Annotated in this window: 49 protein-coding genes (1 of these 49 running past the window's edge); 31 read left to right on the top strand and 18 right to left on the bottom strand. The window is 40.5% G+C overall.

The window, feature by feature from the left end:
- Positions 1-288: 288 nt before the first annotated feature.
- From ugpC to ugpB, 4 genes are all read right to left on the bottom strand, one after another.
- Entirely contained in the window at positions 289-1383 is a 1095-nt protein-coding gene (gene ugpC / locus AACU95_RS10785) for a sn-glycerol-3-phosphate ABC transporter ATP-binding protein UgpC (protein ID WP_004248885.1), read from the bottom strand.
- Between the two features lies 1 nt (position 1384).
- Positions 1385-2233, bottom strand: a complete 849-nt coding sequence (ugpE, locus tag AACU95_RS10790) for a sn-glycerol-3-phosphate ABC transporter permease UgpE (RefSeq protein ID WP_012368825.1) — start codon at positions 2231-2233, stop codon at positions 1385-1387.
- Complete coding sequence (ugpA, locus tag AACU95_RS10795) at positions 2233-3117, bottom strand: sn-glycerol-3-phosphate ABC transporter permease UgpA (protein WP_017628212.1); 885 nt, start codon at positions 3115-3117, stop codon at positions 2233-2235. The genes ugpE and ugpA overlap by 1 nt, the downstream gene beginning before the upstream one ends.
- Before the next feature lie 67 nt (positions 3118-3184).
- A complete protein-coding gene (ugpB, locus tag AACU95_RS10800) occupies positions 3185-4489 on the bottom strand; it encodes a sn-glycerol-3-phosphate ABC transporter substrate-binding protein UgpB (RefSeq protein WP_012368826.1) in 1305 nt (434 codons plus the stop codon).
- 175 nt (positions 4490-4664) lie between these two features.
- On the opposite strand from ugpB, the gene AACU95_RS10805 reads away from it, so the two are divergent.
- Positions 4665-5381 carry a glycerophosphoryl diester phosphodiesterase gene (locus AACU95_RS10805; RefSeq protein WP_004248889.1) on the top strand — a complete coding sequence of 239 codons (717 nt, stop codon included), beginning with the start codon at positions 4665-4667 and terminating at the stop codon, positions 5379-5381.
- A 62-nt stretch (positions 5382-5443) separates the two neighbouring features.
- Here AACU95_RS10805 and AACU95_RS10810 read toward each other — a convergent pair whose 3' ends face one another.
- Positions 5444-6640 (bottom strand): cyanate transporter, encoded by a 1197-nt coding sequence (locus AACU95_RS10810; protein WP_004248890.1) that lies wholly within the window; start codon positions 6638-6640, stop codon positions 5444-5446.
- Between the two features lie 296 nt (positions 6641-6936).
- Here AACU95_RS10810 and AACU95_RS10815 point away from each other — a divergent pair, with 296 nt between their 5' ends.
- The 19 genes from AACU95_RS10815 (at position 6937) to AACU95_RS10905 (ending at position 33221) form a co-directional block, all read left to right on the top strand.
- On the top strand, positions 6937-7893 hold the full coding sequence (locus AACU95_RS10815) for an acetyltransferase (RefSeq protein WP_237612001.1): 957 nt from the start codon (positions 6937-6939) through the stop codon (positions 7891-7893).
- An 860-nt stretch (positions 7894-8753) separates the two neighbouring features.
- Positions 8754-10103, top strand: a complete 1350-nt coding sequence (gene tssK / locus AACU95_RS10820; RefSeq protein WP_074561679.1) for a type VI secretion system baseplate subunit TssK — start codon at positions 8754-8756, stop codon at positions 10101-10103.
- The gene (gene tssL, locus AACU95_RS10825; RefSeq protein WP_141191988.1) at positions 10100-10753 is read left to right on the top strand and encodes a type VI secretion system protein TssL, short form; all 654 of its coding nucleotides are present in this window, start codon (positions 10100-10102) and stop codon (positions 10751-10753) included. The genes tssK and tssL overlap by 4 nt, the downstream gene beginning before the upstream one ends.
- 49 nt (positions 10754-10802) lie before the next feature.
- Positions 10803-13160 (top strand): type VI secretion system Vgr family protein, encoded by a 2358-nt coding sequence (locus AACU95_RS10830; RefSeq protein ID WP_074561681.1) that lies wholly within the window; start codon positions 10803-10805, stop codon positions 13158-13160.
- A gap of 12 nt (positions 13161-13172) precedes the next feature.
- Positions 13173-13631 (top strand): DUF3828 domain-containing protein, encoded by a 459-nt coding sequence (locus AACU95_RS10835; RefSeq protein WP_074561682.1) that lies wholly within the window; start codon positions 13173-13175, stop codon positions 13629-13631.
- Positions 13628-16600 (top strand): N-acetylglucosaminidase, encoded by a 2973-nt coding sequence (locus tag AACU95_RS10840; protein WP_074561683.1) that lies wholly within the window; start codon positions 13628-13630, stop codon positions 16598-16600. Before AACU95_RS10835 ends, AACU95_RS10840 begins: the two co-directional genes overlap by 4 nt.
- A gap of 13 nt (positions 16601-16613) precedes the next feature.
- Positions 16614-17399, top strand: a complete 786-nt coding sequence (locus AACU95_RS10845) for a hypothetical protein (RefSeq protein WP_074561684.1) — start codon at positions 16614-16616, stop codon at positions 17397-17399.
- A 388-nt stretch (positions 17400-17787) separates the two neighbouring features.
- Positions 17788-18291, top strand: coding sequence for a hypothetical protein (locus AACU95_RS10850; RefSeq protein WP_161737058.1), 504 nt, complete (start codon positions 17788-17790; stop codon positions 18289-18291).
- A gap of 180 nt (positions 18292-18471) precedes the next feature.
- Positions 18472-18735, top strand: a complete 264-nt coding sequence (locus tag AACU95_RS10855) for a PAAR domain-containing protein (protein WP_124724935.1) — start codon at positions 18472-18474, stop codon at positions 18733-18735.
- A 1-nt stretch (position 18736) separates the two neighbouring features.
- The gene (locus AACU95_RS10860; protein WP_074561687.1) at positions 18737-19957 is read left to right on the top strand and encodes a hypothetical protein; all 1221 of its coding nucleotides are present in this window, start codon (positions 18737-18739) and stop codon (positions 19955-19957) included.
- Positions 19950-23333 (top strand): ImcF-related family protein, encoded by a 3384-nt coding sequence (locus tag AACU95_RS10865; protein WP_074561688.1) that lies wholly within the window; start codon positions 19950-19952, stop codon positions 23331-23333. The genes AACU95_RS10860 and AACU95_RS10865 overlap by 8 nt, the downstream gene beginning before the upstream one ends.
- A gap of 71 nt (positions 23334-23404) precedes the next feature.
- Positions 23405-25174 (top strand): type VI secretion system baseplate subunit TssF, encoded by a 1770-nt coding sequence (gene tssF, locus AACU95_RS10870; RefSeq protein WP_074561689.1) that lies wholly within the window; start codon positions 23405-23407, stop codon positions 25172-25174.
- Positions 25138-26220: a type VI secretion system baseplate subunit TssG gene (gene tssG, locus AACU95_RS10875; RefSeq protein ID WP_074561690.1), complete on the top strand. Its 1083-nt coding sequence runs from the start codon at positions 25138-25140 to the stop codon at positions 26218-26220. The genes tssF and tssG overlap by 37 nt, the downstream gene beginning before the upstream one ends.
- A 72-nt stretch (positions 26221-26292) precedes the next feature.
- Positions 26293-26787 carry a type VI secretion system lipoprotein TssJ gene (tssJ, locus tag AACU95_RS10880; RefSeq protein WP_074561706.1) on the top strand — a complete coding sequence of 165 codons (495 nt, stop codon included), beginning with the start codon at positions 26293-26295 and terminating at the stop codon, positions 26785-26787.
- 4 nt (positions 26788-26791) lie between these two features.
- A complete protein-coding gene (locus AACU95_RS10885; protein WP_161737059.1) occupies positions 26792-29125 on the top strand; it encodes a type VI secretion system Vgr family protein in 2334 nt (777 codons plus the stop codon).
- Between the two features lie 2 nt (positions 29126-29127).
- Positions 29128-29937 carry a DUF4123 domain-containing protein gene (locus AACU95_RS10890; RefSeq protein ID WP_141191983.1) on the top strand — a complete coding sequence of 270 codons (810 nt, stop codon included), beginning with the start codon at positions 29128-29130 and terminating at the stop codon, positions 29935-29937.
- Between the two features lie 16 nt (positions 29938-29953).
- Positions 29954-30484 (top strand): DUF3304 domain-containing protein, encoded by a 531-nt coding sequence (locus tag AACU95_RS10895; protein WP_161737060.1) that lies wholly within the window; start codon positions 29954-29956, stop codon positions 30482-30484.
- Between the two features lie 23 nt (positions 30485-30507).
- A complete protein-coding gene (locus AACU95_RS10900) occupies positions 30508-32466 on the top strand; it encodes a phospholipase effector Tle1 domain-containing protein (protein ID WP_074561694.1) in 1959 nt (652 codons plus the stop codon).
- Positions 32467-32516: 50 nt separating this feature from the next.
- Positions 32517-33221: a CPBP family intramembrane glutamic endopeptidase gene (locus AACU95_RS10905; protein ID WP_074561695.1), complete on the top strand. Its 705-nt coding sequence runs from the start codon at positions 32517-32519 to the stop codon at positions 33219-33221.
- A gap of 351 nt (positions 33222-33572) precedes the next feature.
- On the opposite strand, the gene fis is transcribed toward AACU95_RS10905, so the two are convergent.
- The 9 genes from fis to acuI form a co-directional block, all read right to left on the bottom strand.
- Entirely contained in the window at positions 33573-33869 is a 297-nt protein-coding gene (gene fis / locus AACU95_RS10910) for a DNA-binding transcriptional regulator Fis (RefSeq protein WP_004245342.1), read from the bottom strand.
- Between the two features lie 20 nt (positions 33870-33889).
- Positions 33890-34861, bottom strand: coding sequence for a tRNA dihydrouridine synthase DusB (gene dusB, locus AACU95_RS10915; RefSeq protein WP_004245341.1), 972 nt, complete (start codon positions 34859-34861; stop codon positions 33890-33892).
- Positions 34862-35182: 321 nt separating this feature from the next.
- On the bottom strand, positions 35183-36064 hold the full coding sequence (gene prmA, locus AACU95_RS10920; protein ID WP_036894164.1) for a 50S ribosomal protein L11 methyltransferase: 882 nt from the start codon (positions 36062-36064) through the stop codon (positions 35183-35185).
- A 24-nt stretch (positions 36065-36088) separates the two neighbouring features.
- The gene (panF, locus tag AACU95_RS10925; protein ID WP_004245338.1) at positions 36089-37534 is read right to left on the bottom strand and encodes a sodium/pantothenate symporter; all 1446 of its coding nucleotides are present in this window, start codon (positions 37532-37534) and stop codon (positions 36089-36091) included.
- Entirely contained in the window at positions 37524-37772 is a 249-nt protein-coding gene (locus AACU95_RS10930) for a YhdT family protein (protein ID WP_004252713.1), read from the bottom strand. The genes panF and AACU95_RS10930 overlap by 11 nt, the downstream gene beginning before the upstream one ends.
- Before the next feature lie 229 nt (positions 37773-38001).
- Positions 38002-39351, bottom strand: a complete 1350-nt coding sequence (gene accC, locus AACU95_RS10935) for an acetyl-CoA carboxylase biotin carboxylase subunit (protein ID WP_004245336.1) — start codon at positions 39349-39351, stop codon at positions 38002-38004.
- Positions 39352-39363: 12 nt separating this feature from the next.
- On the bottom strand, positions 39364-39834 hold the full coding sequence (accB, locus tag AACU95_RS10940) for an acetyl-CoA carboxylase biotin carboxyl carrier protein (protein WP_004245333.1): 471 nt from the start codon (positions 39832-39834) through the stop codon (positions 39364-39366).
- A gap of 32 nt (positions 39835-39866) precedes the next feature.
- Positions 39867-40310 carry a type II 3-dehydroquinate dehydratase gene (aroQ, locus tag AACU95_RS10945; RefSeq protein WP_004245332.1) on the bottom strand — a complete coding sequence of 148 codons (444 nt, stop codon included), beginning with the start codon at positions 40308-40310 and terminating at the stop codon, positions 39867-39869.
- Between the two features lie 433 nt (positions 40311-40743).
- On the bottom strand, positions 40744-41718 hold the full coding sequence (gene acuI / locus AACU95_RS10950) for an acrylyl-CoA reductase (NADPH) (RefSeq protein ID WP_012368829.1): 975 nt from the start codon (positions 41716-41718) through the stop codon (positions 40744-40746).
- A gap of 686 nt (positions 41719-42404) precedes the next feature.
- On the opposite strand from acuI, the gene mreB reads away from it, so the two are divergent.
- The 10 genes from mreB (at position 42405) to AACU95_RS11000 (ending at position 54223) form a co-directional block, all read left to right on the top strand.
- Positions 42405-43448: a rod shape-determining protein MreB gene (gene mreB, locus AACU95_RS10955; protein ID WP_004245330.1), complete on the top strand. Its 1044-nt coding sequence runs from the start codon at positions 42405-42407 to the stop codon at positions 43446-43448.
- A 101-nt stretch (positions 43449-43549) separates the two neighbouring features.
- Positions 43550-44596 (top strand): rod shape-determining protein MreC, encoded by a 1047-nt coding sequence (gene mreC, locus AACU95_RS10960; RefSeq protein WP_004245329.1) that lies wholly within the window; start codon positions 43550-43552, stop codon positions 44594-44596.
- Positions 44597-44601: 5 nt separating this feature from the next.
- Positions 44602-45090 (top strand): rod shape-determining protein MreD, encoded by a 489-nt coding sequence (gene mreD, locus AACU95_RS10965; protein WP_026164602.1) that lies wholly within the window; start codon positions 44602-44604, stop codon positions 45088-45090.
- Between the two features lie 51 nt (positions 45091-45141).
- Entirely contained in the window at positions 45142-45729 is a 588-nt protein-coding gene (locus tag AACU95_RS10970) for a Maf family protein (RefSeq protein WP_004248907.1), read from the top strand.
- Positions 45726-47195, top strand: coding sequence for a ribonuclease G (gene rng / locus AACU95_RS10975; protein WP_004245326.1), 1470 nt, complete (start codon positions 45726-45728; stop codon positions 47193-47195). The genes AACU95_RS10970 and rng overlap by 4 nt, the downstream gene beginning before the upstream one ends.
- A gap of 44 nt (positions 47196-47239) precedes the next feature.
- Positions 47240-51043, top strand: a complete 3804-nt coding sequence (yhdP, locus tag AACU95_RS10980; protein WP_141191980.1) for an AsmA2 domain-containing protein YhdP — start codon at positions 47240-47242, stop codon at positions 51041-51043.
- Positions 51040-51900, top strand: a complete 861-nt coding sequence (nit1, locus tag AACU95_RS10985) for a deaminated glutathione amidase (protein WP_004245324.1) — start codon at positions 51040-51042, stop codon at positions 51898-51900. Before yhdP ends, nit1 begins: the two co-directional genes overlap by 4 nt.
- Positions 51897-53342: a metalloprotease TldD gene (gene tldD, locus AACU95_RS10990; RefSeq protein ID WP_161737061.1), complete on the top strand. Its 1446-nt coding sequence runs from the start codon at positions 51897-51899 to the stop codon at positions 53340-53342. Before nit1 ends, tldD begins: the two co-directional genes overlap by 4 nt.
- A gap of 93 nt (positions 53343-53435) precedes the next feature.
- Entirely contained in the window at positions 53436-53942 is a 507-nt protein-coding gene (locus AACU95_RS10995) for a ribonuclease (protein WP_012368831.1), read from the top strand.
- Positions 53942-54223 carry a barstar family protein gene (locus AACU95_RS11000; protein ID WP_012368832.1) on the top strand — a complete coding sequence of 94 codons (282 nt, stop codon included), beginning with the start codon at positions 53942-53944 and terminating at the stop codon, positions 54221-54223. Before AACU95_RS10995 ends, AACU95_RS11000 begins: the two co-directional genes overlap by 1 nt.
- 90 nt (positions 54224-54313) lie before the next feature.
- Here the strand turns inward: AACU95_RS11000 and yjgA are convergent, their stop codons facing one another.
- Positions 54314-54874, bottom strand: a complete 561-nt coding sequence (gene yjgA, locus AACU95_RS11005) for a ribosome biogenesis factor YjgA (RefSeq protein WP_004248913.1) — start codon at positions 54872-54874, stop codon at positions 54314-54316.
- Positions 54875-55060: 186 nt separating this feature from the next.
- Between yjgA and pmbA the strand changes: the two genes are divergently transcribed.
- Positions 55061-56389 (top strand): metalloprotease PmbA, encoded by a 1329-nt coding sequence (gene pmbA / locus AACU95_RS11010; protein ID WP_004248914.1) that lies wholly within the window; start codon positions 55061-55063, stop codon positions 56387-56389.
- Positions 56390-56494: 105 nt separating this feature from the next.
- On the opposite strand, the gene rnk is transcribed toward pmbA, so the two are convergent.
- From rnk to rapZ, 3 genes are all read right to left on the bottom strand, one after another.
- A complete protein-coding gene (gene rnk / locus AACU95_RS11015) occupies positions 56495-56905 on the bottom strand; it encodes a nucleoside diphosphate kinase regulator (RefSeq protein WP_004245312.1) in 411 nt (136 codons plus the stop codon).
- Positions 56906-57079: 174 nt separating this feature from the next.
- Positions 57080-57352, bottom strand: a complete 273-nt coding sequence (npr, locus tag AACU95_RS11020; RefSeq protein ID WP_004245309.1) for a PTS phosphocarrier protein NPr — start codon at positions 57350-57352, stop codon at positions 57080-57082.
- Positions 57349-57671: the 3' end of an RNase adapter RapZ gene (rapZ, locus tag AACU95_RS11025; RefSeq protein WP_004245308.1), read on the bottom strand. It continues 532 nt past the right edge of the window; only the last 323 of its 855 coding nucleotides appear in the window; its start codon lies off the right edge, out of view — the gene reads right to left on this strand; it ends in the stop codon at positions 57349-57351. The genes npr and rapZ overlap by 4 nt, the downstream gene beginning before the upstream one ends.

A 57671-nucleotide genomic window follows, 5' to 3' on the forward strand; every position in this document is an offset into this window, starting at 1 on the left:
CCTTAATAAGTGTACTTTTATTAATGTAAGTAATCATGGTTTTTAAAATGGATTTAAAGGTATTTATTGTAAAATTTTTATTAAATTTTAATATGTTGTAAATTTTTTATCATCTCTCTTTTAGCAAAGATTAATCGCAATGGATAGCATCAAAATAATCTACTTTATACATTTTAAGTGTTAAGTATATTGATGTTATGTGTGTTTTCTCATCGATGAAAAAATAATAGCAATGCTAAAAACATTGCTATTAAGATTAAACTGAAAATGAATCACAGTGAGAATAAATTAAGAGACTAATCGTTCACTTAACAACATGGTAGGACGTTCAATCCGTTTTTGGGTTTGTCGATCAAAAAAATGTAGATTTTCTGGATAAATAGCAACACCTATTCTATTACCCACATTAACACCATGATCGTTTGCGGCTCGAATAACAATAGATTGTTGGTCACAAGTGGTGGCGTAAATTAAAACATCAGCCCCTAAAGCTTCAATAAAATCGACATTAGCATGAAACAGTGGATTTTGTTGATTTATGAGCAAATGTTCAGGACGTAATCCTAGTTGGATCTCACCATTAGGTAATGAGTGGGCAGAAATAGCAAGATGACCATCCGCAATTTCAATAATACCGCGATTGATATGAGTGGTTAAAATATTCATCGCCGGTGATCCCATAAATGTTGCCACAAATACAGAAGCTGGGCTTTCATAAATCTCTAAGGGGGAGCCAACTTGTTCTATATGACCTTGGTTTAGTACTACTAATTTATCCGCCAAGGTCATGGCTTCCACTTGATCATGAGTGACATAAACAGAAGTAGTGGCTAATTTTTGCTGAAGCTTTTTGATTTCAAGACGCATTTGTACGCGTAGTTTGGCATCAAGGTTAGAGAGCGGTTCATCAAATAAGAAGACTTTGGGATCACGGACAATCGCTCTGCCCATGGCAACGCGTTGGCGTTGTCCACCAGAAAGCTCTTTAGGTTTTCTATCCAGTAAATGGCTTATTTCTAGCATATGAGCAGCGCGATCGACTCGGGCTATGATTTCAGCTTTGGGGACTTTTCGATTACGCAAACCATACGCCATATTGTCATAGACAGACATATGTGGGTAGAGGGCATAATTTTGAAAAACCATCGCAATATCTCGCTCACTAGGCTCATGTTCATTTACGCGTCGATTATCAATCAGTAAATCGCCATCTGTGATGGTTTCTAATCCCGCTATCATGCGCAGTAGTGTTGATTTTCCACAACCACTAGGCCCTACTAAAACCACCATTTCGCCTTGCTCAATAGAGAGATTGAGCGTGGAAATTGCTTGATAACCATTAGGATAACGTTTTTCTAAATTAGTCAGTGTTACGGTAGTCATATTATTTCTCCGTATCAACAAAGCCTTTAACAAAGGCTCTTTGCATCAAAATGACGATAAAGACAGGTGGCAACATTGCAATTAAAGTGGTTGCCATAATTTTGTTCCACTCAATCACGCCATCAGATACGGCCACCATCTGTTTGATGCCCATGACAATGGTGTAGTACTGAGTATCTGTGGTGATAAGCATTGGCCAAAGATATTGATTCCAGCCATAGATAAAGGTGATAACAAAAAGTGCGGCAATATTGGTACGGGATAAAGGCAATAAAATAGTAAAGAAAAATTTTATTGGCCCTGCACCATCAATTTTGGCCGCTTCAATCAGCTCTGGGGTGATAGTAAGAAAAAATTGGCGAAACAAAAATGTAGCCGTTGCACTCGCAATCAGTGGAATGGTCAGTCCTGCATAGGAGTTCAACATATTAAGATTTGTCACTACCTCAAAGGTCGGCATGATCCGCACTTCGACGGGGAGCATCAAGGTAAAGAAGATTGTCCAAAAAGCCAGCATTCTGCCAGGAAAACGAAAGAACACCACGGCGTAAGCGGAGGCAATAGAGATAACCAATTTACCAATAGTGATCACTAACGCCATAACTAAAGAGTTCAATAGCATACCATTAATGGTAATTGCACTATTTTGAGTCGTTCCCGCTGATGAAAAGAGCGTTTTAAAAACCTCGATACCCTCCTGACCAAACCAAAGAGGCGAGCCTGTGGCAAATTCGGTATTTTGGTGGGTAGTCGCAACAACAGCGATCCATACCGGAAATGCTACAGAAAGAATGCCAACAATCAGAATAAGATGGCAAAAAGCGTGGAAGAGAGGTCTACGTTCAACCATTAGTAAGCCACCTTTTTCTCAACATAACGAAATTGAATAATGGTCAATATGGCAACAATCAACATTAAAATAACCGATTGTGCCGCTGATGAGCCTAAATCTAATCCAACAAATCCATCGTTATACACTTTATAAACTAATGTTGAGGTGCTATTACCGGGGCCACCTTGGGTCATGGCATGAATGATGGGAAAGGTGTCAAAAAAGGCGTAGGCAAAATTCACCACCAATAAGAAAAAAGTTGTCGGCGAAATTAATGGCAAACTAATGGTAATAAAACGTTTAATTGGACCACTGCCATCAATGGCTGCTGCTTCTAGCAACGATTTAGGCACAGATTGTAATGCGGCAAGAAAAAACAGGAAGTTATAGCTTATCTGTTTCCATGTGGCGGTTAAAATCACCATCCACATTGCATGAGATGTATTTAAGACCGGCTCCCAATTGATACCGATTTTGTTTAATACTCGGCTTAATACACCAATGGTAGGATCGAGCATAAACAACCAGAGAAAACCAGCGATAACAGGAGCAATAGCATAAGGAGCGATAAGTATTGTGCGGTAAAACAATTTACCCCGTAATATTTGCTCAGCAATACCCGCTAAAATAACCGCAGATAACATTGAAAGTAATACAACACTGGTACTAAAAATAAGCGTGGTGATTAAGCTGTCAAAATAATAATTATCATTAAATAAGCGCTGAAAATTTTCTAAACCAACAAATTCACGACTAAGGCCAAAAGCATCTTCTAACTGAAAAGATTGCAACAATGCTTGTCCAGCCGGCCAAATAAAGAAAATTAAAGTAATGGCTAATTGAGGGAAGATCAGCGCGATAGGTAACCATTTTTGTTTAAAGTAAACGGATTGGGAAGCCATACTGTATCCAGAGATCTGACAAAATAACAGGCGAACACTTATTGATGTTCGCCGAATACCAAATACCTTACTGAGTGCGTTCAAATCGGCGTAGTTGTTCATTTCCCCGTTTAACCGCATTATCCAAGGCGGCTTGTGCGCTCTGTTTGCCTGACCACACTTTTTCTAATTCTTCATCGACGATTTCTCGCGTTTGTAAAAAGTTACCAAAGCGCAAGCCTTTTGAGTTTGCTGTAGAGTCAGAGGTGGTCATTTGTAAAATAGCCGTATCAGCACCAGGATTTTGCTGATAGAACCCCTGTTGTTGTGTTAATGCATAAGCGGCTTTCGTCACAGGTAAATAACCGGTTGCTTGATGCCAATCTGCTTGTACTTCAGGACTAGAAAGATAGGTAAAGAATTTAGCGACACCGTTATATTCAGCATCAGGGCGACCTGCCATTACCCATAATGAGGCACCTCCGATAATGCTATTAGCAGGTTTATCAACTAAAGTATCGTCATAAGGCAATTGGCTAACACCAATATCAATGCCTTTCATATTCTCTTTAATACCCGCAAAGCCTGCAGATGACTCCATCACCATGGCGCATTCTTGAGTATAAAATAGCGGCATAGCATCAGATTGGCGGCCACCATATTTAAAAATACCGGATTTAGACCAATCCGCCATGCGTTGGATATGAGTAACAAACGGTGCCTGATTAAATAAAAATGAGGTATCAGTCCCATCAAAGCCGTTATTTTTGGTGGCGATAGGTAAGTTATTACGAGCGCCAAAATTCTCTATTTGGGTCCATGATTGCCAAGTGGTGGTAAAACCACATTTCACGCCAGCATCAAGTAGTTTCTGAGAGACAGCCCCCATCTCTTTCCATGTTTTAGGAGGTTGCTCTATGCCTGCTTGTTTAAATAGTGCTTTGTTGTAATAAAGCACAGGCGTTGAGCTATTAAAAGGTAGAGATATCATCTTACCATCGCTGGTGGTGTAATAAGCGGTAACTGTCGAGAGGTAGCTATTAGGATCAAATGGCTCGTTGGTTTTTTCCATTAATTGGTAAACAGGAAAAACGGCTTTTTTAGCTCCCATCATACTTGCTGTTCCCACCTCAAACACTTGAACAATCGCAGGTTGGTTTTTGGCTCGAAATGCAGCAACAGCGCTGGTCATCGTTTCTGGATAAGTCCCTTTATAGACAGGTTTTATCACATATTCTGATTGGCTGGCATTAAAGTCTGAGGCAATTTGATTGACTTTTTGACCTAAGGCGCCTCCCATAGCATGCCACCACTCTATTTCGGTTTTTGCGTAGGTTGGTGAAGTAAATAATGCTATTGCTATGGCAAGCGTACTGAAGGATTTAATCGACATGCAAAATTTCCTTTTTATTTAAATACGAAAGGCGCAATCTAATTTAAGAAATACCCTAAGCGTTCTTTATGACAAATGGGTGACAATTAAATGAAGATATGTTGATGGTGTGACTGTCAAATTGCTGTCATAAATGGTTGTCATGATGGCGATATCAACGAATAAGGAGAGAAAGATGAAAATAGCCGCTCATAGAGGATTTTCTGGAAAGGCACCTGAAAACACATTAGCCGCATTTAAAATGGCGATTGATTTTGGGTGTGAATGGATTGAAACCGATGTGCAGTTAACGGCAGATCATGTACCTGTACTGATCCATGACAAGACGGTTAATCGTTGCACGAATGGACAAGGTGCGGTGCGCTTTCATAGTTTGGATGATTTACACCGCCTTGATGCAGGCAGTTGGTTTAGTTCACTTTATCAAGGGGAAAAAATTCCCACACTAAGACAAGGTTTGCAGTTGATAAAGCGCTCAGGCACTAAGCTCAATATCGAACTTAAAACATGGCCTGATGATGATGTAGAGCGCTTATGTTTAGCGGTATCTGAAATGATAAAAAGCGCAGATATCCCTAACGAACAAATCCTGTTTTCCTCTTTCGATACTCACGCATTAATGGTGATGAAACGTTATCTGCCCGCCATTCGTCGAGGACAGCTATGGGATGATATTCCTGATAATGCACTAGAAACTTTACAAGCTATAGAGGGGTTTAGCGTGCATTGTAATTATCAATATTTAACGCAGCAACAAGCGGCTATGTTGAAACAAGCAGGCTATGAAATTTATTGCTATACCCCCAATGATCCTAAAGAAGTGAAAGATTTTGAAGCATGGGGAGTCGATATGTTGATCACTGATGTCCCAGATATTTATCAACAGAATTAATGTGCTTTTTATAAGGTATCTGAGTGAATGACACAGATGCCTTATAATGCTTATTTTTATCACTAATCTGTCAATATATGGCTAGTAGGATAGGCCTTATTATAATTATGAGGATTTAACCGTGCAAATAATCCCATAGTTAATATCACTAAGACAGCATGAAAAGCCCAAGCATAGGTAAAACTACCATCATCTTGTTGTAGCCATACTGCGATCAGCGGCCCAAAAGAGGCAATAATAAATCCGCCACCTTGCATCAAGGCTGATAGTGCTCCTGCGTGTAATGGATGAGGAACATGATCTAATGCGGCAATCATCATCATTGAGAAACAACCACCCAACCCACAGCCTAAAAAGATACTCCATAGATAAGGGGCGCTCATTGGCATTGTCATCAGCGCTAAAAATCCAATAAGTTGGCTTGTCAGTGTTAAAAGTAGCCAAAAACGGCGATCATGATTTTTGGCAGCAAGAAATGGAATAATTAATGCTGCTGATGCTTGAAAAAGTGACAAAATAGCAACTAATGAGCCACTTTGTGCACTTGGCATACCTAATGATTGATAGAAGGGAGCTAACCATGCCACCATCGAAGCGTAGCCGGCATTAACAAAGCCAAATCCAACAATTAATAAGGCTGTTCTTGGTCGCCAAATCAATGTATTAAGTGGCAGTTTATTGGTTTCGGAAATATTCTTTTTAATTGATAGCGTAATAGCAACTAATGCGACGCTTGCGGGTAACGCAAACCAAGCAAGAGCCTGTTGCCAATTGCCATCAGATGCTGTAAGAACAGGGGATAACTGAGCACCTAATGCACCTCCTCCCATTAGCATGGCTGAGTAGAGACCCATCATAATGGGAGTTTTCTGTCCAAACCACGCTTTGATGATGCCAGGGAAAACCGCTTGGATATAAGCGACACTTAAACCACAAAATAGAGCAGTAATAAGTAACTGATCACCATCAGAAACATAGGCACGAGAAAACGATGCTAATAATAAGATAAGCATCGCAACTTGTAGCCCTCTACGAGCTTGAATATAAGGTTGTAAAAAGGGCACAACCAAAGCACCGACTCCCATTAAAATCATGGGTAATAACGTGAGTAATGAGACTTGGCTATAGCTCATGCCTGTTGAAGCAATAATATTGTCAATAACAGGGCCAGGCCCGGTTAAAAAAGGGCGTAAATTTATTCCTACTAAAATGATAGTAAGGACAATCTGCCACATATTTTTTCGTGGTAAGGCTGTCATAGTAATTCCCTGATAAACATCAAATTTGTCTATTGTATAGACAAAGTTTGTCTAAAAAAATGCTAATAGTAAAGATAAAGTGTCATTGTTTTCAGTTAAGGTTAGCATTATTGACAGAATATAGAACTCTAATCTGAAGATGATATTTTCCCGAATTTAATCTATCAGTTATTTCCTAAGTAAATTTATCTAAATGATATTTGGTTTCTTTTATATTAATATTAGCAGGAAGGTGTAAACTGGTTTATTATTTTATATCGAAAAATATAAATAACTAAGGTAAGTTAATGTTGAGTATGGAAAAGATTAAGCAACCCTATTGGCCAGCATTAAAATTGATATTAAGTTCACTTATTGTTTTTAGTTTCTATTTGAAACAAAGCCATATCCCTGACTTTTCATTACTGATTAATATATTTGATTTAACATTAATTCCTATGTTTGTTTTTATTATCGGGTTTATTACTAAGAATGGAACATGGAAAAGTTGGCGTGATAATTTATTGGCTGCCTTAGTGATTTATGCGACTTTCCAAACTATTGATATGATCCCTCTTTATTATTCAGGGCAATTTGACCTTAATACTTACCTTCTTTTTCCTCAAAACGGTGTTTGGTTTTTTCTTGCTACACCTATTTGGCAAGCTTTTTTCCTATTGTTACCTTCATACATCAGACATCATAAACCAATATTATTCTCTCTTCTGCTTGTCAGTATTTTGCTATCGTTGTTAACTAAGGGCTATGAAACTAAACTATCTACTTTCTTGGCTATAATACAATATTTTCCATTTTTTATTATCGCTTATTTAGTAGACCAACAAACAATTGCTAAATTAAGAAGTCAATTTTTGGTGGTTATTGCTGTAACAAGTTTATTATCAATATTTATACTTTATTATCAATCTAATATCAATTATATTATTATAACAAAATTAGAAGGGAGTCTATTTTTTGCAAAATTAATTATATATATTATCTCTTTATTGATAAGTTTTATTTTAAGCGCAGGGATTATTTACCTTGCACCAACCACTCAAAAATACGCTTCTCTTGCCAATAATGCGTTAGGTGTTTATTTAATTCATCCAATCATTTGCTTTATCCTTTTACAAGGCATAATCTTTTTTCAGTTATCTCTTACATTACCGATGGTTTTTGCACTCACCGTTATCACCATTAGCCTAGCACTATTATTGGCATCAATTAAGCTTATTCATTGGTTTATTAGCCCAACTTTTAATATCCAATAGCTTAGTCAACATGAGTGGAGAAAAATGTCATTAATTTTTCTCCACTAAGAATAAAATCCAATGTTTACTATTATTTTATCAATCATCAATTGGTGATATCAGAAGCAGAGAGCTATCTTGTATTTTATAATGACAGGTAACGATACAGTAGATTAAATATTGAACAATATGTTCATATAGGAGAGTAGTTTAAGAAATTCCTAACAGGAGTAGATTATTACAATTGCAATCATTCTATATTCATCACGTTGTGTTAAGTCTAATTATGATAGTCAATATTGCATTAACAAACGAGAAAGACACACTTCCTACTCATAAAATAGATAAAAATCATTAAATCCTTTTATATTATATCTATCACTTATATATTCAATACAACATTGAATGCGCTAAATTGCCTTTTTAAGTTTGTCTTCATTCAAGTTATTTCATTTTGTTACTTTATAATAGCTTTTATTTCTAGTTAGTTCAGTTAATAACACTCATTATACGTACTTGTGATTACATAAGAATAATTTATAAAAGTGGTTGATGGCTAAGTCTTTAATTTCTATAATTTGAATGGCATATTTAACATGCGGATGTGTTATTTCAAATTGCCCATTAAATAAGTTAATTATTTAGTAGGCTGCAAATTATTTTGGAGGCCATTTTTTATTAACCCGGATTAATTTGCCAAAATAGTATTAGTGTATTTTAACCTTATGGGCCTTGGGTGACGGCTAAGGGCGGTAGCGTATCAAATCGTTAGAAATACTTTACTTTCTAAGTTTCATTAAATGCTGAATATCACCGCCGTATTGTTTAGGAAAAAAGTCACAGCGCCAATTGCCTTTGTTTAAAAATAAAAGGATCATCGAATGAAAATTTACCGCCCATTATGGAATGAGGGCGCATTGCTCTCCCCACAACAGTTTCAACAACAAGCACAGTGGGAAGCATTTACAAACCAAGGTGTTTCAGGTTTATCTTCTCCTTTTACTTGGGGCGTGGAAAAAATTGAACTGGATGAGTCACTTTTATCTTCAGGCCGTTTGCAAGTTCATCAATTACGGGCATGGTTGCCAGATGGAACACTTGTAGATACACAAGTTAGTGATATCAGTCCTGAGCCACGAGAATTAAATTCAGCAGCGTTATCGCAAACAGACAACCTTGTGTTGGTGCTGGCGTTGCCACTTATTCAACAAGGAATTGTCAATGTGCAAAAAAAAGGGGCTTTTTCAGAACGCGCATTACGGTATCAGGAAGAGTGGGTGAATGTGCCGGATGTGTTTGGTCAGGATGATGAATCTATGGCGGTTGCCCGTTTTAATATTACAATCCGTTTTCAACATGAAAATAATGACGCGTGGCAAACGTGCCCCATTGCACGTCTAACGCGTGATGGGCAAGGTGGGTGGACAATAGATAGAAAGTTTATACCCCCGATGACACAATTTTCAGCTAGCAGAGATTTACAAGAACGATTGGCTTTATTGAATCGACAAATACGCTCTCGATGCCTACGATTGATGGCCATGCGTCGCGAAAGCAATGAACGTTTAGCTGATTTTGCCGTCGCTGATGTTTCCTTATTTTGGTTGTTAAACGCTTTAAACTCCCATGCGAATGTTCTCATGGGTTATGAACGTTATCCACAACGCCACCCTGAAATCATTTGGGCCGAATTGACTCGTCTAGCGGGAAGCTTGTTAACCTTTTCGCTAGAGCATGACCTTGCTACTATTCCTACCTATGTCCATGATGACTTGGAAAATACTTTTCCACCTTTATTTGACTTGCTCAGCACCTTACTAGAAACCAGTTTACCGTCTCGTGTCATTGCGCTTGAAATGACGCACCCTGATCCGCAAACCTGGCGAGTTTCATTGCATGATCTCAGACTCAGAGAAGAAGCCGATTTTTACCTGTCTGTTCGTTCAGATAAAACCGCGTGGGAAATTGCTGAAAAATTCCCGACACTGTGCAAAATTGGTGCGCCCGACACCGTTAACACACTTTACAGTAAGGCATTAAATGGTATTCCACTTACTCCTGTTGAGCGGGTACCAGCGGCGCTTCCTGTACGGATGGAAAACCAGTATTTTGCGCTGAATATGGATGCACCTGAAATGCGTGAAATGTTAGAAGAGGGCGTTTGTATGCTGTATGTCCCCTCTCTATTTGGTTATTTAGAGTTAGAACTATTTGCGGTATTACGCTCATGAGCAAATATATTGATATCGACAAACTGATGGCAAAAACTTGGTTAATAGTGACCCAGCTAAAATACGGTCAGTACGATCATGATTCAGAGTCCCTTTACGATGCTTGTTGCCAACAAATTGACGCAGTGAAAAAGGCATTAGCGCAAACAAAACTCGCTCCCGAGAATATTGAACACATTATCTATGCGCAATGTGCATTGTTGGATAAAACCGTAATGGCACTCTTGGCGCAGGGGAATGAAGAGGACGATGCATTCTATGCTTGGCGAGTTGCGCCCTTGCAAGCGCGCTATTTTTCCTCATTAGATGCAGGGGAGGCATTATGGGATCGTATCCAGTCAGTGTTAGCGCAGGCTGATCCGAATGATGCGGTATTAACCTGCTTTCACTGCGTCTTGATGCTCGGTTTTAACGCTAATGAGGTAACCACTGAAGCGTTGAGTCCCGAGCGACAATTATTGATGGATAAACTCTCCACATTGATTTCGCCACCGATGTCTGTTTTACCCTTAGTGATCCAGCATCCGCACAAATCCAGCTTGCAATTAATACGCTCCTTTGGTTTTTGGAGTGCATTATTGCTTGTTGGTATTGTCGTCATCACTTGGGGTGGTCAAATATGGCTTAACCGACTGTTGTCAGCGGTGTAACAGCTTTATTCATCCTTTCACTTCTTGCTTATTTCTGAGGGAATAGAATATGCCTCATTCAGTTATCAATGCATTAACACAAACTGCTAAGAACGCGGTTTCTCATGCTCGTTTTCATTTAACGGTTCAAGATTGTCCTGATTTTTTGGATGTACTCAGTTTTGAGTCTGAAGAGGCGCTCAGTCAACCTTGGCGATATGAAGTGACAGTAACATGCACCAATGGGCATATCAATCCTGAACAGATATTATTGAGGTCGGGGGCATTTACTTATCAAGTCCCATTATTGTCTGGTTTCCCTAATAAATCGATACGAACGGTGTATGGGGTTGTTTGTGAGTTCAAACACCTAAAAACGTCTGCCGATGAAACACGGTATAGCTTGATATTAGTGCCTCGTATTACCTTACTTCAATACACCAAACGCAGTGAAGTATATTTAAACCAATCAGTTACTGAGGTGGTTGAAAAGGTATTGCGTCGTCATGGATTGGAAGGCGCGGACTTTGAGTTTCAGCTTTCCCGTGAATACCCAGTTAGAGAACTGATTACTCAGTGGCGAGAAACGGATTTAGCCTTTATTCAACGGCTTCTTGCCGAAGTTGGCATTTATTGGCGCATGGAAATGGACACAAAATTAGAAATGGATAAAGTCATTTTCCATGATGCACAGGAAAACTATCAATTTGGGATCTCACTGCCTTATCGCCATGAGTCAGGAATGAGCGATAGTGGGCAAGACAGTGTCTGGGGATTGCAAATTTCGCATCAGGTGGTCAGTGAAGGTGTTGTAACCCGTGATTATAATTACCGTCAGGCATTAACGCCACAGGACAGTGCTGAGGTGATTTCAGGTTTTGAAGAAGTCACTACGGGGGAAGTATACCACTACGCGGAACCTTTCTTGAATGTCGGTGATATTGATACCCCAGAAAGCGGGGCATTTTATGCCCATTTACGGCATGAACGCATTCTTAATGCCCAATCATGGGTATCGGGGTATTCAACCAGTCCAATACTAGCACCTGGACAAGTTTTAGAAATGACAGGTGTCTTTCCACATTTGGTTAAAGACGGCGTTTTAATTACTCATGTGCACCATCGTGGTGCCAGAGATACCAGTCTACAAGTCCAGTTTTCAGGACAACGCTATCGTGAAGCTTTTTGTTTTAGACCGCCTTTACTTCCTCGACCTATTATTGCTGGGACGTTACCCGCACGAGTAGAAAGCAGTGAAAAAGGCGATACCTATGCATGGCTTGATGAGTTTGGTCGTTATCGTGTGAAATTAGACTTTGATAGAGAGCAGTCTGAAGCAGGTTTTGCTTATTTATGGCTACGTTTAGCTAAGCCTTATGCAGGTGATACTTATGGATGGCATATGCCTTTATTAGAGGGTACCGAAGTGTCGGTGCAATTTGATGGAGGTGATCCAGACCGACCCTATATCGCTTATGCTCAACATGATTCCGAACACCCCGACCTTGTGACGCGAGATAACCATACGCGCAATGTGTTGCGAACACCGGCCAATAATAAACTACGCATGGAAGATAAGCGTCAAGAAGAACATATTAAACTGGCGACCGAGTATGGTAAAACCCAACTAAATCTAGGCCACTTAGTCAATGCTCAGCGAGAACAGCGAGGGGCAGGATTTGAATTGCGTACGGATGAACATGGAGCTATCCGTGCAGGAAAAGGGATGTTTATCAGCGCTGATGAGCAGCCAAAAGCGCAAGGTAATATGTTGGATATGGAAAAAGCAGTAAAACAGATCCAACACGCTAACCAGCAGATGCAAACGCTGTCTCAAACAGCGGAAAAAGCCAATGCATTAACTGCTGATATTCAATCACAAATTGAATTCTTAGATTCTCGTTTACAACAATTACAGTCGGCGGTACTGCTTGCTAGTGCGCCACAAGGAATTGCATTGACTTCGGGTGAACATCTTCAATTAAGTAGCCAAGGTAATACCATGGTAAATGCAGGGCAACATCTTGATATCGGCGCTATGCAAAACTTATCAGTTGCCGTTGAAAAAGAATTAGGGCTATTTGCACATAAAGAAGAAGTGAAAATCATTGCGAACCAAGGTGCGGTCGAAATCAGTGCCCAACACAATACGATGGATTTATTTGCCCAGCAGCAAATCACGATTACTAGCAGTGAAGATGAAATTGTGATATCGACACCGAAAACACTGACCCTAAATGGTGGCGGTTCTTACCTGAAATTAAGTGAGCAAGGTATTGAGCATGGCTCGTCGGGAGATTACATCATGAAAACAGCAAATTACGTTGTACCAGGCTCAGGCGCTGATATGGCATGTGAAACAAAAGAGTTTGATGTAACCGAGATTGAACTTCAAAAACAGGTTATTAGTCGTGCATTGCATGATTAAGGGAGAACATTAATGAAAGTTTTGACATTATTAATCTGTTTATTTTTTTCTTCTCTTTTGTTGGCTTTAGGTAAAGGAAACGCAACACCTGAAACTACGGTATTAAATTTTTATGCTGAGTATCTTTTGGAAAATAATGATGATATCCAAGCAGAGTTGAAAAAAAATGAAAAAGCGATGTTAATGTATGTATCTCCCAATTTAATCAATGAGCTCAAAAAGGAGTATTTGAACGCGGATTATTTTGTTGATGCTCAATCTTTTTGTCCGGATTGGGTAAGCAATATCAAAGTTAATAACGTTAAGGTTAATAATAAAAAAGCGACTTTAAGACTTGAGTTAGGGGCTCTTCCAAACATTTCCAAATACTCCATAGCGTTAAAATACTACAATGAGGAATGGAAGATAATTTCAGTAAAACCCGATAACAATAATAGCCCTTATTGCAATGAATTGAGGAGCATCAAATGATCAATATGGATATTACAATAAAAAAAATAAATCAAAATGCTATTGAAATTCAAAAAAGCTTTGCTTTCGGTAAAGGCGAATGTGCTAAGTATGTCAAGCTTGCACTTATCCATGGAGGGGCTTCAATAGAAAACTCAGCAATACGCTCAGCTAAAGACTACGGCCCTTGGTTAATTGAAAATGGATTTACGCCTGTTTCTGGTGCTCAAGCACAAAAAGAGGGGATAAATTACTCTATTTTAGGTCAACAAAAAGGCGATGTTGTTATTATTGAACGGCTTAAAACTCCAAAAAATGCTAGAAGCATTCATGGACACATGGCCATGTTTGATGGAAATTATTGGGTTTCTGATTATATACAACAAAGAGGTTTTTACCCGAACCAGGAGTATCGAGATGAAGGTACTCCCTTTGTCTTATACCGCTATGCAGGTAATCAATCTGCAAAAAAAGAAGAACAACGAAACAGTGCTCAACTGATAAAAATAGTCTATCCCATCCCTAAAAATGCCCGAGGTCAAGAATTCTCAAACTTAGATGACATTATGGCGCATCTCAATGGTGAATCTACGGGAAGTTATTTATTGGGGCGCAATGGAATGTGGCATAGCGGTATCCATATTACCAATGCGACGACCCCTTGGTGTGCCTTAAGTTCTAAAAAGTTTGAAGAGCGCAGTGTGTTTGCGGGAGCCTATGCAGGAGAACAATCAATACGTTGTATGGCTGATGGCGAAATTATTGCTTATCGAATCAATAAAACGTATCAAACGATCCCATGGAAAAGCTTCATTCTTCAATTATCCGCTTCATTTGTACTGGTTCGTCATACACTTCAGTTAGGGGATACGGAACGTAGTCGATTGCAATTCTATACATTGTATATGCATTTAGCGCCTTATAGTGCGTATCAAAAAGAAGAAACAACGCCCGTTTGGAAACTACAAAATACCCTGAATGCCTATCCGACTATCTGGCGAGAGCAACCAAAAACCCCGCGTTCAACGACATTAGCAAAAGGTACATTGGTCGAATGGTCGCCTGAAAAAAGTGAAACTAAACTAACTATCACGAAAAACAATCAATTACGAGAGTATGGACTCGTTACCGTTAAATCGAATAAAGGCAATAACCAGCAAGTTTGGATTTTAGTGGATAACAACAACCTTATTCGTCATGATGAAAATGACATTACACCATCGTGGTGGAAGGGATTCCGTCCAGCCCCCGCGCAGGATGTGATGGAGTTTGATAAAGTCGTCAGTTTGAACACACCGATAGCGATTAAAGCGGGGGACAGTCTCGGCCATATGGGATTTTATCAAGCCCCCAAAGAGCAAGGCGTTGAGTCACGCTATCAAGTGCATATTGAATGTTTCAGTCATGATGACAATCTTCCGCAGTTTTTAAAAAATCCTGACGCTGTGGGTATTAATGACCCGTACTATTTAAAATGCTTACCGGGATTAATGTTATGGGAAAAAAATGAGGTCGGTGAATTTGTTAAAACAGAACGGAAGACAACATGGGAAAGTCTGCATAAATTAAGCGAATTAAAATTAGAAACAGACAAGCAACAGCAAAAATACTATTTTTTACCTGAACATTTAGGGTATTTTCCCAAACAGATTGATATTAGTGATACGGATAAAGATAAAATCGGTTCACTAACAAAGCGTGTTGAAGAAATTCAAGCCGATGAAACAAAACAAGCGGAATACCAAAATATTACCCAGCATGCACTTTTTCTGTCGCGTTATGATTTAGAAAAAATAGGCTTTAGGGCCTTAACCAGTGAAACGACCACGTTTGATTATTTAAATGGGTACATTCAACCCAAAGCCACTTATATCAGTGCCATATTTGATATTATTTTGGCGGAAGCTAACGTGTCACCGCGTCCTGAAAAAGGAATTATTGCTCATAATTATCAACGTTTAATCAATAAGATTAAAGGCAGTGCAACGGAACACTACAATCCTGAAGAATACCGTCGCGCTTTTCATAACCCGATGTTCTCCCACCTCGTGAATAAAGCCATCGTTAAGCACCCCAGTGATTGGTATTACCAGAGTCACGATAATGTTTGGCAATCTTTTTTAAAGATACTGAGTGAAGAAGCGCCCTTATGGCGTTCTTACAGCGAAGAATTTCTGGATAATATGGTTTGGATGCAAGATGTGACTAATGAAAAATTAGGTCCTGAAGTGTGGCATATGCATCCGCTGGTGTTTCTGGATTCATTTAAGGATAAAAGTAGAATTAAAATAATTTATAAACATTATAATTACAAATTAGATGATGCGCTTGATAAACAAATGGCTTTAACCGGTGGAAATAAACCTAAATATGGTAATACAACTTTAGCATCTCGGGAGTTAGTGCGTAAGTACATGGATCCTGAAATTCATATGGATGGTGCTGATATTTATCAATTTGTTGACCTTTCAAAACCAACGGGTATTTCTGAGAGCGAAGCAAATGCTATGTTACAAGGAAAAGGTGTCCTTGAGGGGAAAGGAAGTATATTTATCGAAGCGGGTAAAAAATACAATGTTAGTGAAGTTTATTTAATTGCTCATTCATTAGTTGAAACGGATAATGGAAAATCTTCATTTGCAAATGGTAGTAAAAGTTACAACGGTGTAACTGTTTATAATATGTATGGAATTAGTGTTTTCGATGATGCAACTCAGAAAGGAACTAAATATGCTTATGATAAAGGATGGACTTCTGTAGATAAAGCTATTGACGGTGGTGCAAAATGGATTTCAGTGAACTTTATTAATAAAGGTGGTCGAGCACAAAATACGCTTTATAAGATGAGGTGGAATCCTGATGCTCCTGCAACAATGCAATATGCTACAGCAGTAAATTGGTCATTGATCCAAGTATCTAAGATGAAAAAAGTGTTTGATTTATTTCCTGATGCTAATTGGACATTTGAGATCCCTGTATATTTAAAATAAGAAGGCTTTCACGATGAAAAGAATTTATTTTTTTGTTTTTTTGTTTTTTTGTTTTAAATCAATGGCTGACTGTGGTCATATAATTAGTAATTCGAATTATTCACAGTACATTAAAGAATTCAAATCTTTAAAAAAAACAAATTTTCATGTCAGCCCTATTGTTAACGCTAAACTAAATAGTTTATTTATTATTAAAGGAGATCTTTTTACATCATACTTAACAAATGATGAGTTTGTTTATGGAAACTATAAGGGGAGTGATGGTATCATTTTTTCTGGTTGGATTAAAAAAGAAGACTTAATCATCGAAGATGATAATATAAAAAATAAATCTATAGATTTCAATGATTTTGTTTTTTATACATCATTTAAAAAAATAAAATTAGGTACTGGTTATCAAGATTTTTATAAAAACTGGGGTAAGTGTGAAATAAATATACAACAGGATCAGTATGTTGGTATCTCTGGAAACTTCCAAGAGGTCGAAAATGGTTATTATAAATATTTTGAACATTATTGGGATGGTCTTTATATTAAAACATCAAATATTAATCGTGAAGAACTAAAAAATGATTTTGACTGGTATCGTATTACCAAAATTAATATAACAAATGATAACTATATGACGAATCGGGGTGTTTACGTTGGTATGAAAGAAAATGAAATCATTAATGCCTATGGTGACTGCCATAAAAAAAATAATAATTTATGTAGTTATAGTTACAAAAATAATAAATTAACATTCAATGTATCAAATGGAGTGATTACTAGCATTGATATGGAAGAGCTGCCATTATGATTTAGGGTATTTATGGGAATCAATGTGATTATAGTTGTTTGTTTATTAGTCATTCTTCTTCTGCCAAGTTTTGCTGACATTCAAGTTTACAAAAAAGAGGCTAATGAATAAATTGCCATTGTGGCGTCATAGAACAGCACTTAGGTAATACAACGATAACCTACAATTATTTTGACAAGTCTCTCATTTTTACAATAAAAGAAGATAAGGTTATAGATATCACTTATTTAACTTTACCATGGAGTCAAATTAAATTCTAATTCGTATAAATTAACATGAGAAAATACCTCTTAGTTTTAACTTTTATATTTTCTTCTTTTTATGCTTATAGTAATGAAGATAAAGCAATATCTATAGTTTCTCGATACATAAAAAAGAATTGCCTGAAATGGAAAACTGTTTTTCATATCAAGTATATAAAGAAGATATAAAATTTTATTATATTAAAGTTAGAGAAAGTCATAATCCTGAAAGATGTGAAGGTGATACTAATGTATCGATAGCTTTATTTAATTTTAAATTATCAAAAACAAATAACCAATTATATAAGGAAGATGGGCTAGGAATAAATGGCTATCAACCAATTAACGATAAAAGCCAATATATCCACGGTACATATTCATATGAATATACAGGTGAAAAATTAAATGATGGTAGGGCAGTACTTATCTGCTGGGTATTCAATTTTATTGATAATAGAACTGTGAATTTATCCATAACATCTTGGTATGATCTTTTTAGGTGTGATGGAAATTATGACGTTCAGCAAAATAAAAATGAAATTATTTTGATTTACAATAAAAATAATGAGTATGACAAATATCTACCACAATTTACCATTAAAAGAGCTAATGGACAGTATTTTGTAAAAAAGTCCATTATTCTACAATGATATTTGGCATCCTTTGGAAAAATTATCTTAGAATTAATGTAATAAAAAATAGTTTTATTCGTAATAACATTGATATTAATAATGCTAAGTAAAGGTAATATTTTAAATAATATGAAACATATATAGTGAATATACACTGAGTGATTAAATATTTCTGTCAGAAATTAAAGGACTAAAACTATGCAACAAATTATTCGTAAAGGGGATAAAACCACCCATGGGGGAACTGTGCTAACAGGCTCTGACACCATGAAATTCGGCGGTGTTGGTGTAGCACGCAAAGGCGATCAGGTTTCTTGCCCAAAAGTAGGGCATGGCCCAACCACTATTATTGAAGGCAATCCTAACTACCTCGATAATGGGATCCCTGTGGCTTTTCAGGGGCATAAATGCGGTTGTGGCTGCACCTTAATCAGTTCTTTTTCTCCCGCCAAGGTAGGTTGATATGCCGGTTTGGCTCAATACCATTCCGCCTCCTGCCGCGAAAGTGCCTCGTCCCAATACACGCCGCTGGTTAGTGGCGTTATTAATTATCTTATTAATGGGGTTTGCTCTGACCTTATGGTGTTGGGCAAAAGACAGAACCGGATTTATTTTTTGGTTTACCGCTGTGGGGTTACCTATTTGTGGGTGGGGCTTAGCCTTTGGTATACGGCGAATGGCGTATAAAATGCAGCAAGTTTCTGCAAACACTTGGAATAGAGAACGCAACGCACTGATTTCATCTGAAATCAAACGAGGTCAGCGATTCGCCTATTTACTGGATACTTATATTGAGACTCCAGCAGGTCAAGGTGTGAGTCGCAATCTCGATGCTATCAATAAATCGGTTCCCTTGGTGGCTTTGCAACCATCTCGTTTTGGAACTCAGCCTTTACGTTATGTGCCTTTAGCCATATTTGATCAACCTGATCCGACATTAATGCTCACAGATTGCATCAATAGCATAGTAGTTAAAATTAAACCGATATTACAAAAAATTCCTGATGATATTCCTTGTTATTGTGTGTTGGAAATCGATACCGCTTTACAACTACTAGCAGAACCAATCCTGTTAGATACCTTAAAAAAAGAGAGTTCACTAGCTTTTCGTCTCATATCGGGACAGGGACTCGAGGCAATTGATGCATGGTTAGATTCTCGTTGGGATGTCCCTTCATTGTTTTTGGGTGTGTCTATCGGCTATCAATCAAAGCCCATGGAGAATGATGGTGAGGCGATTGGCTGTGTTCTCTTATGTAATCGACCCATCCGCGATATTTCTTGTACAACTTGCTTTCATCGCCCAGAAAAAAGTCACCCTGATAGTCTGTCGTACGGTTTATCACAAGCCTTGCTTTGGGGAAATGTTAACCCTGATACGATAACGGGGGCTTGGATTGCAGGGCCGGCGGTTGTTGACGGGGGGGAATGGAGTCAAGCCTGCGAATACAATCCGTTACAATTTAGCATGACCAAGGCTAATAAAATGATTGATCCGATTTTAGGCAATACAGGAAAAACAGCTCCTTGGATAGTGACGGCCTTAGCCGAAGCAAGTATGAGTCAAGAGAATACACCCGATGCGCAGCTTATCGCGGTTCAACCTCAACGAGAAAATGATGACATTTGGATAACAGTGATTTCACGCCACACAGAAAGTAAGGAAAGCGTAACGCATGTCTAAGGTGAAAGTAAAAACAGTGATGGGTGCTACCGCCGTCGTGTTGATTTTTTTGGTGATTATGGTGGCTTTTTTGTTTTATGCTTTCCCTGAATCAATGGCATCTTCCCTCGGATTAGGCCCTTATCAAGGCGATCGTATTTTAACCGTAAGCTGTTTAGTGGCTATTTTTGTTTTGTTGTTGGGATGGGTAACCGAAAAGCTATTTGATATTTCTGGAAAATCTGGGCTATACGTTCAATGGAGTAAAAATAAGCAACAGCGATTATCACAAAATGCTTCTGTGCTTGAATTTGGTGATGATCAAAGTAAGACGGTTATTGATGCCAAAGTGGTGCAAGAACATCTTAGATTACGCTATGGTCGTTTTTGGAGACGTAAGGTTAAATTACTGTTGGTACAAGGGCAAGATGCGGAGATTGAACGGGGGATCCCGGGATTAAAACAGGAAGGTTGGCAAGAAAATGATGGCGTTCTGTTATTTTATGGTGGTGCGCCGGAGCAAAATTTACAGCAAGAATATCTTGCCTCCATTCAGTCAGTGAGCCCAGCACGCCCACTAGATGGCTGCGTTCTTGTATTTGACCTACAATCACTTCCCACTCAGATTGAGCGCGATAACGTTCTGCGCCACTATCAGCGTCTATATTCATTTTTGGGCTGGCGTGTTCCCGTTTGGCTATGGTTAATTGAAAAGCAGTTGTGGAAAGATGAAAGTCATTCAATATCGCCAATTGGCGCTATTTTTCAGACAGGTACGACACTAGAACGCGCCATTGCGGATTTAACCAATTTAACAACGCCTTTGCGTGAAGTAGGTATGTCTACATTATTGCAATCCCCTCAGCAAGGTTGGTTATTACGTGTCAGCGAACTTTTACAAAAGCAACTTCAATCTCAATTGGGTGCGTTGCTCCAGCAACTAATGAAAGGGTATGCGGCATTACAGGTCCAAGGAGTGATCCTCAGCACAGAACAAGTCTTTTCTCACCGTCAATCCAATACGTTAGGGGGTTCTCCTGCTTGGCAAAACTTTTTCCATAGCCCATCAGCTCTGAAAGCGAAGAAATTAGGCTGGAATACAAGGCAAGCCATACAGGTTACAGTTCTCTCCTTCTTGTTGTTTTGGTGTGTAGGGTCTATTACATCGTTGACAGTAAATCAAACTCATATTCGTCATGCGCAGGAAACCGCTAGAATTGCGGCGGATAAACAAATTTCTCTCGGGGAGCGATTGAAAAATCAGTATGCTCTGCAAGAATATATGGCTCGCCTTCAATACCGTCAAACACATGGTGCACCGTGGTATACACGTTTTGGGTTAAATCAAGATAGTCAAACCTTAACAAAGCTCTGGCCGTTATACATACAAAACCATCAGACGTTAATGAAAGAGGCGACGATAGATGAGTTAAAAACACGATTATCGGCATATGTCGCATTGCCTCCTGCGAGCAGTGCACGGGAACAAAATACGCAACAAGCGTATAACGCATTAAAACTCTATTTGATGTTGGCTTCAACCGACCATGTTGATAAAGCTTGGCTCACACAAAATCTGTTGACGATTTGGCCGGAACGTGCAGATATTCCAAAAAGTGAATGGCAGCATTTAGCCCCACTATTGTTTCAGTTCTGGGCAGACAACCTACCTAAGCATGCCGAGTTGGCTCTCAAACCCGATATGACCATGGTGAACACCACCCGTAAAATTTTGTTAAAACAAATTGGTCAACAAAATGCGGAAGCGGGCCTGTATCAAGACGTTTTAAAACAAGTTGCCAGCAATTGGCCAGATTTAACCCTGATGGAGCTGGTCGGTGATACCGATGCACAACTGTTATTTAGCACCGATGAAATCATCCCTGGCGTATTTACCCGCCAAGCCTGGGAAGAGCAAGTCAAAGCCACTATTGATGAGGTGGTGAATAAACGTCGTAATGAAATTGACTGGGTATTAACCGATAAAACGCAAACCGTTGACAACGAAGTTTCTCCAGAAGCCTTAAAAGCACGGTTAACAGAACGCTATTTTGTGGATTTTGGTAACAGTTGGCTCAATATGATCAACAGTATTCAATGGCACCAAGCGACCTCTTTATCGGAAGTCATTGCGCAGTTGGATGTATTAGCAGATGTACGCCAATCTCCATTAGTCGCATTAATGAACACCTTAGCATGGCAAGGCCAAACAGGACAAAAAACGGATGCTATTGCGGATAACCTCGTGGATTCTGCCGTAAAATTATTAGATAAGAAAAAGCAAGTTAAGCAGTTTATCGAACAAAATCAAACGATAAAAGGCCCCTTGGATAATGTGTTTGGTCCGATACTGGAAATGATGGAGGGTAAGGATGGGACGGGAAAAAATGGTAATCTCAGCTTCCAGTCATGGCTAGCTCGAGTGACCCAAGTCCGTCTTAAATTACAGCAAGTGAGCAATGCATCCGATCCGCAAGCAATGGCGAAGATGTTAGCACAAACGGTATTTCAAGGTAAAACTATAGACTTAACTGATACGTTGGATTACAGCAATTTAGTGGCCGCCAGTTTGGGGCAAGAATGGAACAGTTTTGGGCAATCTTTGTTTGTGCAACCGCTAGAGCAAGCATGGCGACAAATCTTGTCTCCTGCGGCGGATAACCTCAACACCCGTTGGCAAACGACCATTGTGGCGCAGTGGAACAAAGCCTTTGCGGGGCGTTATCCGTTCAAAGCAACAGGTAGTGATGCCTCATTGCCGTTACTCGCCCAATTCTTACGTAGCGATTCGGGTCGTATTGATCAGTTTATCAAAACCAATTTAGGGGGTATTGTCCATAAAGAAGGCAACCGCTGGGTTGTTGACCCGTCTATGAGTCAAGGTTTAACCATCAATCCTCAATTCCTCAAAGCCATTAATCAATTGGCAGATATTTCAGACATTGTCTTTGCACAGGGCGATGCCAATATTCACTTTGAGCTAATGGCAAGGCCTGCTAAAGGGGTCGCTCAAGTTCAATTAATTTTGGATGGACAGAAGTTGGATTATTTCAACCAGATGGAAAGTTGGCAAAGCTTCATTTGGCCTGGAGAAAGTTATTATCCGGGGGTGACGCTCAATTGGCAAAGTGTCCGTTCGGGAATGCAAATTTACGCGAACTATCAAGGCAATTGGGGATTTATGCGTTTATTAGAACAAGCTGAAGTCACACAACTAGACAGTAGCCGTTATCAACTAGAATGGCGTACAAAAGAAGGTGAAATATTACGCTTTATTTTACGTAGCGAACTCGATAATGGGCCTCTTGCCTTACTTAAATTACAGCAATTTCGTTTACCAGAAAAAATATTTTTAGATACCTCTAAGGGAGCCAATGGACTCATGGATACATTTTAATATTCATGGCTAATAGACCTGATAATCGTTTTTGTTACTTTAATTTATTATATGTTTTAGGAAATTCTTAAATGGATGATTTAACGCTACGTTATTATGAAGCCGAGTTACGTTACCTAAAAGAAGCGGGTAAAGAATTTGCCAATGCGCACCCTGATAGAGCTGCCATGCTTAACTTAGATAAACCAGGTGCGAATGACCCGTATGTCGAACGTTTATTTGAAGGTTTCGCCTTTTTAATGGGGCGGTTACGGGAAAAACTGGATGATGATCTCCCTGAGCTGACAGAAGGGTTGGTAAGTTTACTGTGGCCACATTATTTGCGGACTATTCCGTCATTATCTATTGTTGAGTTTGCGCCACAATGGCAACATTTACGACAAGCAGAAATGCTGCCAAAAGGGTTTGGCGTCGTTTCTAGACCGATTAGTGCACAAAGGACACGTTGCCAGTATCGTACTACTCAAGACCTATTATTACGTCCACTTTCAATTTCCAATGCGCAATTACAGACGGAGCCTAATGGACGCTCTACCATTCGCCTACGTTTTTCCTGTCCTGAAAAAGTGGATTGGTCGAAAACCTACCTTGATAGCCTACCGATTTTTCTTAGTGCCGATGCGCCTATCAGTTCTGCATTACATCTTGCGATGACGCGCCAAGTACATGGGATATACCTTCGTCACGCCGAAACAGGCGAAGAGCGTATTCCCTTTGATGGTTGGTTTAAACCAATGGGCTTTTCTGATGACGATAATTTATGGCCAAAAGGAGATACTGCCTTTAGTGGTTATCAGTTGTTGCTTGAGTACTTTAGTTTTCGCCACAAATTTATGTTTTTGGCATTACAAGGGTTAGATAACGCTAAGTTTACGGAAACAACAACTTGGTTTGAAATAGATATTGTGCTCAGCGAAACCTGGCCGGCAGACTTACCTTTCGAAACAGAAAATTTCCGGTTGCATTGCGCCCCTGTCATCAATCTTTTTCCGTTAGAAGGTGATCCGTTAACAGTTAATCCACTGGAGAGTGAATACCTGCTTCGCCCCTTACGCTTACAAGATGGCCACACCGAAATCTACAGTGTAGATAGTATTCATGGCTCGATTAAAAATGGTAAACCGACTTATGTGCCGTTTAGTAGCTTTCGTCATCGAGGAGGAATGATGCGCCACGATGCCCCCGAACGCTATTTTCATACGCGGATTAAACGAGGACCTTCCGGTCTCTACGATACCTGGCTTATTTTAGGAGGCAAAGAATTTGAACTGGCTCAGCTATCCGAGAAACCTGAGCTATTATCCATTCGCTTAACCGGTACTAACGGGCAACTGCCCCGCAAAGCGCTTGAAAGCACCGTGTTAGACAGTGTGTTAAAGGCGGGTAAAGTACCCGTCACTGTTCGTAATCTTACCGCACCGACTATCCCGTTATATCCCCCTGCAAACGATCGTTTTCACTGGCGGGTGATGAGCCATCTAGGCTCTAATTTTTTAAGCATGATGGATAACCCAGAAGTGCTTCGTGGTACCTTGGCTTTGTACGATTGGACCGATGATGAAATGAATCGTCGCCGATTGGAAGCCATTGTAGGGGTGAAACACACACTCATACGCCGTTTTGAACAAGGCTATATGATGCGTGGGGTCGATATTGAAATTACATTAAACGGCAATAACTTTGCCGGTGAGGGGGATATCCATTTATTTGGTGAGCTGCTTCAGCGCTTCTTTTCGTTGTATGCCGATATTCACCTGTTTAATCAATTAACCCTTATAGTGCAACCCACAGGAAAACGTTTGAGATGGAAAGAGAATCACAGTCAACACGTACCCGGCTGATAAAGCATATAGAGCCGACGATTTGGCGTGCAAATTTCTACCGTTTTTGCCAGTTACTAGAAAAAGCATCACCTCAATCGCCACCGTTAGGCACCACCGATGATATTAAAGATGATCCGTTACGCTTTCGTCCTTGGCCGGGCATGGGCTTTCCTGCGGGTGAACTACGCACGGTAGAGCAACACTCGACTAAACCTGAGCTTCCCTTAACGGTTCGTACCAATTTTTTGGGGCTGTACGGCATCGATTCGCCATTACCGACGAGTTATCTGGATGATATTGCACAAGGTGTTGATGGAACGGAAGTCTTAACGGAGTTTCTGGATATTTTTAATCACCGTATTATCACCCAATATTACCGTATTTGGCGTAAATACGCTTATCCCGCAACTTTTGAAGCCGGGGGTACAGATGCCACGTCTCAATGCTTATTGGGATTGATTGGCTTGGGTATACCCGGCTGTGCGGAGCGCATCGCCACGCCGATATCACGCTTTTTAGCACTACTTAGCACAATGCGATTACCCACGCGTAATAGTGAAGGCGTTAAAGCGTTAATTTCTTTATTAGCGCCCAATACTCAGGCTGTGATTAATGAATACGATATCGTTAAAGTCCCCGTGGATGAACGTACCAGCTTAGCTCGTCATCAGCGTGTTTCATTGGCAACCCGTCCTACGCTAGGTAAAACCGCTAAAGATACCACCAGTCGAATTCTTATTTCCCTCACGACTTATCATCCCCAAGAAGCGCAAGGTTGGTTACCCGGAGGGCATCTCTATACTGATTTTCTGGTGCTATTGCGCGTGTATTTAGGCTACCGCAGTGATGCATGCTTAAAGCTGACTGTTCCGATAAGCATATTGCCAGAGCCACGTTTGCAGAAAACATCACGTATTCAATTAGGGCGAACAGGTCTATTAGGATTAAAAGATGGAAAATTGAGTGATAACCGCCAATTTCTGACGGTCAATTTGGGGCGTTATCACGGTATTAAGCATGCAGAGCGACCTGAAGCTGAACAAGGGGGATACCGTTTTGCATAAGGACGAACAAATAAGGGATAAAACCCATAAAAGGAAATTGGAACTGTGAAAAAAATTAGCCAAAAAATAGTCATGTTCTGTTTATGTAGTGTTTTGGTAGGGTGTGGACTTGCACAAACGGTAAAAGACGGGACAGTGAATATGAAGGATGCCATCCTCTATAAGAAAATCACCACGCTTCATTTAGATTTTGTCGCTCGTTCTGGGCTTAATACTGACGAGGATCAAACTCCTCTTGCAACGATGGTATGGGTTTATCAATTAAAAGATAAAAAGGTGATTGAAAACTCGACATATCAAATGTTATTAACACGATCGGATGAAATTCTCAAGAAAGATATGCTCAATGCCACCTCTGTAATGGTGATGCCTGATGGACAAGTTTCCCTTGATGAACCATTAGAAAAAGAGACTCAATTTATCGCGGTATTAGGCATGTTTCGAGATCCTAATTTATCAGAAGATACCTGGCGACTGGTGATTAACCGTGAAGACCTAGATGCTGATAAGCCACGCGTGATTGAATTGGGTGATGGTTGGCTGAGATTGTTACCGTTAAAGGATTAATATCATGATAGACACCTTAACCGCTTTTTTTTCCCATCAAGCTTATCAGCTTGACATTCAAGATGCGGAGTTTGATATCGAGATCCTAAAATTTGAAGGAGTTGAAAAACTTAATGCTCCCTCATCATGGCAGATTGAATTTACCTCAACCCAAGACAGCATTTCCCCTGAGCAGGTATTGCTAAAACCTGCGACATTCAATTTGGATACCAATAAGCGAGTGTCGGGTGTTATTACCTGTTTGCAATGGTTATCTACTAGTGCAGATCAATCCCACTATGCTGTATTGCTTGAGCCACGTTTAGCATTACTTAATCATACTAAGCGTAGCGCTATTTATCAAAATACTTCCGTAATTGAAGTCGTTGAAAACATACTGCAATGCCACGGTTTTGAAGGGGCGGATTATGAGTTTAAATTAGAGCATCAATACCCCGAACGAGAGCTTATCACCCAGTGGCGTGAAACCGACTTAGCATTTATCCAACGGTTACTCTCTGAAGTCGGGATTGGCTACCGCCTTGAATACTCGGCAAAGACCGACAATGACAAAGTGCTGTTTTTCGATAGCCAACTCAACTACCAATTTGGTGAACAATTACCGTATCAGCTTCCTTCAGGGCAAAATGATAACAAGCAACTTTCGGTATGGGCTGTGCAACTGGCTCACCAAGTGGTGACTGGCAATGTCACAGTGAAAGACTATAACTATCGCACGGCACTTTCACCGATGGAAACGAGTACACTTCATCCGCTAAGTAACACAACACTAGGGGGGGAATACCATTATGCACCGCCTTATTTGCAGGTGGGTGATGACAACGCGGAAAACATCGAAGCCGAAAGTGGTACATTTTATAGTCGTTTACGTCAAGAGCGTTTGCTCAATCCCACCGCTGAATTTGAGCTACAGACCAACGCTTTTTACCTAACGACTGGCAGTGTGTTAGATATTTTGAATATCCCTATCAACGAACTTAAAGACGGTATTTTTATCACCCAAATTACGTATTGCGCTGCCCGTGATGCCTCTTTACAGATGACTCTTAAAGGTATGCCATATAGTGAACAGTATGCGTATCGTCCTGCAGAAATTTCGCGCCCAAAAATCGCCGGAACTCTGCCTGCACGTATTGAAAGCCGTAATGACAACGATATTTACGCATGGCTAGATGAACATGGACGCTACCGGGTTAAGTTGGATTTTGACCGTCATCAGAGTGGATCCGGCTACGCCTATCTCTGGTTACGCTTAGCTAAGTCGTATGCGGGGGAGACCTGCGGATTGCATGCGCCTTTAATTGCCAATACCGAAGTTGCGATAGCCTTTGACGATGGCGATTTGGATAGACCTTATATTGCGTTCGCTTTTCATGATTCAGAGCATCCTGACCCTGTTAACCGTGATAACCACACTCGCAATGTGTTGCGTACCCCTGCGAATAATAAATTGCGTATGGAAGATAAGCGGGAAAAAACGCACATCAAATTGGCAACTGAGTATGGTAAGGCCCAACTCAATCAAGGTCATCTTGTTGATGCGCAAGGGAAAATACGTGGGGTAGGTACTGAACTGCGTACCGATGAATGGGGCGCAATTCGAGCGGGTAAAGGGCTGTTTATCAGCGCAGATGAACAATCAAAAGCCCAAGGCGAGGTGCTGGATATGGAAGCAGCGCTCAAAGAAATCACCCATCTGTTACAACAGCGGGAACAACTTAATCTTGCGGTTAAACAAGCCAAAGCCTTACAAGCGGATATTGAAAGCCAAAAGCAACTGTTACAGCAACGTTTAGATCCATTAAATCAAAGCTTGTTATTTTCTGCGCCACAAGGAATGGCATTCACCAGTGGCGAACATGTCCAACTGGCTGCCAGTGAAAATGTCGGCCTCAATGCTGACGGCGATATCAGCATCGGGGTTATTGGCAATATGACGATGTCCACGGGAGATAAGTTAGGGCTGTTTGCCCGTGCTGGAAAACTGGGGGTGATTGCAGGGGAAAGCCCATTGACCGTTCAAGCGCAAAACAATCGTTTAGATATTTTCAGTGAACAAAAACAGACAATTACCTCTGCCGCAAATATCAATTTTACGGGCAAAAAGCGTATTATCCTGAACGGGGGCGGCAGTTATCTCAAGCTGGAGAACGGTAAAATTGAGTATGGCACCTCGGGAGATTATGTGCGCAAAGTGCCCAAAATGGCCACTGCAGGGGCGAACACTCTGCCGATGAGAATGGCACAGTTTCCTGCATTATCAGCGCCTATCTGTATTCCCTGTCTACTTAATGCAATAAAAGGTCACGATAGCATTGTTCAAGATGGAAAAGCATAAAAATGGAAAAGCTGATTGAAACGGCCAACAAATCACAGGAAAAGATTTATCTGTTAATTGAAGGGGGCGCATTTGAAGACGGCACCTTTGAACCTTTTCAACAAAAAAATGCCCGTTCGCTGTATTCCCTTTATCAGCATCCTCAGTTACGTGAAGCTAAATGGGTAGGGCCATGGTTATATCCGGTGAAAAACAACACAGAATTAGCGGCTGAAATGACGCAGTTTCCGCACGTAGTCACCGTTATTTTTTCCTCATTAGACCTCAAACCGCTGGCAATGCAATTGGCGTGGGGGTGCACCTTAGTTACACCAACACAAAAAACAGTGGTCAGTCGATTTTATCATCGTGATGTTATGACTGTGTTGGTGCATTGCCAGCAGTTTGATTGGCACTATTACTTGTTCTCAGGTACATCTCAGTGGTGGCATCTGACGTTATCGGGTTGGCAACCGACAGGTGTCGCCACCAAAACGTATCCCAATACCCACGACAGAACCATTTATTTGGATGAATCGACTTGGCAGCAAATTGATGATGACCGAGAAGTGACGAGTATTTTAGCTCAATGGCAACAGATGCCGATGAGCCAGCATTTTCCACCGTGTATTCAGCGACAGAAAGTCATACAGGCATTACAAAAAGCGAGTGAGGCGGGGATGCGAAATGGAGAGGATAAAAAACTCTATGCATTACTTTATCTTGATGGCCAGAAATTAATTTTAACTTCTGATTTTGTGACCTCAAAGTTAGAGCTGGTTAGCCAAGGTAAGTTCAGTTTACAACGCGTTCTTTGTGATTATGAAAAGTAAGATCAGGCCGTTGGCTATGAATATAACACAGTGTATTCATGGCGCTTATCAATTAGTGGCAAAATATAAAAAAAGGTTCTTAGCGTTCTTATTGCTTATTTTTTTAGTGTGGGCAAGCTGGTTTGTCTGGTTAGTTTTATGGGGACCACCTCAAGGTGGAGTGTCATTGGTTATTCATACTCAAATTGACAGACCTATACTTGGATTCAGCGTTAACGGTGTAGCAGGAGGAAATGCCTTCGCCTATGATCCCAGTAATATTTATGCTGGGGATGGTGGAAAAACGACCTGCTGTGGTTCAATCAGTGGCGATACTGCTGAGGTTATTTGGACGCTGAGCACAACAAGGGCACAATATGATGCTGGCTTACGAAAAGAAACCAGAAAAACTACAGTTCCTCTTCCCATAAGAAAACGGGGCGAAAATAATTTGCATGTATTCTTTTTACCGAATGATGAAGTACTTCTTTGGTGGGGAGAGGGACTTATCACGCCGTGGAAACGTGGTATGTCAAAAGAAGAGTTGGCTTGGGCGTTAGCGCAATAAATAATTATTGATAAGGTAAGAAAATGGATATTTTGACGTCAACAAATACTTTAAATGCTGAGTTGAATTTAGATAAATATATTGCAGCAACAAACCGAGCTCAACAAGCAGAAGAGTATCAATTGGGTAACTGCGATAGAGTTTTACATTTGGGGTATTTTTTTGATGGTACAGGGCGGAATATTGAACAAGATGCTTCAGATAGCCGTTTAAGTAATATTGCAAAACTTTATCGAGCTTTTCCTTCATCAGAACAAGACACAAGTAATAAGAAGTTTCTAGCTCATTATTTTTCAGGATTAGGTACAACTTTTAACGATAATCCAGTAGACAAATTACAAGCAGTAATGGATTCAAGTAGTGCCTCGTTGAGTGATGATATTGAGAGTTTACCCAGCGATATATTAACTGATGCGGGCGCAGATCTTATTAAAGGGAAATCGTGGTATGAAGTATTGTCAGATATTAAAGGTAATCTTATTAGTCCAAAAGAATGGGCGTTGTTAGCAGTTAAAAGTGCCAGTAAGGCTACGGGTATTTCAGGTGTTGAAGCTGCGCCATGGCTTAGGGATAATCCTTTTATTTCAGATATGATGGTATCAGGAGTCGATATCCGTCTAGCAACAGCTAAATCAAAATTTATTGAATCAATTGAAAAAGCACGAAAAGAGGGGGAAATTCCGCTTAAATTAGTTTCAGTTTCACTTTTTGGTTTCGATTTAGGTGGGGCAATCGCAAGAAAATTTCTTGATGAAATCATAAATAATCTTTGTGAAAAAGATGACGATGATAGGTTAGTGTATCAAGGAGTTTTTGTTGATATACCTTTTATGGGATTATTTGATTGTTCGCGTCATACCGCAGCCAGTTCCGATGATGGGTTGGACTTTGTTGTTTCATTAGTTCCTCAAATATCCGCAGTAAGTACTTTGATGGGTGAAAAATCAATAGGGTACTCTCTAGCCGTTCCTAAACGTGTAAAACGAACCCTTCATTTTATTGCTGCACATGAGCGTCGTTTATGGCGACCTGTTTATCGAACGGGGCTTAAGAACGATGAAAATCATAAAGAGAAATTAGTACCGGGGTGTAGCGAAGACGTCGGTGGTGGGTTAAAAGCCGATGAACAAAAACCAAGTGCAGAATTATCTTTATGTACGTTGATTGAAATGTATGAAACAGCTGAAAAGTCAGGTGTTCCATTTCCTGAACTCTTAACATTAAAACAAACGAACCCGATTGTTGCAAAACAATTTATCATGAAGGATAGTGTAAAAGGCAATTCTAAAAGCTTAGTAAAAACAAGACAATCAGTAAAGTCCTGGGTTAGAGAATACCAAAAAGGTATACCGGAAAACTGGGTAAATATAGAGGTGTTAAATCATCATTTAAATAGTTATTTTATTTGGCTCGGTGAGAAATATTATGAATATATATTAGAGTTAGCAAAAATTAAAGCATCTGAAGATTCCGAAAATCGAAAAATTATCTTCTCTTTTCCTTACAATACTCAAACTCAAATCGATAAGGTGGGGTTATATTCAGAAAAAATAGCAATATTAAAAAAACACTGGGGATGGTTAGATGATATATGGGATAAAGCTGTAAAATTAAGAAATGACTTTAAAAATCATCCTAATAATCAACGAAGCCAATTGCAACCTAAAATTTGGAATCCTGCATGGGATAGAGCAGTATGGCTATGCGACTGTCGAGCCAATGCATTTCAAAACCTGCCAATGCCATCTTATCCTCACTGGTATATTCGCCCTGTTGATACTACCCTTTTTTCTTATTTTGTGCATGATATCCACACTGTAGGTAAAGGTGAAAGTATAACTTATCGTTTTTTTACCATTCGCAAAATGGAAATACCAAGCCCATTTGAAGAAACAACCAAAATAATTAAGCAACAAGACAATATATATGATCCGCATTATAGCATTAATCAATTTTGGACTGATGTGGGAAGATTTTACTGATTTTTTATGGATACTAACGAACAATTATTATTTAAAGTCATGGAGTGGTAATGTATAAAAAAATTCAACAAAAAAATGAAACTGAAATTTGTCTTATATTGGCTATATTAGTGCTTTTTATTAGTGAATCATTCAGTAATTTAATTGTAAATAGTTGGTTAGATGTATATTTTTATCCGAATTTTTATGGTTTTTTGATTAATGCCGTAATTGGTATAGCACTTTCTCTCTTTGCTTTAAATTTTGTAAAGAAAAATTTAACACCTATTGATCTACTAGGTAGATTTAATAAACATTCTTTTTATTCATTGTTGGCAATGATTGTTTTGCTTTCAATAATTTTATTGGTGAGATGGCTAGATTTTGATAATGTTTATTTAGGTGGTCAGATTTATGCAGGAGGAAAATCATTATTTATTCAAATCGTACTTTTATATCTACCAGTGTATATAGGGATCCCGTTATATCAAGAGATTGTATTCAGAGGTCTGTTAATAAATGTGTTTATCAAAGAGGACAAGAAAATTGTTTATATTGTTACATCAATTATATTTACAGTCTTTATTTTTAGGTATGAAATACTAGATTCCTATATACCTATAAACTATCTTTTTTACAATATACCCATCGTATTTTTATTCTCAATTATATTAATTTACGCCAGACTTAAGACTGGTGGATTATTGACATCCATAATATTAAGCACAATGTTTTATCTCGTTTTTTATAGGGTGAATTTCGAATCTCTAATATAGTAGAGAATTCTTTACTCATTCCAGCTAAGCATCTATTTAATGTAGAATCTTGATGGTTCTTTTTTTCGTCTTTATAAAATGTTCTTAATTTTAATTCGGCGAAATTAAGATGTAAAAGTGCACTCTGAAGGCTTTCAGATATTTTTTATCTTCATCATTTAGAGCTACAGGTTCCTTGATAGCTTGCTCTAAAACTATAAGGGTATAGGCTACGCTATGGTACATATCTTATCGCCTGATGATTTAAACAATGGAAAATACGGTGTAGTCATTGGTGTAGTCATTTAAAAAAAAAGGCACTATAGCCAATGACTATAGTGCCTTTTAAAACAGCCTGTTAACTGACTAGGATCAGTTCATGCCGTATTTTTTCAGTTTCTTACGCAGTGTGCCACGGTTAATGCCCATCATTTGCGCAGCACGTGTTTGGTTACCACGGGTGTATTGCATCACCATGTCCAACAATGGCTGTTCAACTTCAGCCAATACCAGCTCATATAAGTCATTAACATCTTGACCGTTTAATTGAGCAAAATAGTTCTTCAGTGCTTGTTTAACTGAGTCACGTAAAGGTTTTTGGGTTACCTGATCTTGTGAATTTACAGTGGCAACGGTTAGTACGTCTGAATTTACGCGTTGTTCGAACATAGTTCTGTCAGCTCTTTTATTTATTTACGCAAAAAATTTTCGAAATATGCTTCCAACGCCTCCAGCTGTTCGCTGGCATCCTCTATGGCGTTGAAGGAGCGCCGAAACTGGTCATCAGGGGCATGTTCCTTGAGATACCAAGAGACATGCTTGCGTGCAATGCGAGTTCCTTTGCCTTGACCGTAAAAGTCGTGCAATTCACGCACATGCTTTTGCATTATTTGTTGCACCTTTGCAATCGGCAGAGGAGGCAACAGTTCACCTGTGTCCAGATAGTGCTGGATTTCCCGAAAGATCCAGGGTCTTCCCTGAGCAGCGCGACCGATCATTAAAGCATCGGCTCCAGTGTAGTCAAGCACTGCTCTGGCTTTTAGCGGGTCAGTTATGTCTCCATTCGCAATAATGGGAATAGAGACACTCTGCTTAACTGTCCGAATACTGTCGTATTCAGCTTCACCTTTGAACAAACACTCGCGCGTACGTCCATGAATGGTGAGAGCCGCAATACCACAATCTTCAGCCAATTTGGCAATCTCTACACAGTTTCGTTCATCAGGTGACCATCCTGTACGGATCTTGAGTGTAACAGGTACATCAACCGCATTGACCACCGCAGAAAGGATCTCTGCGACTAAATCCGGATAACGCAGCAATGCCGAGCCTGCTAACTTTTTATTCACCTTTTTTGCCGGACAACCCATATTAATGTCGATAATCTGAGCGCCACCTTCTACGTTTATTTTCGCAGCTGTAGCCATATCAACAGGGTCACTTCCCGCAATTTGTACGGAGCGGATCCCCAATTCATCGCTATGTACCATCCGTAACCGAGACTTGTCTGTCTTCCAAACCTGAGGATTAGAAGAAAGCATTTCAGAAACTGTCATCCCCGCACCCATGTCATAGCAAAGTGACCGAAAAGGTCGGTCTGTAACGCCAGCCATTGGAGCTGCAATGAGGCAATTTTTTAACTGATACTGTCCGATTCGCATAGATGAAAAGAGGGCCAAACTGTGACTGCAAGGGCGCGTATATTACGCATTTTTTACCAGATATGAAAGGACAAAGTTTAACCAAATCGCGAAAAAAAGTTACTTTTTTATACTTGATTTTTTATAAATAGATTATTTAGTCAATAAAAACAAAATGTTACTGTTTTTCTAAAATTTTAAATTTAAATATAGAGAAGTAACAAACTCAAGCAACAAGGTGATATTTATCAGGCAAAATTGTGATTAATGCCTGATAAATAATCATTAAGTGAAACTTTAACTGTTTAATATTATCGCAAATTGTTTAATATTTAACCTGTGTTATTTTTTCACTCCGGTAATACGACACCACTCTTCTTTTTCAGCCACAGGATCTAAAGTAAATTGTTCTTGATAAGCTTGTGCAACACTGTCAGCTTGTGTGGCAAGAATACCGGAAAGACCTAAATGACCCCCTTGACGTGGCAGTGTGCTGATAATAGGTGCTAATTCACGTAATGGGCCAGCTAAGATATTGGCGACCACTACATCGGCACTGAGATTGTCTGGTTGGTCTTTAGCAAGGTATAGCGTCAGTGCATCAGCGACACCGTTACGTTGCGCATTGTCGCGACTTGCTTGGATAGCTTGTGGGTCGATATCGATACCTATCGCTTTCGCAGCCCCCAGTTTTAATGCTGCAATGGCTAAAATACCAGAGCCACAACCAAAGTCGATAACGGTTTTACCTGCGAGATCTAAACCATCGAGCCATTGTAGACATAAAGAGGTGGTTGGGTGAGTACCAGTACCAAATGCCAGACCTGGATCGAGCATGACATTTACAGCGTTAGGATCAGGCACTTCACGCCAGCTTGGGCAAATCCATAAACGTTCGCCAAAGCGCATAGGGTGGAAGTTATCCATCCATTCGCGCTCCCAATCTTTATCTTCTAACTGTTCGATTTTATGTACAAATCCTTTACCCAGCACCGCCGTGTTTTCTAACATAGCCACGATGATACTCATATCGGTTTCTGCATCATATAAGCCAATAACATCGGTATCACCCCAGAGGCGAGTTTCTCCCGGTAATGGCTCAAAAATAGGGGTATCGTGGCTATCTTGAAAGGTTACTGATACCGCGCCACTTTCAACCAACTCATCACCAATGGCTTCGGCGTTTTCTGAGGTGGCATTTAGTCTTAATTGTATCCAAGGCATAATTAATCTCTTTTAAAAACAAGTTTACTGTAATGGAGCAGATTGAGGCAAGGTTTGTTCTCCAAACCTATTTGCGACAAGAAAGGCCACTAAGCTCAATAACAGCGCAGGAATAATAGGATGAAATCCAGCAATCTGGATATTAAATGTTGCCAGTGTAGCATAGAGTGTGGCACCGGTTATCATGCCCGCAATCGCGCCATAACGGTTTGCTTTGTTCCAGTAAAGGCCAAGTACTAGAGGCCATAAGAAAACCGCTTGTAGTCCACCAAAGGCAAGTAAATTGAGCCAAATTATCATTGATGGCGGGTTCCATGCAGCAAATAGCAATAAGATCCCTAAAATCAAAGTAGATAGGCTAGATAAACGCGCAATGCGTTTTTCATTGTTTATGGCATGAGGCGCGAGATTGAGATAGAGATCTTTGACCAATGTCGCTGATGATTGTAGCAGTTGTGCGTTAATCGTTGACATGATGGCTGCCATCGGTGCCGCTAAAAATATACCGGCAGCAAAAGGCGGTAATACATCAACCATTAAGGTTGGAATAACTTGATCTGGCACGGTGAGATCAGGAATGATTGCCCGACCTAATGCGCCCGCAAAGTGCATACCAAACATTAATAACGCCATCACGATGGTGCCGATGATGATCCCTCTGTGCATGGCTTTGCTGTCTTTATAAGAGATACAGCGCACTGCAGTATGGGGAAGGCCGATAACCCCAAAACAGACCAATACCCAAAATGACGCCATAAAGGGGCCAGTTAAAATGCCGTCAGCACCATGAGGAGAGGTAAGGGCAGGATCGATAGCATTTAGTTTTTGTATTGCAATATCTAAACCACCCGCCTTGTAGATAATGGCAAAAAGCAAAATAAAGGTGCCCAATAACATCACAAGGCCTTGTAAGGCATCATTTAATACACTAGCTCTAAATCCACCTATCGCTGTATATAATGCGATTGAGATACCAAATATCAGCAAACCAAATTCATAGGGAATACCCGCAGCGGTTTCTAATAAGCGAGCACCACCAATAAATTGTACGGTCATGGCACCAACAAAAGCTACCAGTAGACTTAAGCTGGCAAACCAGACTAAAAAGCGACTTTGGTAGCGAGCATAGAGCATATCATTTAGGGTGACGGCGTTATAACGACGCGCCAAAATAGCAAATTTTTTACCTAGTACCCCGAGGGAGAGCCAAATCGCGGGGAGCTGGATCATCGAAAGAAGTACCCAACCAATGCCGTATTTGTAAGCCGCGCCTGGTCCACCAATAAAAGAGCTAGCACTGACATAGGTTGCCGTGATGGTCATTGCAAGGACAAATCCACCCATAGAGCGGTTACCAAGAAAATACTCGTTAAGAAATTGCCCTTTTTCACGTTTACGATATGCGTATGCGGATAATAGGAAGACCAATAAGAGATAGCCAACCAGTGGCACGATAACCTCAGTTTGCATTGTCATGCTCATCTCCTAACGGCATATCTTTGAAAAAATAGCGTACCATCAGATAGCACAGTAAAAAAAATAGCACAGGCAAAAATAGGCATGAAAGCTCAAACCAAACCGGTAGGCCGGTTAGTCCCACACTATTATCGGGTAAATAGGCAGTAAGTAACCAACCCAATAAGTAGATAAAAGTAAGCACTAAGGCCAAGAGGGCTTCTTTGTGGGCCTGAACAAAACGCTTGTCCATCTGTTCTCCCAATCTTTATAGGATTAAAACGAATGGGAAGGATTGTACGGGAAAGTGAGAGGTGATTCAGTGAAAATTGATCATAAACTTATTGGTGGCATCAAATGATGAGGAATTGATTGGCGGTTAAGTGTGCTGCAGGAACTTATTTGGTTATTTAATAGACTATTTAGTCGAATAAAAAAGGCATAGTCGATAAACTATGCCTTTTACTAATAAGCTAAAAAGATTAATTTTCAGTTAAACCTAGGCGTTTTTCTAGGTAGTGAATATTAGTGCCACCTTTTTGGAATTGCTCATCATTCATAATGAATTGGTGTAGCTCAATATTGGTTTTAATGCCGTCAATAATAAGTTCTGCCAACGCATTTTTCATACGAGAAATCGCAATTTCACGTGTTTCACCGTAAGTGATCAATTTACCAATCATTGAATCATAGTGTGGTGGAACGGTGTAACCTGCGTAAATATGTGATTCCCAACGTACACCAAATCCGCCTGGTGAGTGGAAACGAGTGATGGTTCCCGGGCTTGGCAAGAAGGTTTTTGGATCTTCTGCGTTGATACGGCACTCAATAGCATGTCCATGAACGTGAATTTGATCTTGCGTGACCGATAATGGTAAGCCTGATGCAATACGCAGTTGCTCTTTGATAAGGTCAACACCGGTGATCATCTCAGTAACAGGGTGTTCAACCTGAATACGGGTATTCATTTCGATAAAGTAGAATTCGCCATTTTCATAGAGGAATTCAAACGTACCCGCACCGCGGTAGCCAATTTCAATACACGCATTTGCACAGCGTTCACCGATATTTTTACGGATCTCAGGGGTAATACCCGGTGCTGGTGCTTCTTCAACCACTTTTTGGTGGCGACGTTGCATTGAGCAGTCACGTTCAGCTAAATAGATAGCATTACCTTGTCCATCGGCCATCACCTGAATTTCGACGTGGCGTGGATTTTCAAGGTATTTTTCCATATAGACCATATCGTTGCTAAATGCCGCTTTGGCTTCCGCACGGGTCATGGAGATTGCTTGCGCTAAGTCTTTTTCTGAGCGAACAACACGCATACCGCGACCACCGCCACCACCTGATGCTTTGATGATAACAGGGTAACCAATGCGTTTGGCGATTTCGATATTTTTGGCTGTATCGTTACCTAATGGGCCATCTGAACCTGGTACACAAGGAACACCGGCTTTTTTCATCGCTTCAATAGCGGAAACTTTATCACCCATTAGGCGAATGGTTTCCGCTTTAGGGCCAATAAAAATAAAGCCTGAGCGTTCAACTTGTTCGGCAAAATCGGCATTTTCAGACAGGAAGCCATATCCTGGGTGAATGGCTTGCGCGCCACTTATCTCTGCCGCGGCAATAATTGCCGGAATATTTAAGTAACTTTTTGCTGAAGCAGCGGGACCAATACAGATAGTCTCGTCTGCCAGCAGAACGTGTTTTAAATCACGGTCTGCCGTGGAGTGAACGGCGACTGCTTTGATCCCAAGTTCCTTACAAGCTCTTAGGATACGCAGTGCAATTTCACCACGGTTGGCAATGAGGATTTTTTCTAGCATGGGCCTGCCTCGTTATTCGATGACAAAGAGTGGATCGTCAAACTCAATAGTATCGCCATCTTGGCAAAGGATAGATTTAACAACGCCCGCTTTATCAGATTCGATTTGGTTCATCATTTTCATTGCTTCAACGATACACAGTGTATCGCCAACATTGACTTGCTGACCCACTTCAACAAAGACTTTTGCTTCTGGACTTGGTGAACGATAGAAGGTACCTACCATTGGTGAGCGAACAACATGGCCGCTAATTTCTTGCGTTGCTGTAGCCGCTGGTGTTTCTGGTGCTACAGGTGCCACAGCAGCTGCTAATGCAGGTTGAGGTGCTGCTGGTGCCGCAAAATATTGCTGAGGAGCCATTTGACCCTGAACGCCAGAGTTGCGACTGATGCGTACTGACTCTTCACCTTCAGAAATTTCCAGTTCAGAAATGCCAGACTCTTCGACTAGCTCGATCAGTTTTTTAATTTTACGAATATCCATGAGTTGATTCCGTACTCTTTTGATGTTTTTTATTAAGACAAGCGGTTGACCGCTGCCTGTAAAGCAAATCGATACCCTTCAGCACCTAATCCACAGATTACGCCAGTTGCGATATCAGAAAGATAAGAGTGGTGACGGAAAGGTTCCCGACTGTAGACATTGGATAGGTGAATTTCAATAAATGGAATATTCACCCCTAATAATGCATCACGCAGTGCAACACTGGTGTGCGTAAATGCTGCAGGGTTGATAAGAATATAATCAACATTTCCCCGCGCCGCATGAATTTTATTTATTAGCTCATGTTCAGCATTTGATTGAAAATGAGTCAGTTTCACATTTAATGCTTGAGCATCCGCTGACAAACTTTGAACAATATCATTCAGAGTTAGGTGTCCGTAAGTTTCCGGCTCTCTAGTGCCAAGCAGGTTTAAGTTCGGACCATTCAGGAGCAAAATATGAAAATTTTCCGACATTATGCTTCTATCTCCGTCAATTCGTCAACGAAATGACAAAATAACCTGTGCTTTTCGTTTTGTCATCTTTTATTGTATCGAATGTTACGATACAAATCACAAAGTCCGACATTATAGACATTTCACAGAAGATAACAGCAAAATACTGGTCTAATCAGGGAAAGATGGGATTATTTTGATGAAAAGTTAAAAGTTTTTACAAGATTGTAAAACCAAGAAAGTAAAATAAACAGAAGTTTAAAAAATAATCATAACATGACGTTATTTATTGATGTGACAGGAAATCTACGCTTCTTTGAGCTAGATCGATAATATATGTTATAAATGTGATCTAGATCACATTGCTAACCAGGCTTAATATTAAAAACGCAATAATCTGGCATTAAATTAATCTGTTTAATGCCAGAAATTAGCTCAAAATCATGATAAATAATTACAACTTAACTAAGGTTCTACCTGTTACTTGATTATCCATTATCATCTGAGCATAGCGTGGCACCTCATCAAGTGTAATTTCGGTTACTGTTTGCTGATAAAATGTATCAGGCAATAGCTGCAGTAAACGTTGCCATACTTGAGCGCGTTTTTCTGCTGGATAATAGACGGAATCGATACCTTGCAGACGAACATTGCGTAAAATAAATGGCATGACTGTAGTAGGTAACGTATATCCTCCTGCTAATCCACAGGCGGCAACGGTGCCATTGTAATGTGTTTGTGACAAGATATTGGCAAGGATTTGTCCACCTACAGTATCAATAGCGCCTGCCCAACGCTGTTTATCTAACGCTTTACCCGCAGCCTCAAATGCTTCACGGGTGATAATATGCTCGGCACCTAGTTTACGTAAATAATCGTGATTGCTGGCTCTGCCACTGAGAGCGGTAACCTGATAGCCAAGTGCGGTTAATAAACTAATTGCGGTGCTACCGACACCACCGCTGGCACCTGTAACCAAAATCTCACCACTATCGGGTGTTATGCCACCTTGTTCTAACGCCATCACACAAAGCATGGCAGTAAAACCAGCTGTACCAATGATCATGGCATTTTTTAACGACAGTCCTTCAGGCAGCGCCGTTAACCAATCACCTTTAACGCCCGCTTTTTGTGCTAAACCGCCCCAGTGGTTTTCACCTACCCCCCAACCGGTTAGTAACACATGTTGTCCAATATGAAAGCGGGGATCTTCTGTATGGTGAACCACTCCTGAAAAATCGATACCGGGAACCATTGGAAATTGGCGTAGAATTTTTCCTTTACCTGTTATGGCTAAGCCATCTTTGTAGTTTAGTGTCGAGTAGTGGACATCAACAATGACCTCATGAATAGGGAGTTGTGATTCATCGATATGTTGGACGCCGGCGCTAAGTTTATCGCTGTGTTGTTCGACTAATAATGCTTTCATGATGACCTCTTATTGCTATCCGTTTCTGTCATGATAGGTGATTTTTTAGCAAGCGTTGTGATTGTGCACAATATCTCGTGTAATAATGAGACAAATTAACGCTTTTTAGTGTATAAACGATGGGTTCTATGTTCATTTAAGCAGAGATTATTCTGAGTTTTACATTTTTGTTGTGAGTTGATACTTAAAATATTTTACGATTGGGCCAAAAATAACATTTATCTTCGTTTATTGAAATTAAGCTAATAGGTTGTTTTGGCCACCATCAAGATGAGTATGATGATCGCTATCTTCATCAAATGATGGGGTAAATGTTATCGAAAATAGATATTGCTGATGTGAATAATTAAATGAATAAATTTTATTTGAACTTGAACCCTTACTTTTGTGTCACAGTGTGGCAACCAAGTAAGATTTTTCTTTGTCGATATCTACGTGATTTGTATTGTGATTAAGTCAAATAAATCTTACGTAGGATCGAATTTATGCGTTAATCGTTTTAATTAGCCCATTTTTATGCAGTTTTTTTCTGCTCCAATTGGGAAAAGTAACGTAGAATATTGTGCCTTTATGATTATTCACGTGTCCACTTTTAACTAAGTAGCGGATCGCGCCTTGTCGCTGCTTATTGTGGTTGGTAGAGTAGACGGATTTTTCCGTCCCGGCTTGCAGGATTATCCTTTCGTATGTTTAAAAAATTTCGTGGCATGTTTTCCAACGATCTGTCTATTGACTTGGGTACCGCCAATACCCTGATTTATGTCAAAGGACAAGGTATTGTTCTCGATGAACCTTCTGTAGTTGCGATCCGCCAAGATCGCGCAGGTACATCAAAAAGTGTTGCAGCCGTCGGGCATGAAGCCAAACAGATGCTAGGGCGTACACCTGGGAATATCGCAGCTATTCGTCCAATGAAAGACGGTGTTATTGCTGATTTTTATGTAACCGAAAAAATGCTTCAACACTTCATAAAACAGGTTCATAACAACAGCTTTATGCGTCCAAGCCCTCGTGTATTAGTGTGTGTACCTGTTGGTGCGACACAAGTTGAGCGTAGGGCTATCCGCGAGTCGGCACTTAGTGCGGGTGCTCGCGAAGTCTTTTTAATTGAAGAACCTATGTCTGCTGCAATTGGTGCAGGTTTACCGGTATCTGAAGCGACGGGTTCAATGGTCGTTGATATTGGTGGTGGGACTACAGAAGTTGCGGTTATCTCATTAAATGGTGTGGTTTATTCCTCTTCTGTACGTATTGGGGGAGACCGTTTTGATGAAGCTATCATTAACTATGTACGTCGTAACTACGGTTCGTTGATCGGTGAAGCAACCGCTGAGCGTATTAAGCATGATATTGGCTCGGCTTATCCTTCAGACGAATTAAATGAGATTGAAGTACGTGGACGTAATTTAGCGGAAGGGGTACCACGTAGCTTTACTTTAAATTCCAATGAGATCCTCGAAGCCTTACAAGAGCCATTAACAGGTATTGTAAGTGCTGTGATGGTTGCCTTAGAACAGTGTCCGCCAGAGCTTGCTTCTGATATTTCAGAACGAGGTATGGTCTTAACGGGTGGTGGGGCACTGTTACGTAACTTAGACCGTTTATTAATGGAAGAAACAGGTATTCCTGTTATTGTGGCTGAAGATCCGCTTACCTGTGTGGCTCGTGGTGGTGGTAAAGCATTAGAAATGATCGATATGCACGGTGGCGATCTATTTAGCGAAGATTAATATTATTGTGCGAGTAAGGGAGAAAGGATTCCCCCTTAATCACAATATAACAATATTAACACCTGTTCTTTTACTTCTCCGTGTGAGTGATCTTAGAGTTTATGAAGCCTATTTTTAGTCGGGGGCCTTCCCTGCAACTAAGATTAATAATCGCTGTGATTATCGCGATATCGTTGTTAATTGCTGATAATCGCATAGGTGCTTTTTCAAAAGTCCGTCAGTATTTGGATACTGCTGTGAGTCCTTTCTATTTTCTTGCAAATGGGCCTCGTCGTTTCCTTGATCAACTCTCTGAAACCTTTGCAACTCGCGAACGTTTACAATTTGAAAATCAAGCGCTAAGAAAAGAGCTTCTTGTTCGCAGTGGTGAAAGTCAGCTACTGGAACAATTTAAACAAGAAAATGCCCGCTTACGAGAATTACTTGGTTCACCTTTACGTCAAAATGAGCAAATGACGGTAACACAAGTGTTGTCTGGTAATAGTACGCCTTATCGAGATCAAGTGGTGATAGACAAAGGCACTAATGATGGGGTGTATGAAGGTCAGCCTGTTATTAGTGATAAAGGCGTTGTTGGACAAGTTATTGCCGTAAGTGAGTTAACCAGCCGAGTACTGTTAATTTGTGATACCTCTCATGCATTACCGGTACAAGTATTACGCAATGATATTCGCGTTATTGCCTCAGGGGCTGGGTGTGCGGATGATCTACTGTTAGAGGCACTACCTGCGAATATCGATATTCGTGTAGGGGATGTGTTAGTCACCTCAGGATTAGGGGGACGCTTTCCTGAAGGTTATCCTGTTGGGGTTGTTTCTTCGGTAAAAGTCGATAATCAACGTGCTTATTCGGTGATTAATGTGCGACCTTCTGCTGAATTACAACGTTTACGTTATCTGTTGCTATTATGGAACGCCTCAGAGAAGAAACAAGCGCCACCGTTACCTTCAGAGGTTTACCGTGCTGCCAATGAACGTTTGATGCAATTAATGCCACAGGTACTGCCTAACTATGAACAAGCGGGGCCACCACTGCCTCGTTCTATGTCACAAGAGCCAACGGAAAATAGCGCCACCCCAAGTGATATAGCACCAGTACCACCAACGGAAAACAATAAACCTCAACCTAATACGAATCGAGGTAGATAGTGACAATCAATCCTTATCGTAGCCGTGGGCGTTGGATTATTTGGCTCTCGTTTCTAATAGCTTTGGTGTTACAAATTATGCCTTGGCCTGAGCAACTAGAAGTTTATCGCCCTATTTGGCCGGTGTTGTTTCTGATTTATTGGATAACGTCATTACCTCATCGTATTAGCGTTGGAACAGCATTTGTTCTTGGGATGAGCATGGATTTAGTGCAAGGGACAACATTAGGCGTAAATGCGTTGGCTTATACCCTAGTAAGTTATGTTATCGCCTTTAAATATCAATTATTTTGTAACTTAGCGTTATGGCAACAGGCATTAGTGGTAATGTTAGCGATTGGTGTGGTTGATCTTACTGTATTTTGGGCAGAATTTTTGCTTTCTCCCGTGACTTTTCACCCACAAGTATTCTGGAATAGTCCAGTCAGTGGTATTCTTTGGCCATGGCTTTATTTTTTGCTTCGCAAAGTCCGTCACCAGTTTTCAGTTCATTAACCTCTCTGGATCATGACGGTATTTTTGTGTCACCGTCATGAGGATATTATTGTGATCACTCTTTACCTTGCATCGAGTTCCCCCAGAAGGCGAGAGCTTCTGTCACTGTTGGATGTTCAATTTAGCACCATTACACCGGCAATTGATGAAATTTGGCAACAAGGTGAAGCACCAGAAGATTATGTTATCCGTTTGGCGAGGGAGAAATCTCAAGAGGGGGTACGTCAAGCGACAAATGACTATCCGGTATTAGGCTCTGATACTATCGTGGTTCAAGCAGGTCGTATTCTGGAAAAACCACGAGATAAAGCGCATGCAGCACAAATGCTAAGTAATCTTTCAGGTGCAACCCACCAAGTGATGACGGCGATTGCTATTTCAGATAAAACCCGAACAATAAGCCAATTAGTTGTCACGGATGTGACTTTTAGAAAGATGACAGAAAGTGAAATTAGTGCGTATATTGAAACGGGAGAGCCAATGGATAAAGCTGGCGCTTACGGTATTCAGGGAAAAGGAGGCCGTTTTGTACAACGGATTGAGGGTAGCTATCATGCTGTTGTCGGCTTACCGCTTGTTGAAACCGAAGCATTGATAGCTCAATTTTTGTCTCTAGCGAATGATAAGGAGATTTCATGACAGCAGAGCTATTAGTGAATGTGACTCCCTCTGAAACCCGAGTGGCCTATATCAGCGGGGGCATACTACAAGAGATCCACGTTGAAAGAGAAGCCAAACGAGGTCTTGTCGGAAACATCTACAAAGGTCGGGTAAGTCGTGTATTACCTGGGATGCAAGCTGCATTTATTGACATTGGGCTTGAGAAAGCCGCTTTTTTACATGCTTCTGATATTATGCCTCACACGGAATGTATCGCGGGTGAAGAGCAGAAAAAATTTAATGTTCGTGATATTGCGCAACTTGTACATCAAGGTCAGGACTTGATTGTACAAGTGGTGAAAGATCCTCTAGGTACAAAAGGGGCACGTCTTACAACAGATATCACATTACCATCACGTTACTTGGTGTTTATGCCGGGGGCTTCTCATGTGGGTGTTTCACAACGTATTGAAAGTGAAGAAGAACGTGAGCGCTTAAAACGCTTGGTAGAAGAGTATTGTGATGAAAATGGCGGGTTTATTATTCGCACTGCCGCTGAAGGTGTCGGCGAACATGAAATAAAACAAGATGCTGCTTTTTTAAAGCGCCTATGGAATAAAATCATTGAGCGTAAAAAAAGAAATAAAACGCGTATTCAAATTTATGGTGAGCTCGCTTTAGCACAACGTATTTTACGTGATTTTGCAGGGGCTGAATTAGATAGCATTCGGGTTGACTCTAAATTAACTTATCATCAATTACAGGAGTTTATTGGTGAATATATTCCTGAATTAACCGCTAAACTTGAATTACACCAAGGTAATCAACCTATTTTCGATCTCTACGGGGTTGAAAGTGAAATTCAGCGCGCGTTAGAGCGAAAGGTCGAGTTAAAATCAGGAGGCTATCTGATTATCGACCAAACCGAAGCAATGACAACGATTGATATCAATACGGGCGCTTTTGTTGGTCATCGTAATTTAGAAGAGACGATTTTTAATACCAATGTTGAGGCGAGTCAGGCGATAGCGCGGCAACTGAGATTACGTAATTTAGGCGGCATTATCATTATTGATTTTATTGATATGAGTAATGAAGATCATCGCCGTAGAGTATTAGCTTCCTTAGAACAAGCATTGAGCAAAGATCGCGTGAAAACGACCATCAATGGTTTTTCACAATTAGGTTTGGTTGAGATGACACGTAAACGAACCCGTGAAAGTCTCGAGCATGTACTTTGTGATGACTGTCCTACTTGCCAAGGCCGTGGTACAGTAAAATCAGTTGAAACGGTATGTTATGAAATATTACGAGAAATTGTTCGTGTTCATAAAACCATAGACGCAGATCGCTTTTTGGTTTATGCCGCCCCCGCTGTTGTGGAAGCACTAAAAGGTGATGAATCACATGCTTTAGCCGAAGTGGAAATTTTTGTTGGGAAGCAAGTCAAAGTGCAAACTGAGCTACTCTATAGTCAGGAGCAGTTTGATGTGGTGATGATGTAATGGATTCGCCTTGCTAATAAATATGATGGCAGAAAGGAGACTAAATGAAGCGGCTGTCTAAATCTTTATTATTGATAACCCTTTTTTGCCTGATTATTTTCGCCGTAGTATTAAGTGGATTTCGTTATTTTCTGCCTCGTTTAGATAATTATCGCCCTGAAATTGAAACCTATTTATCTAAACAGTTCAATAGCCCAGTCACCATGACACAGGTGAAAGGAGAATGGCAAAACTTTGGCCCTGATATCCAAATTACTGGGCTGTATATTGATAATAACAGTGTTGAAGTGAGTGCTGAACAGATCACTTTCTCTTTTGATGTTTGGCGTTCACTGCTTCATTTTCAACTCTATTTTCGTGAATTAACCTTTGAACAGTTAGCTGTAAATTATAAAAAACCTATTTTTACTGGGCAAAATGGTGATATTACCTTCACTGAACCCGATGATATCTCTTCCATTTTCTTAAAACAATTTGACCGATTTAAATTGGTTGATAGCCGTTTCGTGTTTTTATCACCTTCTGGTGACACTAGCACGCTCCATATTCCCGAATTAATGTGGCTAAATCAGAAAAACCGCCATCGCGCGCAAGGGGAAGTTACTTTAGATACCCCAATAAATCACTATGGTGGACTAAAAGTACGTCTTGATCTCTATACGAAAAAGCAGGGGGCACTGGATAAAGGACAGGTGTTTGTCACCGCTGATGAGGTTGATATTTCCCCTTGGTTAAGCCAATGGGTTAAAAGTAACAGTGGTCTTGGTGAAGCGAAAGCCAGCCTATCTAATTGGATAGAGATCAGCAATGGGCGGATCACGGGTAGCCAGTTACAAATCCATCAAGGTGAAATGGATTGGCGTAATGAAGGGCGCACACATGTATTAAAGGTAGAAGATTTAATTCTACGTATGAGACGCCAAGAAAATGGCTGGCTTGCTGATATCCCTTATACCCGAAAAATAACGATGGATGGTGATGAATGGCCAGATGGTTATTTAGCGGTACTTTATCAACCTAAAGAAAAACAACAGGATGAAGCTTGGCGTATCCGTGCTAAAAATATTGAATTAGAACGGTTATCTGCGTTATTGCCTTTGTTCTCTTTTTTAACGCCTGATGTCGTGCGTCAATGGCAGTATCGTCAATTTTCTGGCATGGTCGACTCATTTGCTCTTGATTTAGCCCCCGATGATTTTAAACGTAGTGCCATTGATATCAGTTGGCAAAATGTTGCTTGGAAACGCTGGCAAGAAATCCCTTCTGTGGCACATTTTAATGGTCATTTAAAGGGCACATTACAGCAAGGAGCGCTTAATTTTGCACTTAATAACAGTGAAATTGATACTGCTGGGCTTTTTAAAGCGCCACTTAATATAGAAAAAGGCACTGGTACGGTTTACTGGCAGCATCAGGGAGATTCTCTGTCGTTATGGAGTCAAGGAATTGATATAAAAGCCACCTCCGCTTGGGTTGCCGGTGATTTTCGTTATCAAAAACAAGGAGAGCATCAACAACTGTCTATTCTTTCGGGAGTGAATGTGACCGATGCCGGTGAGACATGGCGCTATTTACCTGAAAAATATGTCGGTAAAGATTTAACACAATATCTCTCTGACGCGATTATTGCCGGAAACGTTAAAAACGGTACGTTTATTTTTCATGGTGATCCGCGGGATTTCCCTTTTGAACAACATAATGGTTGGTTTCAAGTCTATGCCCCAGTAAAACAGGCGACCTTCAAATATGATAGTGAATGGCCGGCACTGTTTGATCTTAATGTTAATCTTAATTTTAAGAATAACGGCTTATGGATGTCCTCTGATAATGTTCAGGTTGGTAAAGCCACCGCTAAAAACTTGACGGCGATTATTGAGGACTATAACAAAGAAAAAATTGTTATTGATGCAGATATTGAAGCCACGGGTGATGATTTAAAAGAGTATTTTCTAGCTTCGCAAATGGCAACGATTGGTCATACACTTGAAATACTAAAAGTGGCTGGAAAAATTAACGGGAGTTTGCATCTCGACATTCCTTTTGATGGCGAGCAGGTGGTCGCTTCTGGTCAGGTAAACTTAAACAATAACGATGTCACATTAGCCTTTATGGATACCACCCTAGAAGGTGTTACGGGACAATTTCGTTACCATAATGATAAATTAGAGAGCGATACTTTAACCGCGAATTGGTTTGGTCAACCTCTGACATTTTCTTTTGCTGGTGGTGATCAACGGGATGCTTATCAAGTTGGTGTTGATCTAAAAGGACAATGGGATATCGGGAAAATTAAGGGATTACCTAATGATATACAACATAAATTAAGCGGTTTTTTACCTTGGCATGGCGCGGTAAGTGTTAATATTCCAGAAACAGCGGATGTCAATTATCAAGTGGATCTGACCGGACAAGTGAATGCGCTACAAAGTCAGTTAGCTGCGCCAAGTACCGATGATTTTAAAAACGCTTCCCCCATTGTGATTTCAGCAAAAGGGAATAGTGAAAAACTTAACGTTAGTGCCGATGCACAAGATCAGTGGTCATTAAATAGTGAATGGGCGTTAGGTGAACCATTACGTCTATTACAAGGTAATTTAGTCTCTTCCTCGCTCACACTACCTCAATTAAATGATCAATCACGATTGACTATTACATTGCAGGGATTGCAAGGCGATAAATGGCTACCTACTTTAATGGCTTTTTCATCATTAGCCCCTTCTGAAAACGCAATACGTTTCCCTACCAATATTCATATTAGTTTGCCTGAACTTAATTTTGCTGGTCAGCAATGGATTGCGCCACAAACAGAAATTATGCGTGCTGATGATGGCGTAAAATTATCCTTCTCAGGGAGTGAGTTACGAGGTGACTTATTTGTACCCAATACGGCACAACCTTGGCAGGTGAATATTACCTATCTCTATTTTAATGGCGCTAGCCCAACAGAAGAAAATAAATCCTTAAAAATGGCAAATGTGCCTGATGCCAAAAAAGCAGTTCAATTTTCACTTAAAGATATTCCTGCTATCAATTTCGCCTGCCAAGAGTGTTGGGTGAATGGATTATTACTAGGGAATATTGAAGGTGCAATACAGCCTCGTGACGGAGCATTATTGTTAACTGCAGGTAAGCTTAAAAATAGCAGTGGCGAGCTATCTGTGAGTGGTGTGTGGTCAGAAGATAGTTTAGGCAACAGTATCACTAAGTTGGCAGGTAAACTAACGGCACCGGAAGTCGATGAAATGGCGGCTTACTTTGGTTATATCATTCCGATTGTTCAGTCACCACTTACGGCAGATTTCTCACTGCAGTGGCACAATACCCCTTGGAATTTTGATCTAAAAACACTCAATGGTGAAGTGAATGCTTCTCTTGGAAAAGGGCGTATTGAAAAGGTGGATGTTGGGCAAGCGGGAAAATTATTACGTCTAGTCAGTTTTGATGCCCTGTTACGTAAGTTGCAATTCGACTTTAGAGATACTTTTAGTGATAATTTTGAGTATGATTCCATTAAAGGTGATTTGACGGTTAAACAAGGTGTTTTAAACGCGAAAAGCGTTGCTGTAGATGGTGTTATTGCCGATATTGCTATAAAAGGTCAAGTGGATCTGTTGGCGCGTAAAATGGACTTACAAGTAGTGGTAACTCCTGAAATATCAGCTACAGTAGGCGTTGCTACCGCATTTGCTATTAACCCCATCGCTGGTGCTGCTGTATTTGCAGCTTCAAAAGTACTGGGGCCACTTTGGAGTAAGATTTCAGTTATACGTTATCATGTTACCGGAACGGTAGAACAACCCAAGATTGACGAAGTACTGCGTCAACTTAAGGAGGATCAGGCGTTATGAAAAAAGTTAATGTCGCACTTTTGCAGCTTTGTAGCGGAAAAAATATAAAAAATAATCTGGCGCAAATAGAGCAACAGATTAAGCAACTCCCCGATTCAGTCAAGCTTGTATTAACGCCTGAAAATGCATTACTTTTCTCCAGCGCAAAAGATTATCATAAACATGCTGAAATTCAGGGGAAAGGGCCATTACAAGATGCGATTGCTAATATGGCGCAGCGCTATAAGGTGTGGATCTTAGTGGGTTCAATGCCATTGATTAGCCGAGATTCTCCTGAGCAGATCACCAGTAGTAGTTTAGTTTTTGATGATGAAGGGGTGATCCGCGCTCGTTATGACAAAATTCATATGTTTGATGTGAACATTGATGATGAACAAGGCGAATATAATGAATCAGCCATTTATCAACGTGGTGAACGCTTGACTGTAGTGGATACACCTGTGGGTAAATTAGGTTTAACGATTTGTTATGATTTACGTTTTCCCGGTCTTTTCCAAGCATTAAGAGAAAAAGGTGCTGAAATTATTTCTGTACCGGCAGCCTTTACTCGTTTAACGGGTAAAGCGCACTGGGAGCCATTGTTACGCGCGCGGGCTATTGAAAATCAGTGTATTATTTTGGCACCGGCTCAAGTCGGTACCCATGATGCTCGTCGCACATGGGGTCATACAATGGCAGTGGATGGTTGGGGGAAAGTATTGAAAAAGAACCCTGATGCGGTCAGTGCCCTAACGCTCAATATTCGAGTCGATAGTTTAGAAGGTATGCGTGAACAGATACGGGTTGTGAAACATAATCGCTTTCGCCCGAAACTGACACACTTAATAAAAAAAGTTAAGGATAAAAAAGAATTATGAGTTTAGCTGTTGTCAGCGAAAGTCTGTTGGAAGCGAACAACCTGAGTTTAGATGATTTAGCATCGACACTAGAGCAGCTTGCACAGCGTCAAATTGATTATGGTGATCTTTATTTTCAATCAAGCTACCACGAAGCATGGATATTAGATGATCAGATAATTAAAGATGGCTCTTACAATATTGACCAAGGGGTTGGCGTTAGAGCGATTTATGGTGAAAAAACAGGTTTTGCTTATGCAGACCAATTAACACTCAACGCACTTAACCAAAGTGCTCATGCTGCGCGTAGTATTGTGCAAGCACAAGGCAATGGGCAGATCCATACACTGGGTGCTATTCAACATACTCCGTTATACAACCTAAATGATCCATTACAAAGTTTGTCTCGTGAAGAAAAAATAGCACTATTACATGACGTTGATCGTGTGGCACGGGCTGAAGATAAACGTGTTAAACAAGTCAATGCCTCATTAACGGGAGTGTATGAGCATGTGTTAGTTGCTGCAACGGATGGTACTTTAGCGGCGGATGTGCGTCCTCTTGTACGTCTTTCAGTAAGCGTACTGGTCGAAGATGACGGTAAACGTGAACGTGGTTCAAGTGGTGGCGGTGGTCGTTTTGGTTATGATTATTTTCTGACTAAAGAAAATGGCGAAACCCATGCAGCGACTTATGCCCGTGAAGCGGTACGCATGGCATTAGTTAATTTATCGGCTATTGCTGCACCGGCAGGTACAATGCCTGTGGTTTTAGGCGCCGGATGGCCCGGTGTTTTATTACATGAAGCTGTTGGACATGGTTTAGAAGGTGATTTTAATCGTCGTCAAACATCGGTATTCTCTGGGCGTATTGGCGATAAGGTGACTTCTGAGTTATGTACTATCGTGGATGATGGTTCAATTGAAGGCCGACGAGGCTCCGTGGCGATTGATGATGAAGGCGTACCAGGCCAATACAACGTATTAATCGAAAATGGCATCTTAAAAGGCTATATGCAAGATAAGATGAATGCGCGTTTAATGGGGGTAAAACCGACGGGCAATGGGCGTCGTGAATCCTATGCACATTTGCCAATGCCACGTATGACCAACACCTATATGCTTGCGGGTAAATCTTCTCCTGAAGAGATCATCGTCAGTGTCGATCGCGGTATTTATGCGCCAAACTTTGGTGGTGGGCAAGTTGATATTACCTCCGGTAAGTTTGTTTTCTCAACTTCAGAAGCCTATTTAATTGAAAAGGGTAAAATTACTAAACCAATTAAAGGCGCAACCTTGATAGGTTCAGGTATTGAAGCGATGCAACAAGTTTCTATGGTGGGTAATGATCTCGCATTAGATAAAGGTGTCGGGGTGTGTGGCAAAGAGGGGCAAAGCTTACCAGTAGGGGTTGGGCAACCGACACTGAAATTGGATAAGTTAACCGTTGGTGGTACTGCTTAACAGTTGTTATTGTTATCTATTTATACAAATTACCCCAATAAAACTCCATCGCTATGATGGAGTTTCTATTTAAGTGAGTAAATGGAGCTATTTATGGGCAAACGTCTATTCCCTGTTCTTATTGTTGTGGCTGTTTTATTTTTTGTTCTGTATAAAGGATTAGTACCTGAAACGCAGATACCAGCAACAGCGCCTCCTACATCAACAACATCTACATCGTCAAAGAGTTCAATCAGTCAGCCTGAGTCTCAACGTCCTTTAGCAATTGATGAAAAGACACAAGCCAATAAAGTGGCTGATTATTTGCAACAACACGCTCGCTTACCTGATTTTTATATCAGCAAAAAAGAGGCTCGAGCTAAAGGTTGGAATGCGAAAGCGGGCAATTTATGTGACGTTTTACCAGGACGGGCGATTGGTGGTGATCGCTTTATGAACCGTGAAAAACAGTTACCTGAAGAAGCAGGGCGTCAATGGTTTGAAGCAGATGTCAATTATCAATGTGGACATCGTGGTAGCGATCGCCTGCTATATTCTAATGATGGATTAATTTATTTAACCACCGATCATTACCGTACCATGCAAAGAGTTGCACCTTAATGAAACAGATTATTTTTGATTTCAGCACATTGGCGGATCGAGATGCTTTTTATCATCAGTTTGCTCAGCAATTTCAATTGGATGAAGCATTTGGTAATAATCTTGATGCGTTATGGGATGTATTAACAGGAGAAATTGAATTGCCTGTTAATATTGTTTTCAGACATGCACCGCATCATTCCCGCACCTTCCAGCCCATTATTGAGATAATGCAAGAAGCGCAAGAGACGCTGGGTAAAGACCTATTTCGCTTTCATTGTGAACATAAAAAAGCTAAGTAGAGTTAGCTGAAAGCCCATAAGTATTACAAGGTATCCTGAAAACCGCAGTGATATCATGATTTAGCACTGCGTTTTCAGGAGCATCAGTCGTTAAGCTGACTCTGAGAGATCTTTTAGATATTGAAACAATAAGCGGAATGATTTTGGCGGTTTATTGGCTTCTTTCTCTTTTTTAGCATTACGAATAAGTGTGCGTAATTGCTGGCGATCGGCCATAGGATAAAGCGCTACCACTTCCTCAATCACTTCATTACCACCGTCAATCAGACGTGTACGCAGATCTTCTAGTTTATGTAACACTAAAATTTGCTGATTATGGCGATTTTTTAGTTTATCTAGTGCTTGGCGGATCGGCTCTTCATCAACATTACGGAGTAACTTACCGATATATTGAATTTGGCGACGACGCGCTTCGCGTTGTACCTTTTGCGCCAATTTAATTGAAGCGAGTAGTTTTTCATCAAGAGGAACACGTTCAAGCTCTTGAGCACTTAACTCAACAAGTTCGGTGCCTAATTTCTTTAACGCTTCAGCATCACGTTTAATTTCACTTTTGCTGACCCAAATGATCTCTTCCTCTTCTTCCTCTTCTAACGGTGTATTGTCAAATTCAGGATTGAGGTAGTGCCACTCTTCTGGCTGCTTTGCCATAATAAAAATTCCTGTTGCAGAGTAAGCCGGGAGTGTGATTTGGTGAATGACCAAAAGCCCGACGGGTGATAACATTCATATATCTTCTATTGTAACTGGGAAAATCGCTTGTTGACCACCTGTCAATTGATTTACTTTAGCAAAAATAAGTAAAAAGTGATGTTCTCCTTAGGAAAATGGTTCTCAATGAATAATACAGATCAGGTAAAACAGCTGGAAGAGGCAGTTTCTCTTGCACTGGAGATCGCCGCAAAACAGTGTGACGGTGCAGAAGTTGCAATTAATAAATCAACAGGCATAAGCGTTAGTACACGCTATGGTGAAGTAGAAAATGTTGAATTTAATAGTGATGGTGCATTAGGGATCACCGTCTATCAGCAACAACGTAAAGGGAGTGCATCTTCTACAGATTTAAGTCCTGATGCGATTAAACGTGCAGTACAAGCGGCAGTAGATATTGCGCGCTACACTTCTGTTGATCCTTATGCAGGGCCTGCTGATAAAGCCCTGTTAGCCTTCGATGCCCCTTTTCTTGATCTCTACCACCCAACAGACATAACAGCAGATAAAGCGATTGAGCTGGCGTCTCGAGCGGAGCAAGCTGCATTAGACAGTGATAGCCGTATCGTCAATACCGAAGGAGGAAGCTTTAATAGTCATAGTGGAACTCGTGTCTTTGGTAACAGCCTTGGTTTATTAAAAAGCTACTCTTCATCTCGTTATTCAATGTCGAGTTGCGTTATCGCTCGTGAGGGTGAGGATATGGAGCGCGATTATGCCTATACCATTAGTCGCCGTTTTGAGGCGTTACAATCTCCTGAATGGGTAGGACAAGAGTGTGCACGCCGTACCTTATCTCGTCTAGCTCCCCGTAAATTATCCACCATGAAAGCGCCTGTTCTTTTCTCAGCGGAAGTAGCAACGGGGATCTTCGGTCATTTAGTGGCAGCCATCAGTGGTAGCATGATCTACCGTGAGTCATCTTGTTTGTTAGATAGCTTAGGAAAACAGATTTTCCCTCAATGGTTAAATATTCAAGAGCGTCCACATATTGTGGGGGGATTAGCATCAACGCCTTTTGATAGTGAAGGGGTACGCACATCAGATGCAGATATTATTAAAGATGGGGTACTGCAAGAGTGGCTCCTTACTAGCTATTCCGCAAGAAAATTAGGGTTAAAAAGCAATGGACATGCGGGGGGCATTCATAACTGGCGTATCCCAGGGCAAGGTCTCTCCTTTGATGAGTTGTTAAAAGAAATGGGCACAGGGCTTGTGGTCACTGAATTAATGGGACAAGGGGTTAGCACTGTGACGGGGGATTATTCCCGTGGTGCGAGCGGTTTCTGGGTCGAAAATGGTGAAATTCAGTATCCAGTGAGTGAAGTGACTATTGCCGGTAACTTGAAAGAGATGTGGGCGAATATTGCCACAATAGGTGATGATATTGAAACCCGCAGTAATATTCAGTGTGGATCGCTACTATTACCAGAAATGAGTATCGCAGGTCAGTAGCACCTTACCTTTAATCTCAGCCCATAAGTGGGCTGAGATATCGCGCTTACTTGTATTTTATTGCGTTAATAAGATAAAAAATAACACGCGAACCTTCAGCATTGCTTAACGGTGTAATTCACCAGCAGCTTCAGGTTGGTAGAGAATTTCTAATACTTTGACCTTAGTTTCAAGGCCATTAGGAAGCTGCCAACTGATCTCATCATTGATAGCTAAACCTAATAGTGCAGCCCCCATTGGCGCCATGACTGATAATTCAGTCGCACTATCTTTTAATGAAGCAGGGTAAACTAAAGTACGAATACGCTCTTCATTATTTTTTAAGTCCATAAAGCGGACTTTGCTGTTCATGGTGACGATGTTAGCAGGGATATCAGCTGGTGTAACAATGTCAGCACGATCTAACTCTTCATTTAAAGCTTCTGCAATTGGGCTGTCTGCAAAGGCAGGTTGCTCTAGTAATGAATCTAAACGTTCTGCATCAAGTTCATTGATGATAATTGTTGGCTTTGTCATACCACACTCCAATTTGTTCCAATGCAAAACAACACCCCCACGGATTAGGTGGGGGTGTTGTTAAACTCTATGTAAGATAATAGGCGGTTCTGTAGCAAAAAGAAAGAGGCAGTGATCACAGTCTCTTTCTGGGATTTTTGTTAAGAAATGCTAATCTATTGTTTTTAATTAGAATTAATCTTCATCAAACCCTGATTCAAATAATGCAATAATCGCATCAATCGCTTCTTTTTCATCACAGCCACTGGCTTCTATATCGATGTGACTGCCTTGTTCGGAATCTAACATCAACATCGCAATCACACTATCTGCTTGCGCCTCAACGCCCTCATGGTTACGTAACGTCACCGTTGATTGAAATGTATTGACCAAATCAAACAATTTCATGGCAGGCCTTGCATGCATGCCTAAACGGTTTTTTATCGCTACGCGTCGATATTGGGTCATTTGCGCTTTTCAAGTGTTCTATGGCGTGATTGTACGTTTTTCCCTCTAGAGCGGAAATAGTCAGCCAGTTGTTCAGCCACGTAAACAGAACGATGTTTGCCGCCAGTACAACCAATAGCAACAGTTAGGTAACTACGATTATTCGTCTCTAACATCGGTAGCCAAAGTTCTAGATAACTTCTTGTTTGATAAATAAAGTTATGCACTTCGGTATGGCGATCGAGGAAGGCTGCGACTGGACGATCTAACCCCGTCATTGGGCGTAATTTGGGATCCCAGTGGGGATTAGGTAAAAATCGTACATCAAAGACATAATCAG

It is taken from the genome of Proteus sp. G4415, assembly GCF_963896075.1.
Taxonomy (GTDB): domain Bacteria; phylum Pseudomonadota; class Gammaproteobacteria; order Enterobacterales; family Enterobacteriaceae; genus Proteus; species Proteus mirabilis.

Coding starts and splice junctions, on each gene's coding strand:
- AACU95_RS10930 (WP_004252713.1), bottom strand. CDS start 37,772: ATGGACAAGCGTTTTGTTCAGGCCCACAAAGAAGCCCTCTTGGCCTTA.
- rnk (WP_004245312.1), bottom strand. CDS start 56,905: ATGACAAAGCCAACAATTATCATCAATGAACTTGATGCAGAACGTTTA.
- acuI (WP_012368829.1), bottom strand. CDS start 41,718: ATGAAAGCATTATTAGTCGAACAACACAGCGATAAACTTAGCGCCGGC.
- AACU95_RS10810 (WP_004248890.1), bottom strand. CDS start 6,640: ATGACAGCCTTACCACGAAAAAATATGTGGCAGATTGTCCTTACTATC.
- yhdP (WP_141191980.1), top strand. CDS start 47,240: ATGAAGCGGCTGTCTAAATCTTTATTATTGATAACCCTTTTTTGCCTG.
- ugpE (WP_012368825.1), bottom strand. CDS start 2,233: ATGGTTGAACGTAGACCTCTCTTCCACGCTTTTTGCCATCTTATTCTG.
- yjgA (WP_004248913.1), bottom strand. CDS start 54,874: ATGGCAAAGCAGCCAGAAGAGTGGCACTACCTCAATCCTGAATTTGAC.
- AACU95_RS10895 (WP_161737060.1), top strand. CDS start 29,954: ATGAATATAACACAGTGTATTCATGGCGCTTATCAATTAGTGGCAAAA.
- rng (WP_004245326.1), top strand. CDS start 45,726: ATGACAGCAGAGCTATTAGTGAATGTGACTCCCTCTGAAACCCGAGTG.
- AACU95_RS10845 (WP_074561684.1), top strand. CDS start 16,614: ATGAAAAGAATTTATTTTTTTGTTTTTTTGTTTTTTTGTTTTAAATCA.
- AACU95_RS10855 (WP_124724935.1), top strand. CDS start 18,472: ATGCAACAAATTATTCGTAAAGGGGATAAAACCACCCATGGGGGAACT.
- ugpA (WP_017628212.1), bottom strand. CDS start 3,117: ATGGCTTCCCAATCCGTTTACTTTAAACAAAAATGGTTACCTATCGCG.
- fis (WP_004245342.1), bottom strand. CDS start 33,869: ATGTTCGAACAACGCGTAAATTCAGACGTACTAACCGTTGCCACTGTA.
- panF (WP_004245338.1), bottom strand. CDS start 37,534: ATGCAAACTGAGGTTATCGTGCCACTGGTTGGCTATCTCTTATTGGTC.
- accC (WP_004245336.1), bottom strand. CDS start 39,351: ATGCTAGAAAAAATCCTCATTGCCAACCGTGGTGAAATTGCACTGCGT.
- AACU95_RS10885 (WP_161737059.1), top strand. CDS start 26,792: ATGATAGACACCTTAACCGCTTTTTTTTCCCATCAAGCTTATCAGCTT.
- accB (WP_004245333.1), bottom strand. CDS start 39,834: ATGGATATTCGTAAAATTAAAAAACTGATCGAGCTAGTCGAAGAGTCT.
- tssJ (WP_074561706.1), top strand. CDS start 26,293: ATGTTCTGTTTATGTAGTGTTTTGGTAGGGTGTGGACTTGCACAAACG.
- AACU95_RS10805 (WP_004248889.1), top strand. CDS start 4,665: ATGAAAATAGCCGCTCATAGAGGATTTTCTGGAAAGGCACCTGAAAAC.
- AACU95_RS10900 (WP_074561694.1), top strand. CDS start 30,508: ATGGATATTTTGACGTCAACAAATACTTTAAATGCTGAGTTGAATTTA.
- AACU95_RS10865 (WP_074561688.1), top strand. CDS start 19,950: ATGTCTAAGGTGAAAGTAAAAACAGTGATGGGTGCTACCGCCGTCGTG.
- nit1 (WP_004245324.1), top strand. CDS start 51,040: ATGAAAAAAGTTAATGTCGCACTTTTGCAGCTTTGTAGCGGAAAAAAT.
- AACU95_RS10840 (WP_074561683.1), top strand. CDS start 13,628: ATGATCAATATGGATATTACAATAAAAAAAATAAATCAAAATGCTATT.
- AACU95_RS10835 (WP_074561682.1), top strand. CDS start 13,173: ATGAAAGTTTTGACATTATTAATCTGTTTATTTTTTTCTTCTCTTTTG.
- AACU95_RS10905 (WP_074561695.1), top strand. CDS start 32,517: ATGTATAAAAAAATTCAACAAAAAAATGAAACTGAAATTTGTCTTATA.
- ugpB (WP_012368826.1), bottom strand. CDS start 4,489: ATGTCGATTAAATCCTTCAGTACGCTTGCCATAGCAATAGCATTATTT.
- mreB (WP_004245330.1), top strand. CDS start 42,405: ATGTTTAAAAAATTTCGTGGCATGTTTTCCAACGATCTGTCTATTGAC.
- AACU95_RS10890 (WP_141191983.1), top strand. CDS start 29,128: ATGGAAAAGCTGATTGAAACGGCCAACAAATCACAGGAAAAGATTTAT.
- prmA (WP_036894164.1), bottom strand. CDS start 36,064: ATGCCTTGGATACAATTAAGACTAAATGCCACCTCAGAAAACGCCGAA.
- AACU95_RS11000 (WP_012368832.1), top strand. CDS start 53,942: ATGAAACAGATTATTTTTGATTTCAGCACATTGGCGGATCGAGATGCT.
- dusB (WP_004245341.1), bottom strand. CDS start 34,861: ATGCGAATCGGACAGTATCAGTTAAAAAATTGCCTCATTGCAGCTCCA.
- tssL (WP_141191988.1), top strand. CDS start 10,100: ATGAGCAAATATATTGATATCGACAAACTGATGGCAAAAACTTGGTTA.
- mreC (WP_004245329.1), top strand. CDS start 43,550: ATGAAGCCTATTTTTAGTCGGGGGCCTTCCCTGCAACTAAGATTAATA.
- tssF (WP_074561689.1), top strand. CDS start 23,405: ATGGATGATTTAACGCTACGTTATTATGAAGCCGAGTTACGTTACCTA.
- AACU95_RS10815 (WP_237612001.1), top strand. CDS start 6,937: ATGGAAAAGATTAAGCAACCCTATTGGCCAGCATTAAAATTGATATTA.
- npr (WP_004245309.1), bottom strand. CDS start 57,352: ATGACCCAATATCGACGCGTAGCGATAAAAAACCGTTTAGGCATGCAT.
- tldD (WP_161737061.1), top strand. CDS start 51,897: ATGAGTTTAGCTGTTGTCAGCGAAAGTCTGTTGGAAGCGAACAACCTG.
- pmbA (WP_004248914.1), top strand. CDS start 55,061: ATGAATAATACAGATCAGGTAAAACAGCTGGAAGAGGCAGTTTCTCTT.
- aroQ (WP_004245332.1), bottom strand. CDS start 40,310: ATGTCGGAAAATTTTCATATTTTGCTCCTGAATGGTCCGAACTTAAAC.
- ugpC (WP_004248885.1), bottom strand. CDS start 1,383: ATGACTACCGTAACACTGACTAATTTAGAAAAACGTTATCCTAATGGT.
- AACU95_RS10850 (WP_161737058.1), top strand. CDS start 17,788: ATGGAAAACTGTTTTTCATATCAAGTATATAAAGAAGATATAAAATTT.
- AACU95_RS10830 (WP_074561681.1), top strand. CDS start 10,803: ATGCCTCATTCAGTTATCAATGCATTAACACAAACTGCTAAGAACGCG.
- tssG (WP_074561690.1), top strand. CDS start 25,138: ATGGAAAGAGAATCACAGTCAACACGTACCCGGCTGATAAAGCATATA.
- AACU95_RS10860 (WP_074561687.1), top strand. CDS start 18,737: ATGCCGGTTTGGCTCAATACCATTCCGCCTCCTGCCGCGAAAGTGCCT.
- AACU95_RS10995 (WP_012368831.1), top strand. CDS start 53,436: ATGGGCAAACGTCTATTCCCTGTTCTTATTGTTGTGGCTGTTTTATTT.
- tssK (WP_074561679.1), top strand. CDS start 8,754: ATGAAAATTTACCGCCCATTATGGAATGAGGGCGCATTGCTCTCCCCA.